The organism is Pelagibacterium mangrovi (assembly GCF_036662815.1).
Lineage (GTDB): Bacteria > Pseudomonadota > Alphaproteobacteria > Rhizobiales > Devosiaceae > Pelagibacterium > Pelagibacterium mangrovi.
On record NZ_JBAFXA010000001.1, the window covers coordinates 113,499 to 168,055 of the forward strand.

The window sequence follows — 54,557 nt, forward strand, 5'->3', positions numbered from 1 at the left end:
CGCCCTGTTGTCGCGGCGCCGGGGTGGGCAGCAACCCGACATGACGCGCAAGGCCGCGCGTATAGCGGCCCATCCGGGTGCGCGCGAAATCGAGGGCGACCTTGGGGCGGGTGAGGAGCGCGCCACCTCCCGCCATCGCCAATTGGGGCCCGAAATGGCGGGTGACCCACCGGTAATGCTCCGCATTGGAGGTCGTGCCGAACAGGGCGCCGATCACCTCGTCATCGGACCGCGCCACGAGCGCGATACCATAGGGCGAGCGGGCGAAGCTTTCCTGGTAGAGGCCCAGGAAGTGCCGTCCCAGCCGGGGAAAGAGGCCCAGATGAAGGTTCTGCCTGTGCAGCGTTGCCGTCGCCGGAATGTCGGGCGGGTTGAGGGGCTCGATCGTTAGCATGGCGGCGGTCCTCGCGGCGCGTTAACCTTGATTGAGGAAAGGTTAATGCGCAGGCCCTTGCTATGTTCCCCCCACGCTCCAATGTGCAATGTTGATCTTATAGCGGGGGCCGGTCAGCATGGTTTTTTGAAAGGACGCCGGAATATGAGTCAGGAAATCGAGCTCAAGCTGCAGATCGCCCCGACCGATGCCGAGCGTCTGACCGAATGGGCCGCCGCGCAGGGCGAGGCGGCGATCCGCCCCCTGCGTTCGATCTATTTCGATACGCCGGGACAGGCTTTGACCCGGGCCGGCATGTCGCTGCGGGTGCGCCATGACGGCAGCAAGTGGGTCCAGACGGTCAAATCCGGTCAGGGCGCAAGCGTGGGGCTTTTCGTTCGTGACGAATGGGAAAAGCCGGTCGGCGGGCCGGTGCCCGAGATCGGCGAGGATACGCCCCTCTTCGGCCTGCCGCCCCAGACGCTCGATGCCCTGTCGCCGATCTTTGAAATCCTTGTCGAGCGCAGAACCCAGGATATCGTACGGGACGGCACCACGCTCGAGTTAGCCATCGACAGGGGCGAGGCGGTTGCCGCCGACCGGCGCAGCGGGTTTTGCGAGATCGAGCTGGAACTCAAGGACGGCGCGGCGGACGCGCTTTTCGCACTGGCGCGGGAAATCGACGCCATCGTTCCGGTTCGGCTGGGAACGACGACGAAATTGGAGCGCGGCCTGCACCTGCTCGATGCGGTGGCCGAAAGCGTCAAATCCGAGCCCATACCGCTTTCTCCCGACCAGACCGTCCAAGAGGCTTTCGCGGCGATCGTGGGAAGCTGTCTGCGCCAATATCGGCTCAACGAGGATATCCTGCTCGCTCGTCCGGGCCCCGAGGCGATCCATCAGGCGCGGGTGGCCTTGCGGCGGGTGCGTTCGGCCCTTTCGATCTTCAAGGATCTGACCGGGGACAGCCAGAGCGATCGTTTGCGCGACGAACTCAAATGGCTGGCGGGCGAATTGGGCAAGGCGCGCGATCTCGACGTTCTGCTCCAAGCCACCCAGGACAACGATCTGCGCGCCAAATTGATCGAGGAGCGTACCGCCCAATATGAAGCGCTCGATCAAACGCTCAATGACGCCCGGCCGCGGGCGCTTATGCTCGATTTCGCGCAATGGCTGGCGACGGGTGATTGGCGGGAAAACGCCGATAGCGAGGCGATGCGGCAAGCCGGTGTCGCCGGGTTCGCCGAAACGGCGCTGAGCAAGATTTTCAAACGCTTCAGGAAGCAAAGCGCCAAGCTGGCGAAGCTGAGCGACGAGCAGCGCCACGAGGCGCGCAAGCTGGCCAAGAAGCTGCGCTATGGCGCCGAATTCTTCGGTGAACTCTATACCTCGGGAAAGGTGGGCAAGCGCCATGAGCGGTTTCTGGACCGGCTCGAAAAGGTGCAGGACGGCTTGGGCAAGCTCAACGACCTGGCCAATGTTCCTCAGCTTCTGGACCGCCATGGATTGGCCGGCGCACGCACCGAGATCGACGAAAACCACCGAAGGGCGCTGATCGAGCGCGCCGCCTCGGCCTGCGACGCTCTTATCGAGACCAAGCCGTTCTGGACGTAATTAGTGCATTTTCGCTTTTCGCGGTTCCGAACCGCAAAAGCGGCATCCACTTTTGCCGAAAGCGCTCTGGTGATCAGCCGATATCCTTGATCGGCTTCCAGGTGGCGAAGCGCCAGATGTAGATCACCACCGCCAGAATGACCACGGCAGTGGAAACCGGGTCCACCCAGTCTTCCACGATATGGTAGCCCTCGTGCAGCACGAGGCCGGCGCCGGTCAAAAGCCCCGTCCAGATCGTCGTGCCGACCAGCGAAATGGAGAGGAATTTCCATACGGGCATGGCGGCGAGCCCGGCGGGGACCGAGATCAGCGTGCGGATGGCGGGGATGAGGCGGCCCAACAGCACGGCCCAGGTGCCGTAGCGATCGAACCAGTGGACGGCCATGTCGATGTCGCTTTCGGTGATGGTGGCGACCCGGCCGAACCAGTTGCACAACCGCCGGAACCGCTCGATACCCAGAAGGCGCGCTGCGGCGTACCAGACGCTGGTGCCCAAAAGCGATCCCAAGACGCCGGCGACCATCACGCCCCAGATGCTGAGGTCGCCATTGGCCGCGACATAGCCGGCAAAGGGCATGATCAATTCGGACGGAATGGGGGGGAAGATGTTTTCGATCAGCATCAGCATGAAAATGCCGACATAGCCCCAATCGGTTATGGTGCCGATAATCCAGTCGCTCATGGAAATCCCTTGGACGAATGCGGCCGGGGAGGTGGTGCGGGCGGTCGGAATCGAACCGACACTCTGTTTCCAGAACCAGATTTTGAGTCTGGCGCGTCTACCAGTTCCGCCACGCCCGCGACGGTTATCGCCAGGAGCGACGCGCCGGAATATAGGCGAACCGGACCGTGCGTCAATTGCTGATTTCAAGCTTTGTATCGCAAGGGGCCGGGCGGGCGCTCACGCAGATTTGCAGGCTGGCGGCGACGTCGATAACACTCTAAAGATCGATGAGACCAAGGCCATATCCGGGAACAAACCAATGCCTTCAGCCATGAGCACCGAGCGCAAGGGCGCCGGCGTCGCCCTCGTTCTGGGGCTTGCCGCGATCCTGGGAGCGCTGGCCTTCCAGTTCATCGGCGGTCTTTTTCCGTGCGAGCTCTGCTACACGCAGCGCTGGCCCTATTATATCGGCTTGCCGCTGATCGGTATCGCCTTGCTGGTATGGGACCGGCTGCCCTTGCCGATCCGCATCGGTCTTCTGGGTATCGCGGCGGCGCTTTTTGCCTGGGGCACCTATATGGGCGTTTATCACGCCGGCGTCGAATGGGGCTGGTGGCCCGGCCCGCAAAGCTGCACCGGGGTCGGCGACGATACGGTCATGAGTCTCGATTCGCTCTCCAACCTCCACGATGTGCGCATCGTGCCGTGCGACGCCATCCAGTGGGAGATGTTCGGCATCTCGCTGGCCGGTTTCAACGCGCTGATCTCGGCGGCGATCTTCGTGCTGCTTGTCGCCAGCATCGTGGGGCAGACGCGGCGCAAGGGCTAAGGCTCGAGTTCGATATCCCAGTAGAGATAGTCGAGCCAACTGTCGTGGAGATAGTTGGGCGGGAAGGCGCGGCCGTTGTTGTGCAAATCGTGGACGGTCGGCTGGAAGGGCATCTGCCGGGGGATCATGCCGATTTCCCTGGGCGTGCGGTTGGCCTTGCGCAGATTGCAGGGCGAACAGGCGGCGACGATGTTTTCCCAGGTAGTGCGGCCGCCTTTGGAGCGCGGAATGACGTGGTCGAAGGTCAGATCGTGCCGCGCGCCGCAGTATTGGCACTGAAATCGATCACGCAGGAAAACGTTGAAGCGGGTGAAGGCGGGGTATTTGGCGGGCTGGACGTAGTCCTTGAGCGAAATGACGCTCGGCAGGCGCATTTCGAAGCTCGGACTTCGGACGACCTTGTCGTATTCGGAAACGATATGAACGCGTTCGAGGCACACTGCCTTGATGGCGTCCTGCCAGCTCCACAACGACAGGGGATAATAGCTGAGCGGCCGATAATCGGCGTTCAGGACGAGCGCGGGGCAGGACTGGGGTGACACGTGAATTGTCACTGAACCCTCCGGGGTATGGATCACATCATCCCCGTCGCGCTCCCAAACTCGATTGCGCTCTCACCGCTGCCGGAAGCGCTCCGGCGATTCCATTGCAATATTCTACGCCTCTTGTGACAAGGCTGTGAAGAACTTTGTTGAAAAGGTGTGGGGATATCAGATGCCTAGGCGTTCCCTCAAAAACGTTGTGGCCGCCTCGAGGCCGTCCTGGGCAATCGAATGGCCGGTGCCCCGGGAGATATGGAGCCTCGTGTCGATACCGAGGTCGAGCAGGATCGGCATGGCCACTTCGCTGCCCATGACGGGCATGACATCGTCCATATCGCCGTGAACGAGGAGAACCGGGGGTTTGGAGGCGATTTCGTTCTGGAGTTTTTCCGGCGCGATGACCAATCCCGAGCAGGAAATAATGCCCAGAAGTGATTCGGGCAGTCTCAGGCCGGCATAGAGCGCCATCATCGCCCCTTGGGAAAAACCGCCGAGAATGGTCTGGCCCGGCGTGAGGCCGGTTTGAGCCCAGAGATCGTTGAGGAAGGCGGTGATGACCGGGGCGGCGGTCTCCGCGCCCGCCAGTCGGGAAAGGTCACGGTCGCGTTCGAGATCGAGCGGAAACCATTGATAGCCGAAGGGGTTGCCGCCGCACACTTCCGGCGCGTTGGGAGCGACGAAGATCGTATCGGGGAAGGTGTCGCGCCAGAACTGGCCCAGCCCGATGAGATCGCGCCCATCCGAACCATAGCCGTGCAGCAGGACGACGGCGTTTTTGGCGTTGCCGGAAACCGGCGGCAGCATGGGGCCGGAGAGTTTGACGGGTTTGGTCATCGATTATCCTTAGAGGGCGTCCCAATTGTTTGAATTTTTCATGGCCGAGAAATAGCGCCAGAACATGATGGCCGCCGCGCCGCGATGGGGAGACCATTGGGCGGCGAGGGGGATCAGTTCCCTGGGGAGCGGGCGCGCGGGCAGAGCGAAGGCGTGCTCGACGGCCTTTTGCAGCGCGAGGTCGCCGGCGGGGAAAACGTCGGGGTGCCCGGCGCAGAAGAGGAGATAGAGTTCGGCGGTCCAGGGGCCGATGCCCTTGAGGCTGGTTAGGGTTTCGATGGCTTCTTCGGCCTCCATGCCGTCGACGGCGGAGAAATCCAGCCCACCCTCTAAGACGGCGAGGGCGAGGGCGCGGATGGTTTCGAATTTGCCGCGCGAAAGGCCGGTTTTCCTCAGGGTCTCCTCGTCGAACGCGAGATAGGCTTGGGGAGTTATGGCGCCCAGCCCTTCGACGCGGCCCCAGATGGCGCGGGCCGAGGCGACCGAGAGTTGCTGGCCGCAGATGATGCGCGCCATGCCCTCGAAACCCGGCGGCGAAAGGCGCGGGGCGATCTCGCCGGCCCGTTCGATGGCGGCGGCCAGTCGCGCGTCGAGGCGTCCCAGGCCTTCGAGGTGGAAGGCGAGGGCCTGAGGCGAATCGAGCCGGGGTGGAGCGGAAAGCGCGCTCATGCTAGGGCCTTGGGGTGAGGTATTGCGCGGGTCATGTCTTTTCCATCTCAACCGATTTTCCGCTTCGCGCCAAGCCCGAATGGCCGGCTGCATCTGGGGCATGCCTATTCGGCGCTCTATACCGAACATTGGGCGAAAGCGGTGGGCGGGGTGGCGCTGCTCAGGATCGAGGACATCGATCGGGTGCGGTGTCGACCCGAATTTGTCGCCGCGGTTTTCGAGGATCTGGACTGGTTGGGGCTTTCCTATCCCGAACCGGTTCGGGTTCAATCGCAGCATTTTGACGATTACCGCGCGGCGGCCGATCAGCTTCGGTCCAAGGGTTTGATTTATCCGTGCTTTTGCTCGCGGGCCGAAATCCGGGCGGCGAGCGGGGGGCGGACCGATCCGGACGGGGCGCCGCTCTATCCGGGGACATGCCGGCATCTGTCGACCGATGAGAGGATGGCGGGGCTGAGATCGGGGCGGCCGGTGCAATGGCGGCTCGATATGGGTCAAGCCATTGATGTTGCAAATGAGATTTCGATCCGGGAGGCGATGCCGACGCCGGCCGATCCGTGTGTTTCCCGATCCGCTGACCCGGCGCGGTGGGGGGATGTGGTGATCGTGCGCAAGGATACGCCGACCAGCTATCATCTTTCCGTGGTGGTCGACGACGCGATCCAGGGCATCACCCATGTGACGCGCGGCATGGACCTTTATGCGGCGACCGATATCCACGTCCTGCTTCAGGCGCTGCTCGGGTTGCCCAGCCCGATCTACACCCATCACCCGCTGATTTTGGACGAGGAGGCGGCAAAGCTCTCCAAATCGCGGGGATCGGAGAGCCTTGCCAGTTTGCGCGCGCTGGGCATCACGCCCCAGGACATTCGCGCCCAGTTGGGATTTTAGGCCGCCTTTCTCGCGAAATAGGGCCGCACCGCTTCGGCGATTGCCGCTTCATGGGTGGTGCTGAAATTTTCGCCGAGAATTTTATTCAGCCGCTCGTCCTTCAAGCCGATTTCATTGTCCCAGATATAGCGCATCTCGACCAGACCGCGGATAAGTGGGCTGATGACGCCGATGGCCTTGAGCAGCGTCCAGGGGTAATCGGTCTGCTTGAGGCGGCGGTCGGGGACCGCTTTCTGGATGGCGGCGAAGGTCTGGTTGGGCGTGGCCAGATGTCCAGCGAAATGGAAAGTCTCAAAGCTGCCAAAGGTTTGCCGCTGTTCGGCAAGGGCGACGAAGGCCTTGGCAAGGTCGGGGAGATAGGCCCAGGCATTGGCGGTGTCGCGTTTTGAATTGAGGCAGACGCGGTTCTTTTCGGCTTCGCGCAGCACCAGTTGGTCGAAGAAATCGCCGCCGAAAGCATGGCCGTAGAAATTGCCGGCGCGCAGGATGATGGCCCGCAGATCGCCCGCTTCGGTGGCGGTTTTTAGCATTGTTTCCATACGCTTACGGATTTCGCCGCGTTCGGTCTGGGGGTGCTGGGGGAGGGTGGGGGTGATGATGCGGTCGGTGGCGGCGTAATTGTAGATATTGCCGGGAAAAAGCATTGTTTTTCCGGCACTTGCGGCGATGACGCGGGCCATGAGATTTTCGGCCGCGCCGTTGCCCCATTGGTGGTAGGGCAGGTTGAGGCCGTTGAAGACGAGGTCCGTGCCCTCGGTCGCGGCTTTGAGGTCTTCGAGATTTTCGGCGTTTCCGGCAATGAATTCAACGCCTTGGATGGGATGGCGGTTGGCGCGGGCAAAGCCGCGGACCCGCCAGCCGGCGGCGAGGAAGGCGGTGGCGGCGGCGTAGCCAACACCGCCGGTTGCACCCAGTATGGTGATGGTGTTGAGCGGCATAAAAGGCTCCTGTTGAGAGAATGTGCAGGTGATCGGCGACCCCATTGGGCGTTTACCGCCACCCTTGTGCGAGAGCCCAATCTGGTGCATTCATACTCGGATGGTAATTGGCGAAAAATGCAGAGTTCATATTCAAAAATGAATGGCGCGGTCGACTGGACGTTGTGGCGGAGTTTTTCGGCTGTGGTCGCGCATGGATCGCTGTCGAAGGCGGCGCGTGCCCTGGGCCTGTCCCAGCCCACCATCGGGCGCCACATCGAGGCGCTTGAATTCACGCTCGGCAGCAAGCTGTTCGAGCGCAGTGTTGCCGGGCTGACGCCGACCGAGGCGGGGCTGAGCGCCTATGAGCCGATCCGGCGCGCCGTCGAGGCGATCGCGGAGGCCGAACTGCATGTGGCGGGCAATTCGAGCGAGTTGTCGGGGAGCGTGCGGATCACCGCGAGCGTGGTCAACGCCCATTACGTGCTGCCCGCCATGCTCAAGGTTTTGCGGATCGAATTCCCCGCCATCGATTTCGAGATCGTCCCCACCGATTCGGCGGAAAACCTGCTGCTGCGCGAGGCCGATATCGCGGTGCGCATGTTCCGGCCCACCCAGGGGGATCTGATCACGCGCAAGCTGGGGGAAACGCCTGTCGTGCCCTGTGCGCATCAAAGCTATCTGAAGCGCCGGGGGACGCCCCGGACGGTGGAGGATTTCTATACTCACGATCTTATCGGGTTCGACCGGTCCGAGCTGCTGATCGGGGTGGCGCAGCGGATGGGGTTTGCGCTCAAGCGCAGCGATTTCGCGTTCCGCTGCGACAGCCAGAGCGTCATGTGGGAGATGATCCGGGCCGGGCTGGGGATCGGTTTCGCGCAGTCCAACATTATCAGAGAGGCCGAGGGCGTGGTGGCGCTCGACCTGCCCCTGACCATTCCGCCGCTGGAGGTGTGGCTGACCAGCCATCGCGAGCTTTATACGGCGCGGCGCATCAGGGCGATCTACGATCGGCTGGGGGAATTGATGAGCGAGTGGCTGAAGAGACCGGGGGTCTTTAACGGCGCGGCGAAATGAGGCAAATGCCAATCGATCCTCTGCCTGATACAAGGGCGGAACACTGACGAAGAAAGCAACCCATGCAGACGGCAACCAATATCCTGATCATCCTCGCCATCGGCGCGACGGCGACCATCCTGTTCATGGGGCTGTGGAACATGTTCAAGGGGGGATCGGGGAACACTTCGCAGAAACTGATGCGGGCGCGCGTGATCATGCAGGCGATCGCTGTGGCGCTGTTGATGGCGGCGCTGTTTTTCTTTGGGCCGGGGCGGTGATTTGAGGTGCGCTGGCCGATAGTTGCCGGGGGTGGTTAGTGCTGAGAGGCTGCGCACCCCTCATCCGACCCGGCTTCGCCGGCCCACCTTCTCCCTCAAGGGGAGAAGGGTAGCCCTTTGCAGCGTTTCAGCAGGAACCGAAGCGCCGCAAAAAAAGAGCCCCCTCTCCCCTTGAGGGAGAAGGCGGGGGTGAGGGGTGTGCTGAGCCGGTACGCGGCAGAATGGTGGAGATGAAATGGTCAAGCTCAACAAGGTCTATACCAAGACCGGCGATGACGGGACGACGGGGCTGGTGGATGGGCCGCGGCGGGCAAAGGACGATTTGCGGGTCGAGGCTTATGGGACCGTGGACGAAGCCAATGCGGCGATCGGGATGGCGCGGCTCCATACCAAGGACATGGCGCGGGTGGACCATGCGCTGGCCCGCATCCAGAACGATCTGTTCGATCTGGGATCGGATCTTGCCACGCCAGGGAGCGACGAGGGGCGCGAATATCCGGCGCTGAGGATCACCGCCAGCCAGGTGGAATGGCTGGAAAACCAGATCGACAGGTTCAACGAAGCGCTCGAACCGCTCAAATCCTTCGTCCTGCCGGGCGGCACGCCGCTGTCGGCGACGCTGCATCTGGCGCGGACGATCACGCGGCGGGGCGAGCGGGTGTGCGTGGGGCTGAAACGGGCCGAACCGGAGTTGGGAGGAGAGACGATCCGCTATCTCAATAGGCTTTCCGACCTGCTGTTCGTATTGGGGCGGGTGGCCAATGGGAATGGGGCCAAGGACGTGCTCTGGGAGCCGGGGAAGAATACCGGGATGAGCAAGGAGGGGTAGGCGGTCGGCCTTGCGGTCACGCGGGGGCGGATTGCGGGGGATTGGGGATCGCGGTAATCTTGCCCAAGGCTTTTCGGGAGGAGGTCTTGGACCATGGCCAAGCTGGTGTTCGCATTGAACCAGTCGCTGGACGGTTATGTCGACCACACGGGGTTTGCGCCCGATGCCGTGCTGTTTCGGCACTTCATCGATGATGTGCGCGGCCTTTCGGGCAGTGTGTACGGAAGGCGCATGTATGAGGTGATGCGCTATTGGGACGAGGACCATGCCGAATGGGACGCGGCGGGGCGCGAATATGCGCAGGCGTGGCGGAGCAAGCCCAAATGGGTGGTGTCGCGCACGCTGAAATCGGTCGGCCCCAATGCGAGCCTTGTCGGGGATGATCTGGAGGGCGAGGTGCGGGCGCTCAAGGCGCGGCACGATGGGGTGATCGAAGTTTCCGGGCCGGAGCTGGCGGGAAGCCTGGGCGAGTTGGGGCTCGTCGACGAATATCGATTGTATGTGCATCCGGTGGTGCTGGGTGGGGGCAAGCCGTTCTTTTCGGGGGCCCGGCCGCCGCTGCATCTGGTGGGGAGCGACCGGATCGGCGAGGACGTGATCCGGTTGACGTATGTTCCGGCTTAGGCGGGATTGGTAGTCAGGTGGCCTTGGCTGGCGCGGCGCTGGATTCCGGGAGGGCGTTCGTGCGTAGCTCTCGGGGCCTCCCGGAATGACAGTTGGGTTTTGGACGGTGCGGTGCCCTAACCACAAGCGTTGCCTCAAGCACCGACGTGTCACCCCGGGATTTATTCCCGGGGTCCAGCAACGGATTCTGCCAGAGACCCCGGCCTGCATTTCCTTGATGTCATGAGTTCAATGTTCGAACCCGGCCAGGGTGCGGGCGGCGCGGGTTTGGATGGCGGGGAGGGTGCCCAAGGTGGCGATGAGGCGGTTGCGGAGCCAACGCAGGGTGGGGTTGGAGAGGGTTGCGACGCGGGTGAGGTGGTCGGTGAGGTCCAGAATGCGCGCGGCGGCGGCGCGGCGGTCGGCGGCGTAGGTTTCAAGCGGCGTCTGGGTTCGGGTTTCGATGGCGTCGGCGAGGGCCTGGGAGAGGGCGACGGCATCGCGCAGGCCCAGATTCATCCCCTGGCCGCCGGCGGGGCTGTGGACGTGGGCGGCGTCGCCGACGAGCAGCACGGGGCCTTTGCGGAAGCTGTCGGCCAGCTTGTGGTGGACCTGGAAACGCGAGCCCCAGAGGAGTTCGCTGACCCCGGTGCCGGTGCCGGTGCGGGGGCCGCGTTCGGCGATGATTTTTTCGACATCGGCGATGGTGGGGTTGGATGGGGCGTCGGGCAATTGGGCGACGACGCGGTAGCGCTCGCCCGACATGGGGGCGACGACGAGTGTTCCGGCCTCGGAGAAAAACAGAGTCACCTCTGATTTTTCGATGGGCCAATCCATGCGGACGTCGGCCAGCAGGAACGAACCATAGGTGTGGCCGGGGAAGGCGATTTCGGCGGCACTGCGTACGAAACTCTTTTCGCCATCGGCGCCCACGATGTAGCGAGCCTTTATCGTCAGCGGGCCCTGCGGGCTTTCGCAGACGGCCTTCACGCCGTCGGGGCCGTGTTCGAGAGCGGTGAGGCGGAGCGGGCGGCGGACGGAATGGCCCAGCTCGGCAAGGCGGGAGATGAGGATCTGTTCGGTTTCGTCCTGGGGGATCATCAGGGCGTAAGGTGTTGGCGTTGGGAGAGGGGCGAAATCGGTGTTGAGCAGCACCGTGTCGCGGTCGCGAACGCGGAACCAGCGGGCCTTGATCCCCTGATCGATGAGGCGGTCGGTGACGCCCAGGCCGCCGACCGCTTCGAGGGTGGCGGCGTGGATGACGGCGGCGCGCGAGGTGTTCTGCGCTTCCGCCAGGGCATCGACGATCACGAAATCGATGCCGCGCCGGGCCAATCCGATGGCGGTGGCAAGGCCGGCGGGACCGACGCCGACGATGAGGACGGTGGTTGGAAGGGACGTCATGTGAAGTCTTCCTTGTCAGCATGTAAGCAAGCGTTTACTTATGCTCGTCAGGACTATAAGTCAACAGGTGTTTACATGGTGGCGGAAAAAGCGATGCAGAGAGACGCGCAGGCGACGCGGGGGCGGTTGATCGGCGCGGCGCGGCAGATATTTTCCGAGCATGGGTATGAGAGGACCACGGTTCGCCAGATCGCGGCGGTCGCGGGAGTCAATCCGGCGCTGATCAACCGCTATTTCGGGGGCAAGGAGCAGCTTTTCGCCGAGGCGGTCTCGATCGATCTCGAATTGCCCGATCTCGCCGATGTCGGGCGATCGGAGATCGGGGGGGCGCTGGCCAGCCATTTCTTCCGCCGCTGGGAGGGGGATGAAAAGGACGATCTGCTGCGCGTCTTGATCCGCACCGCCGCGACAAACGAGGAGGCGGCGGCGCGTATCCGCACGATATTTTCCGGACAGGTTCTGGCCATGGTCGAGACCGTCGCGGGGCCGGAGCGGGCGCGCGAGCGAGCCGCGCTGATCGCGACGCAGATTTTGGGGCTGGCCTATGCGCGCTATGTGCTGGGGCTTTCGAGGGAGGACGTTTCGCGCGAGACGATCCGGGCGATGGTGGGGGAGACGCTGGGGCGCTATCTGTTCGGGGCGCTGCCTTAATCGCCTGGCCGGCTGTGGATAGGAGGCTGCTGGGCCCCGGGAATAAACCCCGGGGAGTGGGTGTTGCCTTTCCCGCCGCCGCGGGGCCGCAATCTTGCCGCAATGGTGATGGGCGAAAGAAACTCCGTCATAAAAACGGAGTTTTCCAAATGAAAAAGCTCGCTGCCCTTTCCGCCCTCGCCCTTTTCGCGGCCGCCGGGCCGGCCATGGCCGCCGATGCGATCGGCGTGCCGGCCCCCGCCATTCCCGCCACCCCCTACGTTCCGGTGGTCGACAATTCGAGCGCCTGGGACGGGTTCTATGCCGGTGTCAACGCCGGCTATGGCTGGGGTGAATTCGACGCCGACGGGGTCGGAACCGAGGATATCGAAGGCTGGCTGGGCGGCGCCCAGCTCGGCTACAACTGGAATTTGGACGGCATGGTGTTCGGTATCGAGGGCGATTACCAATATTCCGACATCAAATGGGACGAGACGGTGGGCGGCAACGACATCGATGCCGGGCTCAACCATTTCGGGACCGTGCGGGCGCGAGTGGGCGCCGATCTGGGCGGCTTCATGCCCTATGTCACGGCCGGCCTGGCGTTCGGCGAATTGGGCTATGAGGTCGATACGATCGGCGGTGCCACGATCAGCGACGAAGAATATGGCTTGGGCCTGGCCGCCGGCGCCGGCGTCGAAGCCATGGTGGCCGACAATATCTCGCTCCGGGGCGAATATCTCTATCTCGGCTTCAGCGACACCGAGATCAGCGGTTTCGACGTGGACACCGATATCCACACGGTGCGCGCGGGGCTGAACTTCCACTTCTAGTCATCGCGTTCGGCAAGATATCGAAAGGCCCGGCAGCTTGCCGGGCCTTTTTCATGCGCTATCATGGCCGTGACGGAAAGCAGATGGGAGAAGATCCGTGTTCCTGCCGCTCTATGACAGCAACAAGATCGCCCATATCGAATTTCCGTTCGTCAATTACGGGCTTCTGGCGGTTACAATTTTAGTGTTCCTGCTGCAGATGGCCGGGGGCGCCGAGGGGCTTTACCAGGCTCATATCACCTATGGGATGATCCCGGTGGTGGTGGCCGGAACGGTCGAGGGACCGGCGCCGTGGCTGCCCGACCAGACCGGGCTGGTCACCTATATGTTCCTCCATGCCGACTGGCTGCATCTTTTGACCAACATGCTGTTCCTCTGGGTGTTCGGCGACAATGTCGAGGACGCCATGGGGCACGTTCGTTATTTGGTCTTCTACCTGTTGTGCGGCGTGCTTTCGGGGTTGGCCCATATGGGGCTCAACCTTGAAAGCTATGGGCCGCTGGTGGGGGCGTCGGGGGCCGTGGCGGGGGTGATCGGGGCGTATCTGGTGCTCTATCCGCGCGTGCGGGTGTTCGTGCTCAACCGGCTGATCGTCACCTTTCCCCTGGCGCTGCCGGCCTGGGCGGTGCTGGGGGCGTGGATCGGGATGCAGCTTTTTTATGTCGCCGTCGGCGGCGAGGACGGGGTGGCCTGGTGGGCCCATATCGGCGGGGTGGCGGCCGGGGCGCTGCTGGTTTTCGCGTTCAAGCGGCGCGAGATGCCGATCTGGGGCGGTTAACGGGCGGTAAGGATTTGCCCGGTTAGGATGGGGCCGAAACGCAGAACGCGGGAGACGGGCTCATGAGCGACATCGCAGCGACGGCAGTGGCCATGCAGGCGGCCCAGACACGCCATACCGCGCAGATCCTGATGGTCAAACAGCAGCACCAGATGGAACAGAACCTCGTCGACATGCTGACCCAGGCCGTCGAAAACGCGCCCGCGCCGGCCGGCATGGGAACGCGGGTCGACAGGAGCGCCTGACATGGTGATCCAGCAATCGAGCCAGATCGTTCTCCATCGCCTGGCGAGTCTCGAGGCGCGCAGTCTGGATGCGCGCGGGGCGCTGATCGCCAAGCATCTGGGCGAGGTGATGAACCGGCAGGCGGTCGAAAGGCTCGACGCGCCGAGCGACACTGGCGGGACGCTCGACAGGCGCGTTTGATCGAAAGCGCCCCAAAGGTGCTCATGGGCGCGAGGGGCCGTTAAACATGTTGCCAGGTCCCCGGCCAAAGGGGCTTCGGGTGTGGCATGTTGGGATAGCGGACGAATGCGAGAGGGTGGGGCCTCATGATCGAATTTGCCGATGCGGCGATGAGCCTTGTGGGGGCGCTGGCCTGGCAGCGGCCGGCCGAATTGATGCTGCCCTGCCGCGCCGAAATGCTCGACGCGGCCGGGGTGCGGGCGCTCGATGCGGGGCAATGGGAAGCGCTGGCGGGCGCGGCGCTCGAAGACAATCCGTGGCTGAGCCGCCAGATGGTGCTGGGCGGGCTCGATGCCTTTGGGGCGCAGGCGGGATATCGCGCGCTGGCGCTTTATCGGCATGGCAGCGAGGAATTGATCGGGCTGATGCCGTTCCGCGTGCGCGGGCTGGGGCCGCTGGGCGTGGGAGAGCCGGCGCTCAACCTCTATCAGGTCGGCGGCACGCCACTCATCGCGCGCGATCACGCGCAACTGGCGATGATGGGGCTGCTGGGCGTGATGGGCCAGGCGTCGGGGCTGCCGCGCCATTGGGTGTTTCCCCATGTGGCGGCGCACTCCACCTTCATGGAGATGGTGGCGGTCAAGACCGCGCGGCTGGGGCTGGAGATGGGGTTCGCGGCGGCCTATGAGCGGCCCGTCCTGAGCCGGGCGGCGGGCGATTTCGCCGGGCATGTCGAGGCGGTGATCGGCAAGAAGCGCGCCAAGGACATCGAGCGCAATCTGCGCCGGCTGGAGCGGGAGGGCGAAGTGCGCTTCGAGCGCGCCACCGAACCCGGAGCGGTGGCGCGGCGGATCGAGGATTTTCTGCGGATCGAAGCGGGTGGCTGGAAGGGCGAGCGCGGCACCGCGCTGCTTTCGCGGCCGGCCGATGCCGATTTCGCGCGCCGGGCGTTCGGCGGGATCGGGGCGGCGAGCGGGCTGGCGTCGGTGGATAGTCTGCTGTTCGACGGCGAGCCGATCGCGGTTTCGATCAATATCGCGGCGGGGGAGACGCTGTTCACCCCCAAATGCGCGTTCGACGAGCGCTATCGCAAGTTCGGGCCGGGGATGGCGCTCGAATACAAGGTGATCGAGGCGTTCTTCGCCGATGGGGCCTACCAGCGGATGGACGCGGCGACGACGGTGGACGGGCACGTGATCTCGGGCCTTTGGGGCGAGACGCGGACGATGGGGACGCTGGTCGTGGGGCCGGCCGGGGTGACGACACGCGGGCTTGTGGCGGGCATCGAGATGGCGGCCAGGGGCAAGCGGGCGATCAAGCGGAAGTTGGGGCGGGAGTAAGGGGACTGCCTAAGAAGAGTAGGCCCTAAAGCTTCGGTCTTTCCGCTCGTCATTGTCGGGCGTGACCCGACAATCCGCAGCGCTGCAAAGGGGTGTGGGAGAGGTGTGAGGGATACACTTCTGCTGGGGGTGTAGAAGCCTTGCGGGTCTCCGGGTCGAGCCCGAAGACGACGAAGGGGATGGGGTGGTGCCCTTTGCTGCGGCCCTTCGCTTGAGCTCCGGGCGTTCGCACCTCAAATCGCTCCACCGGAGCGATTTGCCCGGTGGGACGGCGCTCACTCCCCGGGGCAAGCCCGAGGACGACGAAGTGCAGAGCCTGGGGCGGGAAGCTCGCTTGGCTGCGATCCCGCCCCGCTAGATCTCCAGCAGGGTTTCCACGACGCGATGGCCGTCTGGGGTGTCCCAGTGGGCGGGGCCCTGGAGGACGGCGATTTCGCAGCCGGAATCGTCGACGAGGACGGTGGCGGGAAGGCCAAGGGTTACGGCCTCGTTGCGCAGGCGTTCGAAGAGCTGGTAGGTGGGGTCGGCCCATAGCGCGAGGTTGTCGGCGCCGATTTCCTCGAGGAATTCGGCGGCTGCTACAGGGCCGTCCGAGCCGATGTCGAGGCTGATGGCGACGACTTCGAAATCATCCCCGCCATATTGGGCCTCGAGCGCGTCGAGATAGGGCATCTCCTCGCGGCAGGGGGCGCACCAGGTGGCCCAGAAATTGATCAAGAGCTTTTTGCCGGCGAAATCGGCGAGCGTCACCTGATTGCCATCGGCGTCCTGGAAGGCGATGTCGGAATAATCGCGCCATTGGGTTGAGGGCAGGAGGGCGGCGAGTTCGCCGGTCGCGGCGGCGTCGATGGCCTGGGCGGCCTCGGCGCGCACCGGGCAGGTGCCTGCGACGGCGGTGCCATTGCTAACCCAGACCGCCACCGCTATACCTACCGCCGCTGCGAAAAGGCCCGTGCCCAAGATGACGGGGCGTGCCGATTTTCGCTTTTCGTCCTTGTCCATATTCACTCTCGCATAACTTTAGAGGCGCCGATGAGCAACCGCATGTGGGGAGGCCGTTTCGCGTCCGGCCCCGACGCCATCATGGAAGAAATCAACGCTTCGATCGGCTTCGACCAACGCCTCTTTAAACACGACATCGCCGGCTCCATAGCCCACGCCACCATGCTGGAGAAAGCCGGCATTCTGACGCGCGACGATAGGGACGCGATCGTCGCCGGTCTAGAGACAGTGCGCGGCGAAATCGAGAGCGGGGCCTTCACCTTCTCGCGAGCGCTCGAAGACATCCACATGAATGTGGAAAGCCGATTGAAGGATTTGATCGGGGAACCGGCGGGGCGGCTGCACACGGCGCGCTCGCGCAACGACCAGGTGGCGACCGATTTCCGGCTTTATGTGCGCGACGCCATCGACATGCTGGCCGCCCAGATCGAAACGCTCCAGCGGGTGATGGCGGAAAAGGCCGAAGCGGAAGCAGGAACCGTGATGCCGGGGTTCACCCATCTGCAAAGCGCCCAGCCGGTGACCTTCGGACACCATATGCTCGCCTATGTGGAAATGCTCGACCGCGACAAGGGGCGGCTGCTCGATGCGCGCAAGCGCCTCAACGAAAGCCCGCTGGGGGCAGCGGCGTTGGCCGGAACCTCGTTCCCGATCGACCGGGAGATGACGGCAGAGGCGCTGGGGTTCGAGCGGCCGATGGGCAATTCGCTCGATGCGGTGTCCGATCGCGATTTTATTCTCGAAACGCTGGCGGCGTGTTCGATTTCGGCGATGCATCTGTCGCGGCTTTCCGAGGAGCTGGTGATCTGGTCGTCGGCGCAGTTTTCGTTCGTGCGGCTCTCGGACAAGTTTTCGACCGGCTCTTCGATCATGCCGCAAAAGCGCAATCCGGACGCGGCGGAATTGATCCGGGCCAAGGTGGGGCGGATTTTCGCTGCGTTTTCATCGCTGCTGATGGTGATGAAGGGGCTGCCGCTGGCCTATTCGAAGGACATGCAGGAAGACAAGGAAATCGCCTTCGACGCGCTGGACAGTTTCTCGCTTTCACTAGCGGCGATGACCGGGATGATGAGCGATCTGACGGTCAACCGGGACAAGATGGCGGCGGCGGCGGGGGCCGGGTTTTCGACCGCGACCGATCTTGCCGACTGGCTGGTGCGGGCGGCCAATGTGCCGTTCCGCGACGCGCATCATATCACCGGGCGCGCGGTGGCGGCGGCGGAGGCCAAGGGTTGTGGGCTCGAGGGGCTGACCATCGAGGATTTCAAGGAGATCGACGAGCGGATCACCTCGCAGGTGTTCAAGGTGCTGGGGGTGGAGAACTCGGTGAAATCGCGCACCAGCTATGGCGGGACGGCGCCGGCCAATGTCATCGCGCAGGCGGCGGCGTGGCGGGAGAGGCTGGGGGCGTAGAATGAAGCTGGCGATGGTGTTTGACGCAAGCTCAGCGCACCCCTCATCCGACCGCTTCGCGGCCACCTTCTCCCTCAAGGGGAGAAGGGTAGCCCTTGGCAGCGTTTCGGAAAGAACTCTGGCGCTTCCCCAAGAGCCCCCTTCTCCCCTTGAGGGAGAAGGGCCGGGGATGAGGGGTGCACCGAGCTTCAGCATCCGCCACGCCGGAACCGGAAGCGCCGAGCACCCCTCATCCGCCCCTTCGGGGCACCTTCTCCCTCAAGGGGAGAAGGGGACATTGTCGCAGATGCTCGGACAAGAGCGTTCTTTTTTCCCGGCGCTGGCTGCGCTCGAAAGCAATACCTGATGGTGCATCATTTCAATTATCGCGATGGCGAAATGTTTGCCGAGGACGTGGCGCTCACGGCGATTGCCGATGAGATCGGCACGCCGTTCTATTGCTATTCGGGGGCGACGTTCAGGCGGCATATAAGGGTGATGAGCGAGGCGTTCGCCGGGCTCGATACTCTGGTCGCCTATGCGATGAAGGCCAATTCCAATCAGGCGATGCTGGCCATTGCCGCGAGCGAAGGCATCGGGGCGGATGTGGTGTCGGGCGGGGAGCTCGAACGGGCGTTGCGCGCAGGGATTCCGGCGCAAAAGATCATCTTTTCGGGGGTGGGCAAGACGCGGGCCGAGATGCGGGCGGGGCTGGAAGCGGGGATATTGTGCTTCAACCTCGAATCCGAACCCGAACTCGAACGGCTCGATCAGGTGGCCGGGGAGATGGGGGTGGTCGCCTCGGTCTCCGTGCGGGTCAATCCCGATGTGGATGCGAAAACGCATGCCAAGATTTCGACGGGCAAGAGCGAGAACAAATTCGGCATTCCCTTCGCGAGGGCGGAAGCGGTTTATGCGCGGATCGCGCAAAGCGCCAATCTGCGCGCGGTGGGCGTGGACATGCATATCGGCAGCCAGATCACCGATCTCGAACCCTTCGATAATGCCTTTGCGCTGATGGCCGAACTCGTGGGGCGGCTGCGGGCGGAGGGGCACGACATTCATCATGTCGATGTCGGAGGCGGGCTGGGGATTCCGTACCAGACCGACAACAATCCGCCGCCCGATCCGCTGGAATACGCCAAAATCGTGCGCCGGCATGTCGATCCGCTGGGATGCCGGCTGATCATCGAGCCGGGACGGCTGATCGCCGGCAATGCGGGGGTGCTGGTGACCGGGGTGGAATACGTCAAGCAGACGGACAAGAAGAGTTTCGTGATCGTCGATGCGGCGATGAACGATCTGATCCGCCCCACGCTCTATGAGGCCGAGCATGAGGTGTTGCCGCTCGTCCAGCCGCAGGCCGATGGTGCGACGATCCGCGGCGATATCGTGGGGCCGGTGTGCGAGACCGGCGATTATCTGGCGCTCGACAGGGAAATCGCCGATGTGGCGGAAGGCGACCGGCTGGTGGTGATGACGGCGGGGGCCTATGGGGCGGTGATGAGCTCGACCTACAACACGCGGCCGCTGGTGGCCGAGGTGCTGGTGGAGGGAGGTCGCTGGCACGTGGTGCGGCCGCGCCAGAGCGTGGATGCGCTGATCGGGATGGATAGCGTGCCGGGGTGGTTGGGCCGAACCGATCAGTAATCGAGGAGGGCCAGGAGGCGTTTCCAATCGTGGCGGCCCCCAAGCAAGCGAATGACGCGCACCTCGGAATGCTCGATCCTGTAGATCACCAAATGGCTCTGGTGGACGAGGATGCGTACCGGGGGATTGAATTCGATATATTCTCTGGCCATCGCCGGGTGCGCCAGGATGCGGGCGAAGGCAGCATTTAGTTCCCCGACATAGAGGTCCGCCTGATCCGGAGACCATGTTTGCGCGGTGTGCCGCCAGATATCGTCCAGATCGGAGCGTGCAGCGCGTGTAAGGCGCACTATCGTCGGTTTATTTGACGACATGCTGCTGGCGCATTTCCAGCTTGAACGCTTCGAGATCGAACGGTTGGGGATCGCCGCTTTCGATCCCCTCGGTAATGGCGGCTTGCAGCGTATCGACCGCCATCTGACGCTCCTGATCGCGCCGGATCAGATGGCGTACATAATCGCTCGAATTGCTGTAGCGGCCCGAGGCGCTCTGGTCTTCGACCCAGGCGCGCATCTGATCGGGCAGCGAGATGTTCATCGTGGCCATGTCATTCATCCTTGCACTGCAAAGATAAGAAAATGGCAAACTTTGTCAATCTGGCTTACAGCGCCGACCGTGCCAGGGGGATGATTTCGGCGGGGCGGCCGGACAGGGCGTCGGAGACTTTTTCGACGAGCTGGGCGAGGGAAAAGGGCTTGCCCAGGACGTCGTAAATCAAGGCGTCGAGCCCGTGGGCGCGTTCGCGCTGGTCGGCGAAGCCGGTCATCAAGAGGATGGTGAGGTCGGGATATTGCGACTTGACCGCGAGCGCCAGACCGATGCCGTCCATGACCGGCATCTTGATGTCGGAAACCAGGAGATCGAAACGCCCTTCCTCCTCGGTGGCGATTTCGAGCGCCAGCCCGCCATCGGAGGCTTCGATCACCTCATGGCCCGACATCTGCAGGGCGCGGACCACGAAAGCGCGGACATTGTCATCGTCTTCGGCCACCAGAATGCGTGCCATGGCTTGTGCGCCCTCTTATTGTGTCGTGCCCGCGCCGGCCCCGTTGCGGCCGTCCACAAAGCTCAGTCTAACATTGGTTACGCCCTGCGGCGGGGCGGTCAGTTGCGTATCGATCGCCAGCACGTCGCCGGGCAGGATGTTGCGAGCGGCCGGGGTCACCGTCCATTCGTAGATCACCGTGCCGGACGCGTTCAAAAGGCTTACGAGCACCGACGGCACATAGGCTAATTGATTCGTTATGTTGGAAATCTTAGCGTTGACGATGATGACGCTGGTTCCGTCGCGCGTGGTTCGCAAAGTGTTAATGTCGGTAAAGTCGAGCCCGACCACATTTGTTCCAAGGCCCACAAGGCGATAGAGGCCGTCGAGCTGGGGGAAGGCCGATACGATTTCGGTGCGCAGGGTGATCGCGCCGGCGACTAGCCCGACGAGCGCTAGGGCGATGGTTACCCGGAAGGCGCGGCGGAAGCGGGCGATGGGGAGCTTGGCCAGCATGCCCCGGCGGCGGCGGGCAAGGGCCTCCAGGCGCGCGCTGTTGCCGGCCCGGTCGAGGGGCGCGGGGGCGGGCGGGGAGGGCTCGACCGGCTCGGCGCGCAGGAAAGCTTCGTCGAGAAGGGCTTCCTCGTCCTCGGAAAAAGATATGTCCCTGTCGGACCGAAAGGCGAGTTCGTCATCGGTCGGTTCGGGGTCGGGCTCGGGGGCGAGGGGCCGGGGAAAGGTCGGGGTCGCGTACCAGAGCTCGGAACACGCGGCGCACTGGACCTGCCGGCCCGCCGCGCTCAGCGCGTCGGACGCCACCTTGTAGCGCGTGTGGCAATTTGGGCAGGTGATGATCACGCGCTTTGGCCGGACCGTGGGGTTGATCTTGACGGGGAGACCCTAGGGCTGTGGGGTTAAAACTCTTGAAACGGGGCCTTGATGCCGCCACGAGGATTTGATGGCTGATCGCCGGTCCACAGAAACGCTGCGATGATCGCAGTGGCCGGGTCGCGTTCCCGAACCCAAAAGTGGTATCCACTTTTGCTGGAAACGCCTTAGTGATTCGCGGAGAAAAGCGGTTTGATCGCGTTCGAAAATGTGGGGCTCAGATATGGCCACGGTCCGGAAATCCTCAAGGACCTGACCTTTTCGATCTCGCCGGGTTCCTTCCATTTCCTCACCGGTCCCTCGGGATCGGGCAAGACATCGCTGTTGCGGCTGCTGCTGCTGTCGCTCAAACCGACGCGCGGATCGGTCTCGATGTTCGGCGAGGACGTGACGGCGCTCGACCGCGACCGGCTGTTGCAGATGCGGCGCCATATCGGCATCGTGTTCCAGGAATTCCGCCTGCTCGATCATCTGACGACGTTCGAGAACGTGGCGCTGCCGCTGCGGGTGCGCGGGCAGACCGAGGCCAGCTATCGCTCCAATGTGGAGGAATTGCTCGACTGGGTGGGGCTGGGCGACCGCATGGAGGCTCAGCCGGCGGTGCTTTCGGGCGGGGAAAAGCAGCGCGCGGCGATCGCGCGGGCGGTGATCGGCAACCCCGATATCCTGCTGGCGGACGAGCCGACGGGCAATGTGGACCCCGAGCTTTCCGAAAGGCTGCTGCATCTGTTCGAGGAGCTCAACCGCATGGGGACGACCATCATCCTTGCGACGCACGAAGTGCAGCTTCTGGAAAAGTTCGACTATCCGCGCATGCTTTTGAACGACGGGGAGCTGACCATCCATGAGTGAGGGGATCAAGCTCCGCTTTCCGCGGCCCAACCCGATCGTGCCGGCCCAATCGGTGGCCGGGCGCACGCTGATGCTGTTGATCGGCATCATGACGTTTTTGTCCTGCGTCACCTTCGGGGGCGTGCTGCTGGTGCAAAAATCGGCGATGGGGTGGTCGGCGGAAGTGGGGCGCGAGCTCACCATCCAGATCCGCCCGCTCGATGGGGAGGTGATCGAATCCAATCTGCGGCTCGCCGTGTCGCTATCGGAAGCCGTGCCGGGGGTGGCGAGCGCGCGGGTGCTCTCGATCGAGGAGAGCGAAGCGCTGCTCGAACCCTGGCTGGGGCCGGGGCTGGACCTTTCGGACCTTTCGGTGCCCCGGCTGGTGATCGTTCAGCTTTCCGACCCCAATGCCGCCGATATCGCGCGGCTGGAAAACGAGATCGCCGCCATTCCCGGAGCGACGCTGGAAACCCACGCCGCCTGGCGGGTTCAGCTCAACACAATGGCCGGGACCATCGTGGTTTCGGGGATATTGGTGCTGGGGCTGATCCTGGTTGCGACAGCGCTCGCCATCGTTTTCGCGACGCGGGGGACGATGTCGACCAATCGCGAGATCGTCGACGTTCTCCATTTCATCGGGGCTTCGAACCGGTTCATCGCCGGGGAGTTCCAGGGGCGGTTCCTGCTGCTCGGGCTCAAGGGCGGAATCGTGGGGGGGCTGGCGGCCATCGTCTTTTTCATTGTTTCGGGGATGGCGATGAGCACCGTCGTGCCCGAGCAATCGAGCGCGCAACTGGGCATATTGTTCGGCCAGTTCGCACTGGGGATTTCGGGCATTCTGGGGATCGTGGGCGTGGTGCTGGTGATCGCGGGGCTGACGGCGATCACCTCGCGGTTGACGGTGAGACGCTTCCTCAGCCAGATATCCTGATCGTCCGGAGAGGACCCGCATCATGATCCTCCAGGCCATCCGTTCGCTGGTCTTTTATCTGGTGTTTTTCATCCACACGATCCCGCTGGCGATCGTGGTGGGGTTGATGGCCAAGCTGACGCCAAATCTCAAGCAGGCGGGCTGGGGCATCGCGCAATACTGGAACAGCGCGAATTTGTTTTTCCTGCGCTGGATCGTGGGCATCCGCACCCATGTGACCGGGACCGAGAACATCCCCCAGGGTGGGGCGATCATCGGGTCCAAGCACCAGTCGGACTGGGATATCTTCGCCATCCTCCCCCATGTGGGCCATCCCGCCTTCATCGCCAAAAAGGAACTGCTCGACATTCCGCTGTTCGGCTGGGCGGCCAAATGGATCGATACCATTCCGGTGGACCGCAAGAAGGGCAAGGAGGCACTGCCGGCCATGATGGAGCACGCCAGGGGCGCGCTCGAACGCGGCTGTCGGGTGATCATCTTTCCCGAGGGCACGCGCCGCGCACCACTCGACGAGCCGGTCTATCGCAATGGTATCGTGAGGATGTATCTGGCGCTCGGCGTGCCGGTGGTGCCGGTGGCGCTGACTTCGGGGCTCTATTGGGGACGCAACAGCCTTGTTTTGTGGCCGGGCACGGCGCGGGCGAAATTTCTCGAGCCGATCCTGCCGGGGCTGTCGGGGGATGAATTCTTAAAGACGCTGATCGCGCGGATCGAGGCGGAAACCAACCGCATGGTGCTTGAGGACGCGCGCAAGGGATTGGCGCGGCCGATATCGCCCAGGCTGCGGGAACGGCTCAATGCGCTGGAAGCCGAAATCGGCGATGAAACACGATAGATGGTGTTTTTGACGGCTCAATATACAACATATTGACAAAACCCTCGGGCAGTGAGACAAAAATACGCGACGGCGGGTTGACAGTGGGCGTCCGTTTGTTCTAATTTTGTTCTTATTGTTCAAGCCGGTTGACGATGCCGTGGGATGCGGGATCGCGTGGCGGGCGCGGGCACAATTGCAGGCCGTTTGACGAGGGTGGCCATGATCGGGTTCAAGAGCATTGTGGATGCGGGCGAGAGCGAAGCGTCCGCCCTGTTGTGGACGGGGCGTTCGGGGCGACGCTATCGGATGACGCTGGTGGGCGAGGCCGGCGCGGCGATGGCGCCCGAAACGCTCTATGCACTCGAAGACGAGGGTGTGATCGGCTGGGCGGGGACCGCAGAGGATCTGATCGGCGACCACGCGTCGCGCGCGCGGTTCCGGCGGCTGAGCGCGCTTGGGGCGCGGCTTTTTTCGCTGGTCACGCCCGCCGATCCGCTGACGATGATGACGCTTGTCTGGGATCTCGAAGGCAGCCGGCATTATGCGGGGCGCAGCGCGGCATAGGGGCCTGCGCGGCGAGCCGTGGCGGGGTCGGGCGTGTCATATATCCGTCTTTGAAAGCCGCCAAAGTCGGCCCAAGGCGCGGCAAAGGCCGGCGCGATAATGGAGGCCGGACGATGACGACGATCGCGAAAACCTATATTGCCCTGGCTTTGGCGATCGGCGCCGGACCGCTCGCCGCACAGGAAGCGCCGCAGGACGGATCGGTGCGGATCGCGACGTTCAATGCCTCTCTCAACCGGGGCGAGGAAGGCCAGCTTGCCGTGGACCTTTCCGATCCTTCGGCGATCCAGCCGGCTCGCGTTGCCGAAATCATCCAGCGGGTCAATCCCGACGTCATCCTCATCAACGAGTTCGACTATGACGAGGCCGGGGAATCGGTCTCGCTGTTCATGGAGAATTTTCTGAGCCAGGGCCAGAACGGGGCCGAGCCCTGGGTGCCGGCGGGGTGGTTCAGCGCGCCGGTCAATACCGGCGTTCCCACCGGGCTCGACCTCAATGGGGACGGGGAGACCGACGGTCCGGACGACGCCTTCGGGTTCGGCATGTTCCCCGGCCAGTACGGCATGGTCGTGCTTTCGAAATTCCCGATCCTCGAGGACGAGGCGCGCACGTTCCAGAACTTCCTCTGGCGCGACATGCCGGACGCCCGGCTGCCGGTCGATCCGGAAACCGAGGCCTCCTATTACAGCGACGAGGTGCTGGAGGTTTTCCGGCTGTCGTCCAAGAGCCATTGGGACGTGCCCGTCGATATCGACGGACAGACGATCCATATTCTGGCCAGCCATCCGACCCCGCCGGTGTTCGACGGGCCGGAAGACCGCAACGGCACGCGCAATGCCGATGAAGTGCGGTTCTGGATCGATTACGTGGCCGGTGCAAATTACATGGCCGACGATGCGGGCGCGACGGGCGGGCTTGCAGCGGACGCGCCCTTCGTGATCGTCGGCGATCTCAATCTCGACCAGAACGATGGCGACGGCATCCGCGAGGTCGGCGCGGCGCTTCTGGCGTCCGAACGGGTGCAGGACCCCGAGCCCAGGAGCGAGGGCGGACCCGAGGATTCGGAGGCCGATGGCGGCACCAATCTCGACCACACCGGCGATCCGGCGCTCGACACGGCGGACTTCTTCGACGGCGAGGGCGGCTCGGGCAATATGCGGGCCGACTATGTGTTGCCCTCGAGCGAACTGACGGTGACCGGCGCGGGCATCTTCTGGCCGACCCAGGCCGATCCGCTCGCCGAACTCCTGGGCGAAGAGGATGCCCAGACGTCCGATCACCGGCTGGTGTGGGTCGATATCGCACTGCCGTAGGAGTTCGGCGGCTTACGGGAAACGGGAGCGGAGGGTGCTGACGCCCGCGTGGCAAGGCTCGCCTTGGCATGGGCGCAAATGACTGCTTCCCAATCCCATTTCAGCCGTTCGACCACGTTGCTCTTCGCACCGAAACCAGTCATTGCTCCGAGTTGGTGCTGATCGGCTCATTGCCAACGCATAAGTGCAATGGGCAGATTAAAGGGAGACGGCGAGCCGTGAAGAAATGGACCCTTGGCAGCGCGCAGGTTTTGGCCCTCGCCGCTCTTTGTGCCATTAGTGCGGAGCTATTGGCCGCATACTCCGACAGCACTGGCGATATTGGTGCCGTTCTTTTCAACTTGATCTTCTTCATGGCGCTTTACGGGGCGCCTGCCTTGCTCATTCGCGAGTTGGCGCGGCGCCTGGGATGGGGTTGGCCTTCCCTTTTACTTCTCAGCGCCGCTCTCGGAATTCTCCAGGCCTGCATCATCGATCAGTCTATGTTTGCGGACCAGTATGGCGGATATGCAGGCTGGGAAGAGAGCAGGTCGGCAACCTTGATCGTGCCATTCGGCATCAGCGCCTACAACGCCTACAATTTCATCATCGGCCATATTATCTTCAGCTTCGCCGGGCCGATTGCAATAGCGGAAGCTTGGCGGCCCAACCGTGCGCAAGCTCCGTGGCTGCGCCCCTTTGGAATGATCGTTGCCGCCATTTTCTATGTGGGCTCGTCCGCCCTGATCATGGCGGATCCGGGGTCGCAAAGCGCCTCTCAAGGCCAACTGGTGATTTCATGCATTCTTGTTGGAGCGTGCGTGGTCGGAGCTGCTGTTATCGGGAGCCGCGTGGAGAGCAGCCATTTGGCATCGGCCGAACAGGTGGACCCGCTTGTGTTGCTGCTGGTGACGTTCACTGTGGCCGTCGCCAGCATGTTTGCAGGAGAGGGCTGGTTAGGCGTGGCGGTGGGGCTGGGTTCGACGATTCTAATCGTGGCAATGGTTATCTGGAGGAGAATTCGATTTATCTGGACACCGGCGCACTATGCGGCTGTTGCACTCGGTTATCTGCTCAGTCGAGGTGTTTTGGCCTTCACTTATTTCCCGCTGCTGGGTGAGGTAGAGCCACTGCCCAAATACCTGCACAACGCAGCGATGTTGGCCATCGTGCTTGCTGCAGGTGCACTCGCGCTGAAACCTGGCCGTCCGGCAATGCATGCGGGCATGCCTGGCGAGCGAGCGCAATAAACAGCATGGCTAAAGCAAGCCAAGGCTGTCTGAACGGCTCAGTCGCCGAAAGCCGACTGTCCGCAATCCACCCCATAGCGGTCGTCCAGAAAGCCCCAGCTGATTTCTAAAATCGGACATTCGGTGCGACGGCAACCCCGAGCTATCGGTTCGAAGATACCCGATGTCGCGATGCTTTCTCTCGGTTCCCGCAGGTCTGCATGCTGCACCAGCGTCGCCTTCCACCGCGGGATGTATCCACGAACAGCCAGCCGCATCGTGGACAGGCGTGCAATCTCCGGCGGGGCAGGACAATGGAGGCTTCGACCGATATGGTCGCCAGGAAAGCGGCGATGCCTTTGGGATCGTCAAAATGCGCAATTTCGGGCGTCGCACTGGTCGCGCGTGGCCTCAGCCGATGTGTGGCGAAGCCTTCGGCTGCCTGCTCGAACAAAAGACCCAAGGCGTCCGATGCCGGCGGCTTTTCCGCAGCAAGCGCATCGAAAACCAGGAATGATGCCTCTCTCAGTTTCCGAACGTTCTCCAAAAATTCCGGGTCCAGGATAGCCGAAATCGCGTTTGCCTGAGCCCCGGTGGCCAGCCCTGCGAACTCGAGCCAGTTCCCGACATCCTGCGGCGCGTTCAACAGATCATTGTCGTCGGCCGGCATGTGCCGGGTGAAGACGGTGTTGGTGAGATCGATCGCCGGATTGCCACCTATGAAGTGCTCTGCCGTCCAGACGGTGGGCGATTTTTCAGGCATGGAACTTAACCGTATAAATTGCATTATGCGGTTACGTAACCGCTATAATCATGTTAAACGGTTTTCTGCTTTTTGACCAGCAGCACGAGAGAGGGGCCATGCGCGCGAGCAACGCAATCACCCATCACACGATCGATATCGATGGCGTTGATCTGTTTTACCGAACGGCAGGGCAGCGTGGCGCACCGGGGCTGCTGCTTTTGCATGGTCAGCCGTGCTCGTCGTTCTATTTCCGTAACGTGATCGGCCCGCTATCGGACGTGGCCCATGTCGTCGCCCCGGACCTGCCGGGCTTCGGCTTTACCGAAGCGCCCGAGGACTATCCGTACACCTTCGACGCCATGGCTGAAACCATGGACAAATTGCTGGCCGAAATCGGCATGGATCGGTTCTTTCTTTACGTTCATGATTTCGGCTCGCCTGTCGCCTACGCCCTGGCGCTGAAATATCCCGAACGTGTGCTGGGGCTGATCGTTCAAAACGGCAACGCTCATGAAGAGGGCCTTGGCGAGCCCTGGAATCTGGTGAAGTCCTATTGGGCCGATCCGACGCCCGAAAACCTGGCGAAAATGCCCGAATGGCTGAATTTTGAAGGCGTAAAGCATACCTATGTCGGCGATATCCCGGAGCGTCTGGTGCCGCTTGTGGCGCCGGATGGCTGGCATCTCGACTGGGAACGCATGAGCCAGCCAGGACGCATTGATATGCAGCTCCGCATTTTCGCCGATTACAGCGCTCATGCGGCCCGATTTGAGTCCTATGGCGCTTATCATCGCGACCATCAGCCTGCTGTACTGCTACTTTGGGGGCGTCACGACCCATACTACCAAATCGCAGAGGCCGAAGCCTATGCCAGGGATCTGGATCGGATCGACATGCACTTTTTCGACGGCACCCATCTGCTGCTGGAGACCCATCACGAGGAATGCGCGCGCATGATGCGTAAGTTCATTCTCGATGCGCAACGCGAGGAACAAGCATCCTGACGCACTCGGGTTCGGGCCGGGTTAGCCTTGGCAGGCGCTAGAAGCCCTTTTTGCTGCGCGAACTGATGGCCAGTTTCTCGACGAGTTCGTCGGTGATGGGTTTGCCCGCCGAAAAGGTGATGCCGGTTTTGGTCGCCTTGAGGTTCAAGGAGGCGATTTCGTCGGCGTGGGCGGCGATTGCGCCTGGATCGACATAGAGACCGCATTGTTTGCTGAAGGCGGCGTAGCCGGCGATGATCGTTTCTTCGATCTGAAATCCGGGCATATCGTATTTCATGACTTCTTCGGCGTCCGGGAGCGCCTTGGATAGCTGTGCGCGCAGCCGGCCCAACAGGGTGCGGAACTGCTCGGGTGCGGCGGCGATATAGGCGTCATGGCCATCTTGTGTCATTGGGGCAGTATGCCTTTTGCAACGTCCGGGCTCAAGGCCGGCACCAGAAGGTCGTCCAGGGCGCGGACGGCGAGGGCGGCGAGGAGGGTGCCCAGGATCGTGAGGCTGGCGCGTTGGATGAAGGCAAAGGCGGGGTCGGAGGTGGTAAGGGCGCTGCCGACCAAAGCGATCATGATTGCGGCGGCATCCTGATAGGCCATCGAGGGCAGGCGGCCGACCGACATCTTGTGGGCGAGCCAGAGGGTGGGCAGGAAAATCAGGCCGGCGAGCACGGCCAGATGGGCGCTGATCGAGAGCGCGCCCAGGACCAGCAGCGAGAGCGTGCCGCCCAGCAGCACCGAAAAGCTGCGTTGGGCGGCTTCGGCCCAGATGGAGCGGCGCGTGGAAAAGACCAGGACGAACATGCCGCCGATGGCGAGGATAACGTTGGAAAAATCGAGGATCGTGAACAGAAACAGGGTGTAGATCACCATCACCCCGGCGCGGATCAGGGCGCGGGGCACCCGGCCGGGCTCGGGGGCGGGGGTGTAGATATCGACGTTGAGCTCGCGGGTGCGCGGGGGGAGCAGGAGGTAAAGGAGCGGCGCGACGATCGCTACGCATAAGGCCGCCTTGGTCATTTCGGCGCGCATGAAGGTCATGGCCTGATAGGAGCCCAGGCCCATGATGGACATCAGCGCGGCGGCGACGATGAACAGCATGCCCATGGCGTTGCCCGTCGCCTGGATCAGGTAAAAGCCCAGGAAATAGATGAGCGCCATCACCGCGAGCAGGGCCAGGGGGATCTGGTAGAAGACCGCCACCACGCCAGACATCAGCCACAGCATCGCCGAAAAGGCGATGGGGGCGCCGAGCGCGCGGCGGGGATCGAACGCCTTGCGGTTGCTCGCGGTGAGCGAGAACATCAGGGTCGGGTAGATCATCATCATGGGCGAGCGCAGCACCATGCCCAGGACGAACCCGATCACCGGCATCAGCGCCAGGCGCACGGCAAACCAGGGGTCGTCCTCGATCAAGGGGCGGGGGGCGACGAACATGGACTGGGGCCTAATAGAGATAGGAAAGATAGGCGCCGGCGGTCTGGAGAGCCGAGGTGATCCAGGCGACGGGGTTGCCAGTTCCCATGGCGTAAACCGCGGCATTGGCTTTGGACCCCATGCGGACGTTTTGCGGCCAGGTTTCGGTGGCGGCCAATTCGATCTGGACGGGGATGGTGCGGGCGGGCTCGAACCAGCGGGTCGAGGCCTGGTTCTGGGGCAGGCCGTTGGCGGCGGTGCGGCCGGGATCGATGCCCCAGGCGATGCCGAGCACGCGGCCTTCGAACGTGCGGCCGGGAACCGCGTCGAAAACCACGCTGGCCGGATCGCCCACATCGATATTGGCCAATTGATTCTCGCGCATATCGACGACCACCCAGGGGGTGTGACCTTCGATAAAGGTGAGGGCCGGGGAGCCGGCATTGACGAACTGGCCGGCGGTGAGCTTGAGATTGGTGATGACCCCGTCATTGGGGGCGGTGACTGTGGCGAAATCGCGGTTGAGGCGGGCCTGGTCGAGCTGGATGCGGGCCGCTTCGACCTGGGGGTTGGGGCCGCCTGCCTCTCCGGTCTGGGTTCTGGCGCGGGCCAGTTCGGCCTGGGCGGCTTCGACGCTGGAATGGGCCGAGGCGAGCTGGGCGTCGGCGGCATCGAGCTGGGCCTGGGTGGCCAGGCCCCGATCGAACAGGGCGTGCGAGCGCTCGGTGTTTGCTTCGGTGTTTTCCAGCGTCACCTGCGCCTGGGCGAGCTGAGCCTGGGCCCCGGTGACCGAGAGCGAGCTGGCCTGGGCACCCAGCTCGGCCTGGAGCAAGGCCACTTCGGCCTGCCGCAGGGCGAGATCGAAGGGGGCGGGATCGAGAGCAAAGAGCGGATCGCCGGCAGAGACCGTCTGGTTGTCGGCGACATAGACCTCGACGACCTGGCCGGCGACACGCGGCGCGATCTGGGCGGAAAAGGCGGTGACCGAGCCGGTGGAACTTGTCGGCGCGAAAAGATCGCCCATGACGTGCCAGGCCAGAAGCCCCAGGATAACAAGGAGCGCGACGAGACCCACGCGGGGTGCGGCGCTGCGGGGCTTGCGCTGGGGCGTAGCCTCGGGGAGAGCTTCGGCCGGGGTGGCGGGAACGTCCTCGGGCACGGGCAGGCGAGTGCTGATCTGGGCGGCGGCGGTCGACAAACCGGACTCCATCATTGAAACGTGAAGGGCAAGAGATTATAGCTATGGGCAAGAATCTTAATGATGGAGATAAGTGATGCGCTTGCGTTCGTCAAGTGAAGGCACCGCGCGGGACCGGGATTCGTTTCGCATCGGGCTGGCGCTGCACGACATGGTGCAAAGGATGGTGACGGCGCGCGAGCGTGCGGCACGGGACGAAAACCTGCACCCCACCGATTTCGGGTGCCTGGGATTTCTCTACCGTGCGGGGCGGCCGGTGAGCCCCAAGGAGATCATCGCCTTCATGGGGCTGACCTCGGGGTCGGCGACGGCGCTGCTCGACCGGCTGGAAAAGGCCGGCTATGTGCACCGTATCCCCAATCCGGACGACCGCCGCTCGGTGCTGGTCAAGCTCGATGAGGCGCGGGCGGCGGTGGCGCTGGAGCGCTATCGCGAGATCGCCGAGACCTACAGGCAAGCGACCGACAGGCTGGGGGACGAGCAGATCGCCGTGATCGCCGATTTTCTCGAGCAGATGTCGGCGCTGGCCAAAAAGGCGGGCGAGGGGAAGGCCTAGGGTCAATCGATATTCAGTTAAAAATGACGCCAATAGCCTCGCTGGCTGTGGATAGGCTGCTGCTGGACCCCGGGAATAAATCCCGGGTGACAGGGGTGGGAGCGCGCGTCCTGTTTTCTTTTGCGTTGCGATTTGGTAAGCGAAGTTCGCGTGGTCCCGTAGCTCAGCAGGATAGAGCATCAGATTCCTAATCTGAGGGTCACTGGTTCGAATCCAGTCGGGATCACCAGACTTTATCGCCGAAAATGGTCGAGGCTTTGCCTTCCGAAATGGCTATCGCTACGTCATCCGATAGCCGATGATCGGTTATATACCGGGCAGGCCGGTCCGGCCGGGAACCGGGGAAAGGTCATCGATGTCCAGGACAACAATCCAGACGTTCAGTTTCATCGCCCTTGTCGTGGTCATCACGGCCGCCTTTGTGTGGTTGTTGCTGCCCTTCTATGGCGCCATCCTGTGGGCGGTCATTCTGGCCATTCTGTTCAATCCCCTGCAGCGGCGGCTGGTGGTGAGGCTCGGCGGGCGACGCAATGTGGCGGCGGCGCTGAGCGTTTTGGCCTGCATCGCCATCGCCGTCATTCCCGCATCGCTGATCCTGGCATCGCTGGCCATCGAGGCCGCCAGCGTCTATCGCCGCATCAGCGCCAGCGAAGTGGACCTTTCCCAGATCGTGGCGCAGATCCAGGGGGTGATGCCCGATTTCATCCTCGATGCGCTCGCGGCGCTGAACCTGGGCAATCTTGCCGAGCTTCAGGAAAGGCTGTTGTCCCTGCTCTCGCAAACCAGCCAGATCCTGGCGGCGGGGGCGCTGGGGTTCGGGCAGGGCACCGTCCAGATTCTGATCAGCCTGGCCGTCATGCTCTATCTGTTGTTCTTCCTGTTCCGCGACGGCAAAGCGCTGGCCTATCGTGTTCGCAAGGCCATCCCGCTCGACGACCGGCGCACCGACCATATCGTGAGCAAGTTCGTGTCGGTCGTGAAGGCGACGGTGAGGGGCAATGTCGTTATCGCGGTGATCCAGGGTTCGCTGGGCGGGGTGACCTTCTGGCTGCTCGGCATCGAGGCTCCCCTTCTCTGGGGGGTGGTGATGGCGGTGCTGTCGCTGCTGCCGGCGGTCGGCGCCTTTCTGGTCTGGGCACCGTTCGCGGCCTATCTGCTGCTGACGGGGGAGTACACCAGAGGCATTATCCTTGTTGCCGTGGGGGCATTGGTGATCAGCACCATCGACAATCTGCTGCGGCCCGTTCTGGTGGGACGGGAAACCCGGTTGCCCGATTATGTGGTGCTGATTTCCACCCTGGGTGGGTTGTCGCTGATCGGCATGAACGGGTTCGTGCTCGGCCCGCTGATCGCCGCACTCTTTATCGCCGTCTGGTCGTTGTTTACCGACGACATACAACATCCCCTCGACGACACTCCGCCGGGCGGGGAATGACCGGGTGCGCGACGCTCGTGTTTTGGCGATCGGCGTGTTAAGCACGCCGCACCCCAACCCGGAGCCGCCCATGTCCGCCCCATCGCTCGCCAAGCTCACCCGTGCCATCGAGGAGCTCGAACGCACGGTGGCGGTCAATCGCTATTCCGATATCGAGCGGATTGCGCTCAAATCCGAGCTTGAAGCGCAGATCCAGCGGATCGACGAGTTGAGGCAGAGGCTGTAGCGCGGAGCGCTTGCCGCCTCAATCCGATCCCGGTTCGAGGCGGCGCTGGAAATCAGAAATTGTCCTTGGCTTTCCTGAGCGCGCCGAAGACCTGCCAGGCGGGAGCGCCGACCAGGTTCATGGCCCGGGCAAGGTCTGGCGTGTCTGCGCGCAGGAAGGGGTTGGCGGCCAATTCTTCGGAAAGGCGCGCGGGGATGGTGGGCTCGCCGGCATCGATCTGGCGCCGGGCTTCGTCGGCACGGGTTTTGAGCGCGGCGTTGTCGGGATCGACCGAGAGGGCGAATTTGGCGTTGGACAGCGTATATTCGTGTCCGCAATAGATTTTCGTTTCGCTGGGCAGGGCCTTGAGGCGTTCGAGACCGGCCCACATGGATTCGGCATCGCCCTCGAACATGCGGCCCACGCCGAGCGAAAAGAGCGCGTCGGCGGAAAACAGCGCTTTATCGGCTGGGGAAAAGAAGGCGATGTGGCCCAGCGTATGGCCGGGGACGTCGAACACTTCGAAGACGGTTTCGCCAAAGGTCACCGTATCGCCGCCGCCGACCAGAGTATCGAGGCCGGCGATCTTGCTCGCTTCCTCGCGGGGCCCGATGACATGGGCGTCGAAACGGCGTTTGAGCGGCGCAATGGCGTCGGTGTGGTCTGAATGGTGGTGGGTGATCAGGATATCGGTGAGCGTCCAGCCACGCTTTTCGAGCTCGGCGAGGATGGCGCCCTCTTCGGGGGCATCGATGGCGGCGACGCGGCCCGAGCCGGTGTCGCGGACCAGATATCCGAAATTGTCGCTAAGGGCGGGGAAAACGGCGATTTCGAGCATGACATGAGCCTCCGGATGATTTCGACGGCAAGTTAGGTCGGGGGGCAGCGCCATGCAAGGTTTGAGCTTGTTGGTCGTGTTATCGAACCGCAAAAGTGGTATCCACTTATCGCTGATAACACTCTTTGCCTCCAAGCGCCCAAAGAGGAGCGGTGAAACAAGGGAGCCGCAATGACCCCCGACGTCGATGGTCTTATCCGATTCTACAAATCTGCGCTGGGGCGGCTGACGCGGCAATTGATCCGCCAGCAGGTGAGCGCGCTGGCCGGGGACGTGACGGGATTGCGGCTGCTGGGGCTGGGATTTGCCACGCCCTATCTGCGCGGGGCGCTCAAAGGGGCCGAGCGGGTGCTGGCCTTCATGCCGGCCCGACAGGGGGCATCGAGCTGGCCGCGCGAGGGGCCCTCGCACACAGTGCTTTGCGATCCGCTGGAAATGCCGCTGACCGACGCGGCGGTGGACATGGTGATCATGGTGCATGGGTTCGAGCATGTGATCGATCCCGAGGAGATGATGCGCGAGCTCTGGCGGGTGTGCGCGCCCAATGCGCAACTGATCCTCGTGGTGCCGCGTCGGCGGGGGCCGTGGGCGGGGCTCGACACCAACCCCTTCGGCTATGGCCAGCCCTATTCGCGCGGGCAGCTCGATAAGCTCTTGCGCGATCATTCGTTCACGCCCGAGGTCTGGCGCGATTGCCTTTATCTGCCGCCGATCCATTCGGGGGCCATTTTGCGCTGGGCGCGGATGTTCGAAAAGGCGGGGCGGTTGTTCGGGCCGACCTTTGCCGGGGTGACGTGCGTGAAGGCGAAAAAGGAGCAGTTTCCGGCCATTGCGCGGCGCAAGAGGGTGGAAAGGGCGGTGGCCAGTCCGGACATGGCGCCGCAGACGGCGCGGGTGGAGGGGTGAAGGGGTAAAGGCCGGCTGCTGGGATGGCCGCTGACTCAGCGCACCCCTCATCCGCCCCTTCGGGGCACCTTCTCCCTCAAGGGGAGAAGGGTAGCCTGTGGCAGCGCTTCGGCAAAAACTCCAACGCTGCCAAAAGAGCCCCTCTCCCCTATGAGTGAGGGCGCGCAACCGCGCATGTGGCGATTGTGTTCGTCTTTGGCTTTCACTATGGTCCGCGCGGCCCCCTTTTGGGGCCGTTTTTCCTGATCCTTGCCCAAGTGAAGCGACCGATGACCGATAGACCTGTTCCGCAGAAGGGGATTTTGACGATTGCACCCTATGTGCCGGGGCGGTCGAGCGCGCCGGGGCAGGACAAGGTGATCAAGCTTTCGGCCAATGAATCCCCGCTCGGGGCCAGCCCCAAAGCAGCCGAGGCTTATCGGGCGGTGGCCGATGCACTCGAAATCTATCCCGAGGGGTCGTCGCGGGCGTTGCGGGCGGCGCTGGGGGAGGTGCATGGCATCGACCCCGAGCGGATCGTTTGCAGCAATGGCTCGGGCGATCTGCTCCATCTCATCGCCCAATGCTATCTCGGCGAGGGCGACGAGGCGGTGATGAACCGGCACGGGTTTTCGCTCTATCCCGTCGTTACCAATGCGGCGGGCGCGCGTATCGTGATGGTGGAGGAAGACGATTTCACCGCCGATGTCGACGCCCTTTTGGCGGCGGTGACCGAGCGGACGCGGATCGTGTGGCTGGCCAATCCCAACAATCCCACCGGCACCTATCTGAGCGCCACCGAGCTCGATCGACTGCATGCCGGTCTGCCCGCCAACGTGCTGCTGGTGGTCGATTCCGCCTATGCCGAATATGTGACCGCTGACGATTACGGGGTTGGCATTTCGCTCGTCGAGCGCAGCGAGAACGTCGTGATGATCAGGACCTTTTCCAAGATGGGGCTGGCGGCGGCGCGGATCGGCTGGCTTTACGGGCCTGAACATCTTGTCGATGCGGTCAACCGTATTCGGGGGCCGTTCAACGTTTCGGTGCCCGGCCAGAGGGCGGCCGAGGCGGCAACGCGGGACGTGGCGTTCACCAAGACCCTGCGCGACCACAACGCGAAATGGCGCGACTGGCTGACGGCGGAGCTCGATGGCAACCGGCTGCGCGTGCTGCCCAGCCAGGGCAATTTCGTGCTTGTGCTGTTTCCGCAAACACCGGGGCAGACGGCGGCGGACGCCAATGCGGCGCTGCTCGAACGCGGATTGGTGGTGCGCGAAATGGGCGCCTATGGGATCGGCAATGGATTGCGGATTTCCATCGGGAGCGGCGAGGCGATGCAGGCGGTGGCGGACTGCCTCAAAGACTTCATGGACGCAAAATGATCGGCAAGCTGGCACTGATCGGGATCGGGCTCATCGGCTCGTCCATCGCGCGGGGGGCACGGCGGGCGGGGCTGGTCGAGACCATCGGCATTGCGACGCGGCGGCAGGCAACGCTGGACGAGGCGCGCGATCTGGGACTGGGCGATATCTATACGCTCGATATCGCCGAGGCGGTCGAGGGGGCGGATCTGGTGATCCTGTGCTCGCCGGTCGGCTCCTACGAGGCGCTGGCCCGGCAGATGGCGCCCCACCTCAAGCCCGGCGCCATCGTTTCCGACGTGGGCTCGGTCAAGGGGCATGTGGTTGGCGTGGTGGGTCCGCATGTGCCGGCGGGGGTCGAGTTCGTTCCGGCCCACCCGATGGCGGGCACTGAATATTCGGGGCCGGCTTCGGGGTTCGCCAGCCTTTTCGAAAACCGCTGGTGCATCCTGACCCCGCCCGAGGGGACCTCGCCCGAAGCGATCGATACGGTCACCGCGTTCTGGAAGGGGCTGGGGTCGGAGGTGGAAATCATGGATGCCGAGCACCATGATCTGGTGGTGGCCATCGTCAGCCATGTGCCGCACCTTATCGCCTACAATATCGTGGGCACCGCCGACGATCTCGAGACGGTGACCAAATCGGAAGTCATCAAGTTCTCGGCGGGCGGTTTCCGCGATTTCACCCGTATCGCGGCGTCGGACCCGGTGATGTGGCGCGACGTGTTTTTGACCAATCGCGACGCGGTGCTCGAAATGCTGGGGCGGTTTCTCGAGGACCTTTCGGTGCTCCAGCGCGCGGTGCGCGTGGGGGATGGGGAGGCGCTGGAAACGCTTTTTACCCGCACGCGCGACATCCGCCGCTCGATCATCGCGGCGGGGCAGGAAACGGATGCGCCGGACTTCGGGCGCCAGCATGGGGATGGGAAGGGGTAGGCTTTCGGGTCGGCGTTGGTGGTTCGGGCGGGCTCAGCGCACCCCTCATCCGACCTTTCGCTTTTCAAGCGAAAGCCCACCTTCTCCCTCAAGGGGAGAAGGGTAGCCTGTGGCAGCGCTGGCTCCTAGCACAATGGCCCGGCGTCAGAACAGCGGCGGCAGGGCGGCGACGGGGAGGATGCCGACGGTGACCGTGCCGTCGGTGACCGAGAGGTTCTGGTGCGAAGTCCCGTCCTCGCCGGGACTGCCCAGGATGATCTGGGCGACCGATGGATCGCCGACCAGCGCTTCGATGCGGTCGGCGACGCCCTGGGAGGCGACTTCGAGATTGGCGTTGACGAGGCCGGCTTCCGAAAGGCTGGCCTGGCCTTCGGCGTCGAGCGAGAGGCCATCGGCGGAGGCTTGCAGCGTGCGCAGGGTCAATTGCCCGCCCAGCGCCTGCCAGAAGGCCAGGGCCTGGGGATCGGACCAGAGGGCGGGGTCGGGCAGGCCGGTCAGTTGCGCGTCGAGTGCCATGCGGCCATTGGCGATATCGTAGGGATCGCTCGCAACGTTTTCGAACACCGTATAGGCATCGTAGATGCGGCCCGAGCCGGCGGGGGCGTCGGGGGAGGTGGCATCGAGAAGGTGGAGTTCGGCATGGTCGGAGGTGCCGATGATTTGTTCGCCCATCAGCATGTCCGCATAGACCAGATCGTCGGCGACGGCGGAAAAGCGCTCGATGGTGTTCCCGTCCAGACGCAGGCTGGCGTGGAGGTTGGACCAGCGCACTTCCTGGGTGGCGGCGGTGAAGGCGTCGGTGATCCGCGCCGGGCCGGTGGCAAGGATCTGGATGTGGAAGGGGCGGTAAAAAAGCGCGGTGCCGCGAATGTCGGCGAGATCGACGGTGATATCGCCCGAAATGATCTGGGCCCCGGTGCAGTGGGGCGAAAACGAGAAGGGCGCGCCGCCGACATCGAGATTTTCGCAGGTCAGGCGCGGCTGGGTGACGCCATCGGCCTGGCTCAGCGCGGCGATTTCGGCGCGAACCTGGCCGGCGATATAGAACCAGCCGGCCATCCACAGGATTGAGATGGCGAGGATGGCGACGATCATGATGACAAAGCGCTTCATAGGGCTCTCTTATCGGGTTCGGTCGTGTCCGTCATGAGGCAAAGTGCAAATGGGGCTGGCGTTTTCCATCCCTTGCGCCGGGCTCGCGGGCGTGTCATCTCATGAGCATGGCGCAGGACAATTCCCCGATCCATTGGGTTTTCGGCTATGGCTCGCTGATCTGGCGGCCGGGCTTTGTGTTCGAGCGCGCCGAGCGGGCGCTGCTGCGCGGGGTGCATAGACGGCTGTGCGTCTATTCGCATCACCATCGCGGCACGATCGAACGGCCGGGGCTGGTGTTCGGGCTCGAACGCGGCGGCGCGTGCGTGGGGATGGCGTTCAAGGTGGCGGAGGAAAACTGGGTCGAGGTGCGCGAGTACCTGCGCGAGCGCGAGCAGGTGACAGGCGTGTATCTGGAGACCCTGCGCCCGGCGCGGCTGGCCGATGGGGAACTGGTCAAAGCGCTGACGTTCGTCGCCGACCCCCATCACGTTCAATATGCCGGGCGGTTGTCGCTTGAGGAGCAATTGGCGCTGGTGGATGGCGCTGTGGGCGATGCGGGGCCCAATGTCGACTATGTGCTCAATACCGCCCGGCACCTGAAGGAAATGGGGATCGCCGACCGGCAGGTGCAGGCGCTGGCGGGAATGATCGAGAAGAACAGGGATGTCGCCTAGGGCCAGGGGCGAGGTTCGGGCACAAGATCATCGCTGATGGTTGGGGCGATGCTGCTGCTGGATTCCGGGAGGCCCTTCGAGCGTAGCTCTCAGGGCGTTCGTGCGCTGTCAAAGCTCCACTGGAGCTTTGACTTCGGCTACGCCGAACCGCTTCTCACTCCCGGAATGACAATTTGGGTTTGAGGCGGCACCTGTGCCCTATCCATTTGCTGCGCTTCCAGCGCCGCGCAAATGCAACACCGGGCCGGGCAAAAGGCGGGTTCCGGACAATCTAGATGATTTTTGCCGCAATTGCGTGCAGAGTGGCCACATAATCGATTCCGAAGCATAGAGGGGAATGCGGCGGTTCGGTCGAGAAGGCGGGTTTGCCGGCAGGGCCGGCGGGGCCGCGATCAGTTCCGTTCAGTCAGGTTTCCGGGCGCACAAGGCGCGGGAAACGCTACAGAGGCCAAATTTGCTCAGACGGTTGCTCGTGACGACACTTCTTCTGGCCGTGCCGGGCGCTACGCCTGCCCTATCCCAAACCTGCGATTCCCTTGCGCCCGGGCCGAGCGGGCGCGTGGTCGCGATTTCGGACGGCGATACCATCGATCTCGATAGCGGGCTGACCGTGCGGCTGGTGGGCATCCAGGCGCCCAAGCTGCCGTTGGGCCGCGAGGGGTTCGAGACCTGGCCGCTGGCCGATGAAGCCCGCGACAGGATCGAAGACCTCGTCATGGGCAAGACCGTGACGCTCCATTATGGCGGGGAAACGCGCGACCGGCACGGACGGGCGCTGGCCCATGTGATGGTCGAGGAGGACGGCGAGACCTTGTGGGTGCAGGCCGAAATGCTGCGCTCGGGTTTGGCGCGGGTCTATTCGTTTCCCGACAACCGGTCCTGCCTCGACGTGCTGCTGGCGGCGGAAGGCGAAGGGCGGGCCGAGCGGGCAGGCATCTGGCGCGATCCCTATTACGCGATCCGCGACGCCACCGAAATCGAAACCCTGCTCGATCGTGAGGGGGGCTATGAGCTTGTCGAGGGACGGGTGATCAATGCCGAGGCGGCGGGCAACCGCGTCTATCTCAATTTCGGGCGGGTCTGGCGCGAAGATTTTACCGTGGTGATCGAAGGCCCCGGCTTGCGTATCTTTCAATCCGCTGGCATCGATCCCTTGACCCTGGACAATATGGTGATCCGGGTGCGGGGCTGGATCGAAAGTGACGACGGGCCGCGCATCGAAGTGACCCATCCCGAGCAGATCGAGGTTCTGGCAAGGCCATGAGCGAAAGACAACTGACACGGCGCGCCTTCCTTTCGGGTTCGAGCCTGATGCTCGTTGCCACCGTCGCCGGCTGCTCGGGGCTGATCGGGGGATCGAACGTGACGACTCGGCAGACCGGCGGATCGGCGCCGGCGGTGCCGGCGGGGACCGACCCCGAGGATGCGGTGATCGGGCTGCGGGAACATCCGCGTATCATCGCCTCCTATGGCGGGGTTTACGAGCACCGCTCGACCGAGCTGATGCTGGCGCGCATGGTCTCCAAACTGCTGGCGGCGGCGGGGCAGCCGGCGACCCAGTTCACCATCACCATCCTGGATTCGAGCGAGGTCAATGCCTTTGCGCTGCCGGGCGGGTTCATCTATGTGACGCGCGGTATCCTGGCGCTCGCCAACGACATGAGCGAGTTGGCGGCGGTGATCGCCCATGAAATCGCCCACGTGACGCTGCGCCACGCGCGGGCGCGCTCGAACCGGGTGCGGACCTCGGAAATCGTCGACCGGGTGATCACCGGGGTTCTGGGCGGGGTGATCGACCCCAATGCGACGGCAGAACGCACGGCGCAGAACCTTGCCGCCTTCAGCCAGAACCAGGAGCTCGAGGCGGATCGGGAAGGCATCAAGATCGCGGCGCGGGCCGGATACGATCCGCATGCGGCGGCGCGGTTCCTCACCGCCATGGGGCGGTTCGCCCAGTTCGTTTCCGCCTCGAACGGGGGGGAGGACTTCCTCTCCTCGCACCCCTCGACGCCCGACCGCATCCAGCGGGCCATCAATGAGGCGCGCAATTACGGGGAGCCCGGCACCGGCACGACCGATCGGCAGGGATATCTTTCGGCGGTCGAGGGGATCACCTTCGGGGATTCCAACAAGCAGGGGGCAATTGTCGGGCAGCGCTATATCAGCCCGCAATACCGCCTGACCTTCACAGTGCCCCAGGAATATGGATTGCAATTGTCCAACCAGGCCGTGGTGGCCGTGGCCGGGGATGGCGCGGCGCTGCGGTTCGACAGCGCCCAGGTGGCCTCGACCACTGCGCTGGCCGATTATCTACGGTCGGGCTGGATTGCCGGATTGCAGCCCGAGACGGTGACGACGCGCACCGTCAACGGCATCGAGACGGCGACCGGGCGGGCCCGGACCGAGGAATGGCATTTCGACGTTTCGGTGGCGCGGGTCGACGGCAACGTTTTCCGCTTCATCTTCGCGGGCCGCAACGACACCCCCGCCTTCAGGGCCGGAGCGCAGCAGACCATCGACAGCCTGCGCCACACCCAGGCATCCGATCTGGCGGCGGTGCGCACCATCAAGCTGGGGCTGGTGCGGGCCGGGGGCGGGGACAATGCCGATACGCTGTCCCAGCGCATGGGCCAGCTCAATCGCGGGCGGGAGCTGTTCCTGGTGCTCAACAATCTGCTGCCGGGCGATCCGGTGGAGAACGGGATGCCGTACAAGGTCGTGAACGTTCAATAGTTTGTCTTTTTCGAAACCTCGCGCATGAGCGCGGGGTTTTTTGCAATCTTTTAACTTGATATTTTTAATCAGGTTATTATCAGCGTGGCGGGAGGATGCGAAAGGATAGCCATGTTGAAATTCATTTCCGCCTTCCTTCTGGCCTTATGCCCTCTCTTTGCGATGGCCCAGGAGACGCGCAGCTTTACCGACGATCGCGGACGGATCGTGGATGTTCCGAGCGACCCGCAGAGGATCGTTTCGCTCGACGATTTGCGACTGACGGTTCCGCTGCTCGAACTGGGCGTCATGCCCATCGCCAGCCATGGGCGCGAGAGCGATGCCGGCCCTTATATCCGTGCTGCCAAGCTGGTGACGGGTATCGATTTTGACAACAGCGACATCGCGTTCGTGGGCAGCGACATCAATGCCGAGGCTGTGCTCAATGCAGAGCCGGACCTGATCATCGTCTATGGCGGGCGTGATCAATTGCTGGGGCAATTGGAACAGATCGCGCCCACAGTGGTGCTCGATCCCATGGCGGATGATTACATGGGAGTTTACGAAAAACTGGCCGACCTCACCAACACCGAGGATACACTTGCGCGGCTGCAGACGCGCTATGAGGCCCAATTGGCCCAGCTTCGGGCGCTCGTCGATACGGGCGCCATCACGGTTTCGGTGATTACTGCCGCGGAAGGAACGATGACAGTGCCGCACACCTTCGGCTCGCTCGGCATCGCAGTGCGAGATGCGGGGTTCAAGGTGCCCGCACTCATGGACGAGCTCGATGTGGGCACTGAAATCAAGCTCAGTGCCGAACGAATCGACGAGATCGATGCCGATCTGATCATCGACAGCTATCGCTCCGACCGGGGCGAGGGGCCGGAGGCGGCCGACGAGCGGATGCGGGAGGTGTTTCCCCAATATTGCGATGCACTCTGGGCGTGCCGGAATGGGCAATATGTTCGTGTGCCGCGCGAGGAATTCTATGCGATTTCCTATTACGGGCTGTCGGCCTCGATCTATACGCTAACCGCGCTGATCTCGGCACAGGACTTTGCCCGACGCGTCGAGTAGACAAAGGAAAAGGCCGGTCCCAGGACCGGCCTTCGTATTTTTGGGGGATCGCCTATCGATCAGGCGGCAGCTTCCTCGGCGTCGGCTGCGTCGGTCTTGCCGCGGCGGGGGCTCTTGGCAAGGTTCTTGGTGATGAGCTTGACGGCTTCGGTCAGGGTCACCTTGTTGACGGCACCGATTTCGCGGCTCATGCGGTCCATGGCCTGTTCGAAGAGCTGACGTTCGGAATAGGACTGCTCGGGCTGGTCCTCGGAACGGTAGAGGTCGCGGACCACTTCGGAAATGGCGATCAGATCGCCCGAATTGATCTTTGCCTCATATTCCTGGGCGCGGCGCGACCACATGGTGCGCTTGACGCGGGCGCGGCCCGTGACGGTTTCGAGGGCCTTATCGACTTCTTCGGGTTCGGCGAGCTTGCGCATGCCAACCGATTTGATCTTGGCGACCGGCACGCGAAGCGTCAGCTTGTCCTGCTCGAAGGAAATGACGAACAGCTCGAGAGTGAGGCCGGCGACCTCCTGCTCCTCGATGGACTGGATAAGGCCAACACCGTGCGAAGGATAAACGATATATTCGCCGGTCTTGAAGCCCGCACGCTGCGTGGTCTTTTTGGTTGCCATATTGGCTACTCCTGTTGACGCCATGACGGACGCATTCGTTTGGGCAGACGCGTCTCATCATCTTTTCGACTGGCCTTCTGGCCGTCAGTCGTACTGCTCTCCCGCCCGGTTCCGAATATTGCCGGTCAGTTTTGCTGGTCTTGGGGCTATGTCACAAAAAAGTGCCCTACGCGGGCACCGGTTAGCGTGAGGCCGATACGACTGGTTGTGGAAACAATACCACAGTTTGATGACAAAATCAAAAGTTACGAATCAGCCGTCCATGCGCCGATTGCGGCGGCTTGGAGGACGCAAACCCCAACATGGGGAGAGGAGGGTGGATTTTCAAGGGGCAAGGGTTGACGGCCCTAACCCAACCATAGGCGATTTGGCGCGCGTGGGGCCTCAATCGCCCTCGCCGGCCTCTTGGGAGAAATATTTCTCGTACTTGCCCTCGACGCCGTCCATTTCCTTGGCTTCTGGCATCTCGTCACGCTTTTCGGTGAGATTGGGCCAGGCGGAAGCGTATTGGGCGTTGATCTCGAGCCATTTGTCGAGACCGGACTCGGTATCGGGCTTGATGGCCTCGGCCGGACATTCGGGCTCGCACACCCCGCAGTCGATGCACTCATCGGGGTGGATGACCAGCATGTTCTCGCCTTCATAGAAACAATCGACCGGGCAGACTTCGACGCAGTCGGTGTATTTGCACATAATGCAATTGTCGGTGACGACATAGGTCATGAGGCGGTAGTCCCAAATAAGCTGGCAAGACGGGAAACGTCGGCGTGAGGGCCAAGCGAATGCTTGCTAAACTCTTTTAAGCCGCCTTTCAAGGCGTTGCGATGCCAAGTTTGGTCGCACCCGGCAATCAGGATTCCGGTTTTTGCGAACTCGAAGGTTTCTCTTTCCATTGAAAGGGAAACAACCTTACTTTTCTAGCTGTCGGGCTTTCGAACCGAAAAAGTGGGGGCCAATTTTTCTGAAAGCCCCTGGGGGGAAATATCGTCGTAAAGCGTCGCCGCGACGGTCGCCGAACCGCGCCGGTCGGCGATGGCGGCGACTTTGAGAACCCGCAGGCGGTTGTTGATCTGGATGGTCAAGCCATCGCCGGGGCCGACGCGATGGTCGGTGGCCAGGACGCGCTGACCGTTGATGCGCACGGCGCCGGATTCGATGAGCTTTTGGGCCAGCGTGCGGGTTTTGGTGACGCGGGCGTGCCAGAGCCATTTGTCGAGGCGCTGGCGGGTGGGGAGATCAGCGGGCATGGCCGGTTCCGAAGCCAGGCACAGTGCTCGATGAGCCCCGGATGCCCTTCTCCCCTTGAGGGAGAAGATGGATCGGCCGAAGGCCGAGACGGATGAGGGGTGCGCCGAGTTTGCCCCTCGAACCGCAGTTGGTTTGGAAGCTCAGCGCACCCCTCATCCGCCCCTTCGGGGCACCTTCTCCCTCAAGGGGAGAAGGGGAACTGGGGGCTGCCCGGCGTTCCGGCCCACCCGCCGGCGTGCGAGCGATAAGGGGCCGGAACGTTCGGGCAGCCCGCATCACTTCCGGGTCTTGAGCGCGGCCAGCGCTGCGAAGGGGGAATCGGGGTCGATGGGTTTTTCGCGGCGTTCGGGGCGGGGGCGGTCGTTGGGGCGGTCCTCGCGGGGGCCCTTGCCGTTGTGGTGGTTGGGCTTGCCGCCCTTGCCCTTGAAGCGCTGCTGGCCTTCCGGGCGCGGGGCGCGATTTCCATCGGGCTTGTTGCGCTGCGGGCGGTTGTTGCGCTCGGGGCGGCGGCCGGCGGGGAACCAGACCTCGTCATATTCGGGCTCGGCCGGTGCAGCCGCTTCGGCTTCCGCCGGAGCCGCTTCCATGGCGGCGGGGACGGGTTCCGCATCGGCGACGGCGATTGAAGCTTCGGCCAAAGCCGCCTCGGCGATGGGTTCGCTCGAAGGGGTGGGCACGGCTTCGACGGGCGCGCCTTCGAGCGCGGCTTCGGCCAGGGCGGTATCGGCGAGAGGTTCGGCGGGCTGGTTTTCAGCCGGCGCGGCCTCGGGGGCCTTGGGGGTGCGGCGGACGCGATAGCCAAGCGACTTAAGGATCGAGGCGAAATCCTCGCCCGCGCAACCCAATAGCGAGGTCATCTCGACGGTGACGCGGAAGCCATTGCCCTCGGCGGCGCCTTCGGGGGGTGGGGTGTCGACAGGGCGGTTGGCGTCATAGGCGACCAGCGGACGGATGATGTCGGCCAGGCGCTCCAAGATATCGACGCGCACGATGCGCTCGCCGGCCACCTTGAAGCCGGCGACCTCATAGAGGCGCTTGTCGAAGCTCTTGTCGATGGGAAAGGAGGTGCGGCCCGACAGGATGATGTGGGGCAGCTCCGTTATGCCGGGCTGGCGCACGCCGCCATTCTTCAAGCCCCAGAGAATCAGCGCCAGCTCGCGGGGGGCGGGCTTGAGCGTCAAAGGGAGGTAGATGTGGTGGGCGCCGAATTTGACGCGGAGCTTGCGCAGCTTGCCGCGCGTGTCCTGATCGAGGCTCTTGACCTCTTCGGCGATATCGGCGCGCGGCAGGATGCCGAGGTTTTCGGCAAGCTGGAAGGCGATGCCGCGCGCGGTGCCCTCAAGCTCGGCGGGCTCGTTCAGAGCCACGATCTGTTCGAGCTGGGTGTTGACGTGATGGCGCAGCCAGAGCGACAGGCGATCCTCGACCTTTTCGAGATCGGGGCCGGTGAGGCTTTCATCGGCAAGGATGATGACGCGCGGGGCGAGAAGGGTCGGGCCTTCGGCCAGCTCGGCAACCACTTCGCCACGCCAGCGGATGACCCCATCGGTGGTGAGGACGAATTCCTCATTGGGGGCGCCGGCCAGCCGATCGGCCCGTTTGGCGATTTCCGGTGCGACGACCGAAGAGGCGGCAGAGCGGAGATTTTTGGAATCGGCCTCGCCCTCGATGCGCGAGAGGGTGAACCGGAACCCTTCGATCGTGCCAATGACATGGCCTTCGATCGTGAGTTCGCCTTTTTCGGTGATTTGGGGTGATACCATCTGCTTGTCTCTTAGATGACGCATCAGCACACTGGTTCGCCTGTCGACGAAACGGGCGATCAGCTTTTCATGAAGGGCGTCGGACAGGGCGTCCTCGATCGCCCGGGTCGTCTCTTGCCAGTGTGCGGGGTCTTCCAGCCAGTCCCTACGGTTAGAAATGAACGTCCAGGTCCGGATCTGCCGGATCCGGTTGGACAGCGTATCGATGTCGCCGGTCGTATTGTCGCAGAACCTGACCTGCTCGGCAATCCAGTCGGCATCTATCCTTCCGGCCAAGGCGAGGCCGGAATAGATCCGGGTGACGATCTCGCCATGGGCGGCGGGGGAAATGTCACGATAATCGGGGATCTGGCAACAGGCCCAGGCCAATTCGGTGCGGGCCGGGGAGGTGGCGAGCCCGCCTTCCTCGCGGCGCAGCAGGAATTCGAGCGCCCGCTGGTCGGTGGCCACGGGCACGCGGGTGAGGCTCTGATGCTCGGGAATCACCTCGAGGCTGGCGTGCAGGGCGACAAGCGAGGAAAAATCGAGATTGCGGTTGCGCCATTGGAGCTGCTTGACCGGCTCGAACTCATGGCTTTCCAGCCGCTCGATGGTTTCATCGTCGAAAAGATCGGTGCCGCCGGTGACCCCGAAGGTGCCGTCGCGCATGTGGCGGCCGGCGCGGCCGGCGATCTGACCGATCTCGGCGGGGGTGAGGGGGCGGAACTGGCGGCCGTCATATTTGGAATCGGAGGCGAAGGCGACGTGGGTGACGTCGAGATTCAAGCCCATGCCGATGGCGTCGGTGGCGACGAGGAAATCGACGTCCCCGTTCTGGAACAGTTCGACCTGGGCGTTGCGGGTGCGCGGGGAGAGCCCGCCCATCACCACCGCAGCCCCGCCGCGCTCGCGGCGCAGCAATTCGGCGATGGCATAGACCTCGGAGGCCGAAAAGGCGACCACCGCCGAGCGGCGGGGCAGGCGGGAGAGCTTCTTGGACCCCGCCCAGGTGAGCTTGGAAAATCGCGGGCGGAACTGGATATCGGCGTGGGGGAGCAGACGGCGGATCACCGGCTCCATGGTCTGGGCGCCCAGCAGCAGGGTTTCGGCGCGGCCACGCGCGTGCAGCAGGCGATCAGTGAAGACATGGCCTCGGTCGAAATCGGTGGCGGTCTGGATTTCATCTACGGCGACGAAATCGGCGCCCACATCGCTGGGCATGGCCTCGACGGTGGCGATCCAATAGCGGGCGGCCTTGGGGACGATGCGTTCCTCGCCGGTGACCAGCGCCACCGATTCGGCCCCAGCGCGCTCGGCGACGCGGTTATAGACCTCGCGCGCCAGCAGGCGCAGCGGCAGGCCGATGATGCCGGAACGGTAAGCGAGCATGCGCTCGATGGCGTAATGGGTCTTGCCGGTATTGGTCGGGCCGAGAACGGCCTTGACGGCCTGCGAGGATAAAGAAGTCATCGGCCTTTGGGGGACAAGGGCAAACGGTAACGGGCTTTGCTGCGCAAGGTGGTGTATCGAAACGGGAAAGGCAATGGGCCGTCGCCCGGCAAATTTAACGTTTCGAACGAAAAAAGAACAAACACGAACCGAATCGCGTTCCGAATCGGAATCACGGTTCGTTCCCTACTGTATGTGGTGGGCCGATTTTATGATTCGCCACAAGGGGATAGCGCCGGGGTGGTGCGGAGCCGAAAACGGGGCCGATTGCGTTCATCTTGGTTGCATTTGCGTTAAAATCGATGGAATCGCCCAAAATGCTAACGAAGCGTGAATGGGTTTTTTCGCCGGCGCTGAAGCGCATAAAGGTGTGGCGGCAGGGATTGTCGGGCCAGGACAAGCATTTGTTGGCAAAAAAGATTTTGACCGTGCCGGAATGGGACAGGGCGCGGAGGCTATAGGGGCGGGGATGGCGAATCGGTTCGTGGTGATTTCGGGGTGTTCGGGCGGGGGAAAATCCACCCTGCTGGCGGAATTGGCGAAACGCGGGTTCGCGACGATTGAAGAGCCGGGCCGGCGGATCGTGGCCGAGGAATTGGAGCGGGGCGGGACGGCGCTGCCCTGGATCGATCTGCGCGGTTTTGCCGAGCGGGCAGTCGCCATGGCGCGAGAGGATTTTCTTCGGGCGGCAAGGGAGGACGGGCCGGTGTTTTTCGACCGTGGGTTGATCGACGCGGCTTCGGCGCTGGCCAATCTCGGCGGTGGGGTGCTCGAGGAGATCGTCGGGGTGGATCGGTATGGAGAGCAGGTGTTTTTTACCCCGCCATGGCCGGAAATCTATGCCGAGGACAGCGAGCGCAAGCACGGGCTGGATGCGGCGGTGGCCGAATATGAGCGGCTGCTGGTCGATTACCGGCGGTTGGGCTATGCGATAGAGCTCTTGCCCAAGGTGTCGGTTGCCGAGCGGGCCGACTATTTGCTGGCGCGGAGCTAGAGCGTTTTCAGCAAAAGTGGGTACCACTTTTGCGGTTCGAAAACGTGACCACTCAATAAGCTCTAAGGCGGCCCGCACCGCGAGGGGCGCTGACCATCGATGTTACGGCTCGATGACGTCCGGCAGTTCCTCTTCGAGGAAGCGGGCGCTGGCCTCGACCACTTCTGCTGCGTCGGCGGGTTCGTCGTGCTCGATGATGTACCATTGGGCGCCGGCGGCGTGGGCGGCGGGGAGGACTTCGGACCAATCGATGGTACCGGACCCCACGGCGGCCCAGCCACCTTCATCGGTTTCGCCTTCGGGTGCGTTGTCCTTGGCGTGGATGGCGAACAGGCGGCCGTCGAAATTTTCGATATATTGGGCCGGATCGAGGCCGGCGCGGTCGATCCAGGCGATATCGAGCTGGGCGAGCACGCTGGGGGCGGCGTCCAACATCACTTCGAGGGCGGTCTGGCCGTCGAACTCTTCCATTTCGAAATCATGGTTGTGATAGGCGAGGGTGATGTCTTCGGCTTCGAGCTGGCCAGCGAACTCTTCGAGTTCTTCGCCCAGAGCGGTCCAGCCTTCAGCATCGGTCGGGCGGGCGCCCGGAGCGAGATAGGGAACGGTCACGACCTCGTTGCCAACGGCTTTATTGAAGGCGATCACGTCCTCGATATTGGCGCGCAGCGCGTCGAGCTGCACATGGGCTGAAATCGCCTCGATGCCGTGGCTGTCGAGCAGTTCACCCAGATCGTTGGCGCTCATGTCCTGGGTGCCGACCAGTTCGACGGCGGTGACGCCGGCGTTTTCCACTATAGTAAGCTGGTCGCCGACCGAACCGGAATCGCGCAGCGTGTACATCTGCACGGCGATGGGCAGCGCCGCCTCGCCCTCGGCAGAGGCATCCTGCGCCGCGACCGAATTTGCGCCATTGGCCAAAATCAAAGCGGCGATGGTCGTACTCAGCAACAGACCCCGGTTGTTCACTTCAGATCTCCTCTCCTCGTGGCCGGGCCGGTATCGAATGGTCGTCAGCGGCCCAGCCTGGTCCAGCGGCTATCGTTCCTGCTCGATTCGACCGCCGCCATGATGAATTCCATGCCCTCGACGCCATCGTCGAGCGTGGGCAGCAGACCTTCGAAATCCTGCCCCTCGCCGCGGATGATGGCGGCAAATTGCGTGTAGAGGGTGGCGAAGGCTTCCAGATATCCTTCCGGATGCCCCGAGGGCACGCGGACGCCCATGGCGCCGGCCGGCGTGCCGTTGATGGCGCCGCCGCGCGTCAGGAGTTGTTTCGGTTTTCCGAATTCGGTGAACCACATATAGTTGGGGTTGTCCTGGCGCCATTCGAGCCCGGCCTTTTCGCCATAGACGCGGAGCTGGAGGCCGTTTTCGCAGCCGACGGCCACCTGGCTGGCCCACAGCATGCCTTTGGCGCCACCCTCGAAACGGAGCATGATGTTGACGTTGTCGTCGAGCTGGCGGCCCTCGACGAAATGGTCGAGATCGGCGGAGACGGCAGAGGTCCTAAGGCCGGTCACGTAGCGCAGGAGGTTATAGGCGTGGGTGCCGATATCGCCGATGGCGCCGCCGGCGCCCGAGCGGGCAGGATCGGTGCGCCACTCGGCGCCCGGCGCATTGCCGGATTTTTCCACCGGTTCGGCCAGCCAATCCTGCGGATATTCGGCCTGGACGACGCGGATCTTGCCCAAAGCGCCCGATTGAACGAGCTCGCGCGCCTGCCGGATCAGGGGATAGCCGGTGTAATTGTGGGTGAGGAGGAATCTGGCGCCGTTCTTGGGCTCAATCTTTTGCAGGGCGTAAGCGTCATCGATCGAGGAGGTGAGGGGCTTGTCGCAGATCACATGGATGCCCGCTTCCAGGAACGCTTTGGCGGGGGCGAAGTGCATGTGGTTGGGGGTGACGATGGAGACGGCTTCGATGCCGTCCTCGCGGGCTGCTTCGGCGCGGGCCATCTCGGCGAAATCGGTGTAGATGCGGTCTTGGGCGAGGCCGAGGTTTTTACCTGACTCGCGGGCCGTTTCGGGGCGGGACGACAGCGCACCGGCGACGAGTTGGTAGTCTCCGTCGAGGCGCGAGGCGATGCGGTGGACATAGCCGATGAAGGCTCCCGTGCCGCCGCCGACCATGCCTAAGCGAATGGGGCGTTTTCCGTTTTCAGCCATTGTCGTTCTCCCTATCTGTTTGTTCCACGCAGGTGGAAGAGGCGAGGCCGCTGCTGGATTCCGGGAATAAATCCCGGAATGACAGGCTGAGTTTGCCGCGGGGGCGAGACCTTACCTCACCCCCAAGCTCAATCCAGTCCCAGCATCTTGCGATTGGCCGCCGTGTCGGTCTCTGCTCCGGCGAAATCGTCGAAGGCCTTTTCGGTGACGCGGATGATGTGGCTGGCGATGAATTCGGCGCCCTCGCGCGCGCCGTCCTCGGGGTGCTTGAGCGCACATTCCCATTCGAGCACGGCCCAGCCGGAAAAATCATAGGCGGCGAGCTTGGAAAAGATGGCGGCGAAATCGACCTGGCCGTCGCCCAGCGAGCGGAAGCGCCCGGCGCGCTCGACCCAGCCCTGATAGCCGCCATAGACGCCCTGGCGGCCTGTCGGGTTGAACTCGGCGTCCTTGACGTGGAACATCCTGATCCGCTCGTGATAGATGTCGATGTAATCGAGATAGTCGAGCTGCTGGAGCACGAAGTGGCTCGGATCGTAGAGCAGGTTGGCGCGGGGGTGGTTGCCGACGCGCTCCAGGAACATCTCGTAGGAAACCCCGTCATGGAGGTCTTCGCCCGGATGGATTTCGTAGCAGAGATCGACGCCGGCCTCCTCGAATTGATCGAGGATCGGGGTCCAGCGGCGGGCCAGTTCGTCGAAGGCTTCCTCGATCAGCCCGGCTGGGCGCTGGGGCCAGGGATAGACATAGGGCCAGGCGAGCGCGCCCGAAAAGGTCGCGTGTTCGGTGAGGCCCAGATTGCGTGAGGCTTTGGCGGCGAGCATCAACTGGTTGACCGCCCATTCCTGCCGTGCCCTGGGGTTGCCGCGCACCTCGGGAACCGCAAAACCGTCGAAGAGGGTATCGTAGGCGGGGTGGACGGCGACGAGCTGGCCCTGGAGATGGGTCGAAAGCTCGGTGATCTCGACGCCGTTGGCGCCGGCGATGCCCTTGATTTCGTCGCAATAATCTTTCGAGGACGCGGCTTTTTCCAGATCGATGAAATTGCCCAGGGTGGGCACCTGCACGCCCTTGTAGCCCAGGCTCGCGGCCCAGCTTGTGATGTTGTCGAGGGTGTCGAAGGGCGGGGCGTCACCGGCGAATTGGGCGAGGAATATGCCCGGACCTTTGAGGGTTTTCATGGCGTTTCGCCTCCTTTCAGGCGCCCAGACGCTGCGCGATGGTCGCCCCAGCGGGGGCGGTGACCGAAGCGCGCACGACGAGGCGCGTTTTGAATTCATGGACGGACGGCAGATCCAGGTGTTCGAGCCGTCCGATCATCAGTTGCATCGCCTTGCGGCCCATCTCCAGCCGGGGCTGGCGCACTGTGGTCAGCGGCGGCTCGAAGGCTTCGGCGAGGATGATGTCGTCGAATCCGATCACCGAAACGTCGGCGGGAACCGAGAGACCGCGTTGGCGCAACGCGCCGATGGCGCCGATGGCCATCTGGTCGCTTGAAGCGAAAATGGCCGTGAATTTTCCGTCGCGATCGAGAAGGCGATTGGCCCCCTCGCGGCCGGCGGTGATTGAAAAATCGCCCGGAACGATCAGATCGAGATCGATGGCGATCCCCGCGTCGGCCAGGGCCAACTCATAGCCCTTGCGGCGCTCCTGGCCCAGATAATCGGCTGGGGCGCCCCCGATATGGGCGATGGCGCGATGGCCCTGGGCGATGAGATAGTGCACGGCCTCGCGGGCCGCCGCCGTGTTGTCGATCCGCACGGTGGGGAGATCGACATCGGGCAGGGCTTCGGAGGCGACGACAATGGGGGTGGAGCGGTCGATATGGGCGGTGACGTCGAAGGGCAGGCTGCCCAGCATGACGATCACGCCATCGGCCTGCCGCTGGCGCACGAGGTCGATATAGGATTTGACCCGCGCTTCATCGTTGCGGGCGTCGGCCATCAGCACCTTGTAGCCGGCATCGGAAGCGGCTTCCTCGACGCCCTTGAAGATCTCCAGATAGAAGGGGTTGGAGATGTCGCGCACCAGAAGAACCACGGTTCGCGTCGTTTGCTGGCGGAACGAGCGGGCCTGGGCGTTGGAAACGAAATTGGTTTCCCTGACCACTGTCAGCACTCGCTCGAGCGTTTCCTTCTTGACCATTGAGGGGTTATGCAGCGCGCGCGACACCGTCGCGGCGGACACGCCAGCGATGCTGGCAATCTCGTAAATGGTTTTCTTTGCCTGCATCGCCCTAAACGCGAAGTTGTTTCTGGCGCCCGTAGAGCAGCATGAGCGCGAGCAGCGTCAGACCGAAGATCACCTGGCGCATCCAGACATCCATGTTGAGGGTGATGAGGACGCTTTGCAGAATGGTCAGCGCCACAGCACCCGCCATGGTGCCCCAATAACCGCCGATGCCGCCGGCGAGCGAGGTGCCCCCGATCACCACGGCAATCACGGTGGGCAGCACGTATTGATCGCCGACGGAAATGAAGGACGAGCCGGTGTAGCCGATGACACAAAGCCCGGCAAGGCCGGCGAAAAGGCCCGAGAGCCCGAAGATCATCACCCGCACGAAGCGCACCGGGATGCCGTTGAGGGTGGCGGCGCGCTCATTGGACCCCATGGCATAGACCGCGTAGCCGAAGGCTGTGCGGCGCAGCAGGAACCACATGGCAATGGCGATCAGCACCCAGACGAAAAGGATGCCGGGGATGCCGAAGAGGAACGGGCGGTTGATGAAGGCCGAGAGCATGGGCGCGGCCTGCCCCGAGGGTACGCCCTGGGAATAGACCACCAATCCGCCCTGGATGACGGCGGTCATGCCCAGCGTCATCACCAGCGGTGGGATGCGCACGAAGGTGACGCCGAGGCCGTTGACCAGACCGATGAGGAACGGGACGCCGGCGGCAACCAGAATGGCCAGCGGGATCATCTCGTTCTGGCCGTTCATCATGTTGCCGGCGAGGACCGCGCCGAGCGAAATCATGGCGCCGACGGAAAGATCGATGCCTTCGCGGCCGCCGAGAATGACGAGGTTCTGACCGGCGGCGACGATGCCCAGGATCGCGGCGACGGTGAGGAGCCGCACGATCTGCTGGCCTTGCGCGAAACCGGGGGAGACCAGCTCGCCGATCAGCAG

The 54,557-nt window shown here is 63.4% G+C and carries 60 protein-coding genes and 2 tRNA genes (2 of these 62 cut by a window edge); 34 read left to right on the forward strand and 28 right to left on the reverse strand.

Annotated elements, in window-relative coordinates; translation table 11 throughout:
- A protein-coding gene (locus V4T21_RS00530; RefSeq protein WP_332711566.1) for a GNAT family N-acetyltransferase crosses the window boundary here: on the reverse strand, positions 1–394 show its 5' portion. The gene continues 359 nt to the left of window position 1, outside the view; the window shows 394 of its 753 coding nt (coding positions 1–394); the start codon lies at positions 392–394; its stop codon lies beyond the left edge, outside the window.
- Positions 395–538: 144 nt separating this feature from the next.
- Between V4T21_RS00530 and V4T21_RS00535 the strand changes: the two genes are divergently transcribed.
- On the forward strand, positions 539–1,987 hold the full coding sequence (locus V4T21_RS00535; protein WP_332711569.1) for a CYTH and CHAD domain-containing protein: 1,449 nt from the start codon (positions 539–541) through the stop codon (positions 1,985–1,987).
- Between the two features lie 73 nt (positions 1,988–2,060).
- Here the strand turns inward: V4T21_RS00535 and V4T21_RS00540 are convergent, their stop codons facing one another.
- Positions 2,061–2,669: a DedA family protein gene (locus V4T21_RS00540; protein ID WP_332711572.1), complete on the reverse strand. Its 609-nt coding sequence runs from the start codon at positions 2,667–2,669 to the stop codon at positions 2,061–2,063.
- A 32-nt stretch (positions 2,670–2,701) separates the two neighbouring features.
- Positions 2,702–2,788 (reverse strand) — tRNA-Leu (locus tag V4T21_RS00545).
- A gap of 182 nt (positions 2,789–2,970) precedes the next feature.
- Between V4T21_RS00545 and V4T21_RS00550 the strand changes: the two genes are divergently transcribed.
- Positions 2,971–3,480 carry a disulfide bond formation protein B gene (locus V4T21_RS00550; protein WP_332711574.1) on the forward strand — a complete coding sequence of 170 codons (510 nt, stop codon included), beginning with the start codon at positions 2,971–2,973 and terminating at the stop codon, positions 3,478–3,480.
- Here V4T21_RS00550 and V4T21_RS00555 read toward each other — a convergent pair.
- From V4T21_RS00555 to V4T21_RS00565, 3 genes are all read right to left on the reverse strand, one after another.
- Positions 3,477–4,034 (reverse strand): HNH endonuclease, encoded by a 558-nt coding sequence (locus tag V4T21_RS00555; protein WP_332711577.1) that lies wholly within the window; start codon positions 4,032–4,034, stop codon positions 3,477–3,479. The two genes, V4T21_RS00550 and V4T21_RS00555, sit on opposite strands and share 4 nt — an antisense overlap.
- Positions 4,035–4,190: 156 nt before the next feature.
- On the reverse strand, positions 4,191–4,856 hold the full coding sequence (locus V4T21_RS00560) for an alpha/beta hydrolase (protein WP_332711580.1): 666 nt from the start codon (positions 4,854–4,856) through the stop codon (positions 4,191–4,193).
- Between the two features lie 9 nt (positions 4,857–4,865).
- Positions 4,866–5,525: a DNA-3-methyladenine glycosylase family protein gene (locus tag V4T21_RS00565; RefSeq protein ID WP_332711583.1), complete on the reverse strand. Its 660-nt coding sequence runs from the start codon at positions 5,523–5,525 to the stop codon at positions 4,866–4,868.
- A gap of 33 nt (positions 5,526–5,558) precedes the next feature.
- Here V4T21_RS00565 and gluQRS point away from each other — a divergent pair, with 33 nt between their 5' ends.
- The gene (gene gluQRS / locus V4T21_RS00570) at positions 5,559–6,416 is read left to right on the forward strand and encodes a tRNA glutamyl-Q(34) synthetase GluQRS (protein WP_332711586.1); all 858 of its coding nucleotides are present in this window, start codon (positions 5,559–5,561) and stop codon (positions 6,414–6,416) included.
- Here gluQRS and V4T21_RS00575 read toward each other — a convergent pair.
- The gene (locus tag V4T21_RS00575) at positions 6,413–7,354 is read right to left on the reverse strand and encodes an NAD-dependent epimerase/dehydratase family protein (protein WP_332711589.1); all 942 of its coding nucleotides are present in this window, start codon (positions 7,352–7,354) and stop codon (positions 6,413–6,415) included. The genes gluQRS and V4T21_RS00575 overlap by 4 nt on opposite strands.
- Positions 7,355–7,492: 138 nt before the next feature.
- Here V4T21_RS00575 and V4T21_RS00580 point away from each other — a divergent pair, with 138 nt between their 5' ends.
- From V4T21_RS00580 to V4T21_RS00595, 4 genes are all read left to right on the forward strand, one after another.
- On the forward strand, positions 7,493–8,410 hold the full coding sequence (locus V4T21_RS00580) for a LysR family transcriptional regulator (protein ID WP_332711592.1): 918 nt from the start codon (positions 7,493–7,495) through the stop codon (positions 8,408–8,410).
- Between the two features lie 62 nt (positions 8,411–8,472).
- Complete coding sequence (locus V4T21_RS00585; protein ID WP_332711595.1) at positions 8,473–8,670, forward strand: twin transmembrane helix small protein; 198 nt, start codon at positions 8,473–8,475, stop codon at positions 8,668–8,670.
- Between the two features lie 235 nt (positions 8,671–8,905).
- Positions 8,906–9,499 (forward strand): cob(I)yrinic acid a,c-diamide adenosyltransferase, encoded by a 594-nt coding sequence (locus tag V4T21_RS00590; RefSeq protein WP_332711598.1) that lies wholly within the window; start codon positions 8,906–8,908, stop codon positions 9,497–9,499.
- Between the two features lie 93 nt (positions 9,500–9,592).
- Positions 9,593–10,123 (forward strand): dihydrofolate reductase family protein, encoded by a 531-nt coding sequence (locus V4T21_RS00595; protein ID WP_332711601.1) that lies wholly within the window; start codon positions 9,593–9,595, stop codon positions 10,121–10,123.
- A 228-nt stretch (positions 10,124–10,351) separates the two neighbouring features.
- On the opposite strand, the gene V4T21_RS00600 is transcribed toward V4T21_RS00595, so the two are convergent.
- Positions 10,352–11,506 carry an FAD-dependent monooxygenase gene (locus V4T21_RS00600; RefSeq protein ID WP_332711604.1) on the reverse strand — a complete coding sequence of 385 codons (1,155 nt, stop codon included), beginning with the start codon at positions 11,504–11,506 and terminating at the stop codon, positions 10,352–10,354.
- Between the two features lie 93 nt (positions 11,507–11,599).
- On the opposite strand from V4T21_RS00600, the gene V4T21_RS00605 reads away from it, so the two are divergent.
- The 6 genes from V4T21_RS00605 to V4T21_RS00630 all read left to right on the forward strand — a co-directional run bounded on the left by V4T21_RS00605 (position 11,600) and on the right by V4T21_RS00630 (position 15,492).
- The gene (locus tag V4T21_RS00605; protein WP_332711607.1) at positions 11,600–12,157 is read left to right on the forward strand and encodes a TetR/AcrR family transcriptional regulator; all 558 of its coding nucleotides are present in this window, start codon (positions 11,600–11,602) and stop codon (positions 12,155–12,157) included.
- Between the two features lie 149 nt (positions 12,158–12,306).
- A complete protein-coding gene (locus V4T21_RS00610; protein ID WP_332711609.1) occupies positions 12,307–12,969 on the forward strand; it encodes an outer membrane protein in 663 nt (220 codons plus the stop codon).
- A 97-nt stretch (positions 12,970–13,066) separates the two neighbouring features.
- On the forward strand, positions 13,067–13,747 hold the full coding sequence (locus tag V4T21_RS00615; RefSeq protein ID WP_332711612.1) for a rhomboid family intramembrane serine protease: 681 nt from the start codon (positions 13,067–13,069) through the stop codon (positions 13,745–13,747).
- A gap of 62 nt (positions 13,748–13,809) precedes the next feature.
- Positions 13,810–13,992, forward strand: coding sequence for a putative motility protein (locus V4T21_RS00620; protein ID WP_332711614.1), 183 nt, complete (start codon positions 13,810–13,812; stop codon positions 13,990–13,992).
- A gap of 1 nt (position 13,993) precedes the next feature.
- Complete coding sequence (locus V4T21_RS00625; protein WP_332711617.1) at positions 13,994–14,173, forward strand: hypothetical protein; 180 nt, start codon at positions 13,994–13,996, stop codon at positions 14,171–14,173.
- A 125-nt stretch (positions 14,174–14,298) separates the two neighbouring features.
- Positions 14,299–15,492, forward strand: coding sequence for a GNAT family N-acetyltransferase (locus V4T21_RS00630; RefSeq protein WP_332711620.1), 1,194 nt, complete (start codon positions 14,299–14,301; stop codon positions 15,490–15,492).
- Positions 15,493–15,846: 354 nt separating this feature from the next.
- Here the strand turns inward: V4T21_RS00630 and V4T21_RS00635 are convergent, their stop codons facing one another.
- The gene (locus tag V4T21_RS00635; RefSeq protein WP_332711622.1) at positions 15,847–16,494 is read right to left on the reverse strand and encodes a TlpA disulfide reductase family protein; all 648 of its coding nucleotides are present in this window, start codon (positions 16,492–16,494) and stop codon (positions 15,847–15,849) included.
- A gap of 30 nt (positions 16,495–16,524) precedes the next feature.
- Here V4T21_RS00635 and argH point away from each other — a divergent pair, with 30 nt between their 5' ends.
- Entirely contained in the window at positions 16,525–17,907 is a 1,383-nt protein-coding gene (gene argH / locus V4T21_RS00640) for an argininosuccinate lyase (RefSeq protein WP_332711625.1), read from the forward strand.
- A 348-nt stretch (positions 17,908–18,255) separates the two neighbouring features.
- Positions 18,256–19,536, forward strand: a complete 1,281-nt coding sequence (gene lysA / locus V4T21_RS00645; RefSeq protein ID WP_332712680.1) for a diaminopimelate decarboxylase — start codon at positions 18,256–18,258, stop codon at positions 19,534–19,536.
- Here the strand turns inward: lysA and V4T21_RS00650 are convergent.
- The 4 genes from V4T21_RS00650 to V4T21_RS00665 are packed head-to-tail and all read right to left on the reverse strand — an operon-like array spanning position 19,530 to position 21,379.
- Positions 19,530–19,850, reverse strand: coding sequence for a type II toxin-antitoxin system RelE/ParE family toxin (locus tag V4T21_RS00650; protein ID WP_332711628.1), 321 nt, complete (start codon positions 19,848–19,850; stop codon positions 19,530–19,532). The genes lysA and V4T21_RS00650 overlap by 7 nt on opposite strands.
- Positions 19,837–20,082 (reverse strand): type II toxin-antitoxin system ParD family antitoxin, encoded by a 246-nt coding sequence (locus V4T21_RS00655; RefSeq protein WP_332711631.1) that lies wholly within the window; start codon positions 20,080–20,082, stop codon positions 19,837–19,839. The genes V4T21_RS00650 and V4T21_RS00655 overlap by 14 nt, the downstream gene beginning before the upstream one ends.
- Before the next feature lie 55 nt (positions 20,083–20,137).
- Positions 20,138–20,542, reverse strand: coding sequence for a response regulator (locus V4T21_RS00660; protein WP_332711633.1), 405 nt, complete (start codon positions 20,540–20,542; stop codon positions 20,138–20,140).
- Positions 20,543–20,557: 15 nt separating this feature from the next.
- Positions 20,558–21,379 carry a zinc-ribbon domain-containing protein gene (locus tag V4T21_RS00665; protein ID WP_332711636.1) on the reverse strand — a complete coding sequence of 274 codons (822 nt, stop codon included), beginning with the start codon at positions 21,377–21,379 and terminating at the stop codon, positions 20,558–20,560.
- Between the two features lie 222 nt (positions 21,380–21,601).
- Between V4T21_RS00665 and ftsE the strand changes: the two genes are divergently transcribed.
- The 6 genes from ftsE to V4T21_RS00695 all read left to right on the forward strand — a co-directional run bounded on the left by ftsE (position 21,602) and on the right by V4T21_RS00695 (position 27,097).
- Entirely contained in the window at positions 21,602–22,261 is a 660-nt protein-coding gene (ftsE, locus tag V4T21_RS00670; protein WP_332711639.1) for a cell division ATP-binding protein FtsE, read from the forward strand.
- The gene (locus V4T21_RS00675; RefSeq protein ID WP_332711642.1) at positions 22,254–23,174 is read left to right on the forward strand and encodes a cell division protein FtsX; all 921 of its coding nucleotides are present in this window, start codon (positions 22,254–22,256) and stop codon (positions 23,172–23,174) included. The genes ftsE and V4T21_RS00675 overlap by 8 nt, the downstream gene beginning before the upstream one ends.
- 22 nt (positions 23,175–23,196) lie before the next feature.
- Complete coding sequence (locus V4T21_RS00680) at positions 23,197–24,009, forward strand: lysophospholipid acyltransferase family protein (RefSeq protein ID WP_332711644.1); 813 nt, start codon at positions 23,197–23,199, stop codon at positions 24,007–24,009.
- 201 nt (positions 24,010–24,210) lie between these two features.
- Positions 24,211–24,555, forward strand: coding sequence for a hypothetical protein (locus V4T21_RS00685; RefSeq protein WP_332711647.1), 345 nt, complete (start codon positions 24,211–24,213; stop codon positions 24,553–24,555).
- 113 nt (positions 24,556–24,668) lie between these two features.
- On the forward strand, positions 24,669–25,868 hold the full coding sequence (locus V4T21_RS00690; RefSeq protein WP_332711649.1) for an endonuclease/exonuclease/phosphatase family protein: 1,200 nt from the start codon (positions 24,669–24,671) through the stop codon (positions 25,866–25,868).
- 218 nt (positions 25,869–26,086) lie between these two features.
- Positions 26,087–27,097: a hypothetical protein gene (locus V4T21_RS00695; RefSeq protein ID WP_332711651.1), complete on the forward strand. Its 1,011-nt coding sequence runs from the start codon at positions 26,087–26,089 to the stop codon at positions 27,095–27,097.
- Positions 27,098–27,239: 142 nt separating this feature from the next.
- Here V4T21_RS00695 and V4T21_RS00700 read toward each other — a convergent pair whose 3' ends face one another.
- On the reverse strand, positions 27,240–27,839 hold the full coding sequence (locus tag V4T21_RS00700) for a CGNR zinc finger domain-containing protein (RefSeq protein ID WP_332711654.1): 600 nt from the start codon (positions 27,837–27,839) through the stop codon (positions 27,240–27,242).
- A gap of 98 nt (positions 27,840–27,937) precedes the next feature.
- Between V4T21_RS00700 and V4T21_RS00705 the strand changes: the two genes are divergently transcribed.
- Entirely contained in the window at positions 27,938–28,825 is an 888-nt protein-coding gene (locus tag V4T21_RS00705; protein ID WP_332711656.1) for an alpha/beta fold hydrolase, read from the forward strand.
- Positions 28,826–28,862: 37 nt separating this feature from the next.
- Here the strand turns inward: V4T21_RS00705 and V4T21_RS00710 are convergent, their stop codons facing one another.
- The 3 genes from V4T21_RS00710 to V4T21_RS00720 are packed head-to-tail and all read right to left on the reverse strand — an operon-like array spanning position 28,863 to position 31,430.
- Entirely contained in the window at positions 28,863–29,216 is a 354-nt protein-coding gene (locus V4T21_RS00710) for an iron chaperone (RefSeq protein WP_332711659.1), read from the reverse strand.
- Positions 29,213–30,253: a hypothetical protein gene (locus tag V4T21_RS00715; protein ID WP_332711661.1), complete on the reverse strand. Its 1,041-nt coding sequence runs from the start codon at positions 30,251–30,253 to the stop codon at positions 29,213–29,215. The genes V4T21_RS00710 and V4T21_RS00715 overlap by 4 nt, the downstream gene beginning before the upstream one ends.
- Before the next feature lie 10 nt (positions 30,254–30,263).
- On the reverse strand, positions 30,264–31,430 hold the full coding sequence (locus tag V4T21_RS00720; RefSeq protein WP_332711664.1) for an HlyD family secretion protein: 1,167 nt from the start codon (positions 31,428–31,430) through the stop codon (positions 30,264–30,266).
- Between the two features lie 76 nt (positions 31,431–31,506).
- Between V4T21_RS00720 and V4T21_RS00725 the strand changes: the two genes are divergently transcribed.
- From V4T21_RS00725 to V4T21_RS00740, 4 genes are all read left to right on the forward strand, one after another.
- Positions 31,507–31,986, forward strand: a complete 480-nt coding sequence (locus V4T21_RS00725) for a MarR family winged helix-turn-helix transcriptional regulator (protein ID WP_332711667.1) — start codon at positions 31,507–31,509, stop codon at positions 31,984–31,986.
- 152 nt (positions 31,987–32,138) lie between these two features.
- A tRNA-Arg gene (locus tag V4T21_RS00730) sits at positions 32,139–32,215 on the forward strand.
- A gap of 126 nt (positions 32,216–32,341) precedes the next feature.
- Positions 32,342–33,421 carry an AI-2E family transporter gene (locus tag V4T21_RS00735; RefSeq protein WP_332711669.1) on the forward strand — a complete coding sequence of 360 codons (1,080 nt, stop codon included), beginning with the start codon at positions 32,342–32,344 and terminating at the stop codon, positions 33,419–33,421.
- A 70-nt stretch (positions 33,422–33,491) separates the two neighbouring features.
- Complete coding sequence (locus tag V4T21_RS00740) at positions 33,492–33,647, forward strand: hypothetical protein (protein WP_332711672.1); 156 nt, start codon at positions 33,492–33,494, stop codon at positions 33,645–33,647.
- A 52-nt stretch (positions 33,648–33,699) separates the two neighbouring features.
- Here the strand turns inward: V4T21_RS00740 and gloB are convergent, their stop codons facing one another.
- Positions 33,700–34,464: a hydroxyacylglutathione hydrolase gene (gene gloB, locus V4T21_RS00745; protein ID WP_332711674.1), complete on the reverse strand. Its 765-nt coding sequence runs from the start codon at positions 34,462–34,464 to the stop codon at positions 33,700–33,702.
- 171 nt (positions 34,465–34,635) lie between these two features.
- On the opposite strand from gloB, the gene V4T21_RS00750 reads away from it, so the two are divergent.
- The 3 genes from V4T21_RS00750 (at position 34,636) to V4T21_RS00760 (ending at position 37,648) form a co-directional block, all read left to right on the forward strand.
- Positions 34,636–35,370: a class I SAM-dependent methyltransferase gene (locus tag V4T21_RS00750; protein WP_332711675.1), complete on the forward strand. Its 735-nt coding sequence runs from the start codon at positions 34,636–34,638 to the stop codon at positions 35,368–35,370.
- 269 nt (positions 35,371–35,639) lie between these two features.
- Positions 35,640–36,734, forward strand: coding sequence for a pyridoxal phosphate-dependent aminotransferase (locus V4T21_RS00755; RefSeq protein WP_332711678.1), 1,095 nt, complete (start codon positions 35,640–35,642; stop codon positions 36,732–36,734).
- Entirely contained in the window at positions 36,731–37,648 is a 918-nt protein-coding gene (locus V4T21_RS00760) for a prephenate/arogenate dehydrogenase family protein (RefSeq protein ID WP_332711680.1), read from the forward strand. Before V4T21_RS00755 ends, V4T21_RS00760 begins: the two co-directional genes overlap by 4 nt.
- A 144-nt stretch (positions 37,649–37,792) precedes the next feature.
- Here the strand turns inward: V4T21_RS00760 and V4T21_RS00765 are convergent, their stop codons facing one another.
- On the reverse strand, positions 37,793–38,761 hold the full coding sequence (locus V4T21_RS00765) for a DUF2125 domain-containing protein (RefSeq protein ID WP_332711683.1): 969 nt from the start codon (positions 38,759–38,761) through the stop codon (positions 37,793–37,795).
- A 101-nt stretch (positions 38,762–38,862) separates the two neighbouring features.
- Here V4T21_RS00765 and V4T21_RS00770 point away from each other — a divergent pair, with 101 nt between their 5' ends.
- The 4 genes from V4T21_RS00770 (at position 38,863) to V4T21_RS00785 (ending at position 43,209) form a co-directional block, all read left to right on the forward strand.
- Positions 38,863–39,417 (forward strand): gamma-glutamylcyclotransferase, encoded by a 555-nt coding sequence (locus V4T21_RS00770; protein WP_332711685.1) that lies wholly within the window; start codon positions 38,863–38,865, stop codon positions 39,415–39,417.
- A 472-nt stretch (positions 39,418–39,889) separates the two neighbouring features.
- Positions 39,890–40,681, forward strand: coding sequence for a thermonuclease family protein (locus V4T21_RS00775; RefSeq protein ID WP_332711687.1), 792 nt, complete (start codon positions 39,890–39,892; stop codon positions 40,679–40,681).
- Positions 40,678–42,150 (forward strand): M48 family metalloprotease, encoded by a 1,473-nt coding sequence (locus V4T21_RS00780; protein ID WP_332711690.1) that lies wholly within the window; start codon positions 40,678–40,680, stop codon positions 42,148–42,150. Before V4T21_RS00775 ends, V4T21_RS00780 begins: the two co-directional genes overlap by 4 nt.
- Positions 42,151–42,261: 111 nt before the next feature.
- On the forward strand, positions 42,262–43,209 hold the full coding sequence (locus V4T21_RS00785; protein WP_332711693.1) for an ABC transporter substrate-binding protein: 948 nt from the start codon (positions 42,262–42,264) through the stop codon (positions 43,207–43,209).
- 59 nt (positions 43,210–43,268) lie between these two features.
- On the opposite strand, the gene V4T21_RS00790 is transcribed toward V4T21_RS00785, so the two are convergent.
- From V4T21_RS00790 to V4T21_RS00805, 4 genes are all read right to left on the reverse strand, one after another.
- On the reverse strand, positions 43,269–43,829 hold the full coding sequence (locus V4T21_RS00790; RefSeq protein ID WP_332711696.1) for a CarD family transcriptional regulator: 561 nt from the start codon (positions 43,827–43,829) through the stop codon (positions 43,269–43,271).
- 384 nt (positions 43,830–44,213) lie between these two features.
- Positions 44,214–44,552, reverse strand: a complete 339-nt coding sequence (fdxA, locus tag V4T21_RS00795; RefSeq protein WP_332711699.1) for a ferredoxin FdxA — start codon at positions 44,550–44,552, stop codon at positions 44,214–44,216.
- A gap of 194 nt (positions 44,553–44,746) precedes the next feature.
- A complete protein-coding gene (locus tag V4T21_RS00800; RefSeq protein WP_332711701.1) occupies positions 44,747–45,076 on the reverse strand; it encodes an RNA-binding S4 domain-containing protein in 330 nt (109 codons plus the stop codon).
- 276 nt (positions 45,077–45,352) lie between these two features.
- On the reverse strand, positions 45,353–48,289 hold the full coding sequence (locus tag V4T21_RS00805; RefSeq protein ID WP_332711704.1) for a helicase-related protein: 2,937 nt from the start codon (positions 48,287–48,289) through the stop codon (positions 45,353–45,355).
- A gap of 448 nt (positions 48,290–48,737) precedes the next feature.
- On the opposite strand from V4T21_RS00805, the gene V4T21_RS00810 reads away from it, so the two are divergent.
- On the forward strand, positions 48,738–49,262 hold the full coding sequence (locus V4T21_RS00810; RefSeq protein WP_332711707.1) for an AAA family ATPase: 525 nt from the start codon (positions 48,738–48,740) through the stop codon (positions 49,260–49,262).
- 102 nt (positions 49,263–49,364) lie between these two features.
- Here V4T21_RS00810 and V4T21_RS00815 read toward each other — a convergent pair whose 3' ends face one another.
- The 5 genes from V4T21_RS00815 to V4T21_RS00835 all read right to left on the reverse strand — a co-directional run.
- Positions 49,365–50,231, reverse strand: coding sequence for a sugar phosphate isomerase/epimerase family protein (locus V4T21_RS00815; protein WP_332711710.1), 867 nt, complete (start codon positions 50,229–50,231; stop codon positions 49,365–49,367).
- A 44-nt stretch (positions 50,232–50,275) separates the two neighbouring features.
- On the reverse strand, positions 50,276–51,430 hold the full coding sequence (locus V4T21_RS00820) for a Gfo/Idh/MocA family protein (protein ID WP_332711713.1): 1,155 nt from the start codon (positions 51,428–51,430) through the stop codon (positions 50,276–50,278).
- Between the two features lie 128 nt (positions 51,431–51,558).
- The gene (locus V4T21_RS00825) at positions 51,559–52,611 is read right to left on the reverse strand and encodes a sugar phosphate isomerase/epimerase family protein (protein WP_332711715.1); all 1,053 of its coding nucleotides are present in this window, start codon (positions 52,609–52,611) and stop codon (positions 51,559–51,561) included.
- A 16-nt stretch (positions 52,612–52,627) separates the two neighbouring features.
- A complete protein-coding gene (locus V4T21_RS00830; RefSeq protein ID WP_332711718.1) occupies positions 52,628–53,662 on the reverse strand; it encodes a LacI family DNA-binding transcriptional regulator in 1,035 nt (344 codons plus the stop codon).
- A 4-nt stretch (positions 53,663–53,666) separates the two neighbouring features.
- On the reverse strand, positions 53,667–54,557 hold the 3' portion of the coding sequence (locus tag V4T21_RS00835; RefSeq protein WP_332711721.1) for an ABC transporter permease. It continues 78 nt past the right edge of the window; only the last 891 of its 969 coding nucleotides appear in the window; its start codon lies off the right edge, out of view; it ends in the stop codon at positions 53,667–53,669.

Coding starts and splice junctions, on each gene's coding strand:
- V4T21_RS00535 (WP_332711569.1), top strand. CDS start 539: ATGAGTCAGGAAATCGAGCTCAAGCTGCAGATCGCCCCGACCGATGCC.
- V4T21_RS00540 (WP_332711572.1), bottom strand. CDS start 2,669: ATGAGCGACTGGATTATCGGCACCATAACCGATTGGGGCTATGTCGGC.
- V4T21_RS00550 (WP_332711574.1), top strand. CDS start 2,971: ATGCCTTCAGCCATGAGCACCGAGCGCAAGGGCGCCGGCGTCGCCCTC.
- V4T21_RS00560 (WP_332711580.1), bottom strand. CDS start 4,856: ATGACCAAACCCGTCAAACTCTCCGGCCCCATGCTGCCGCCGGTTTCC.
- V4T21_RS00565 (WP_332711583.1), bottom strand. CDS start 5,525: ATGAGCGCGCTTTCCGCTCCACCCCGGCTCGATTCGCCTCAGGCCCTC.
- gluQRS (WP_332711586.1), top strand. CDS start 5,559: ATGTCTTTTCCATCTCAACCGATTTTCCGCTTCGCGCCAAGCCCGAAT.
- V4T21_RS00575 (WP_332711589.1), bottom strand. CDS start 7,354: ATGCCGCTCAACACCATCACCATACTGGGTGCAACCGGCGGTGTTGGC.
- V4T21_RS00580 (WP_332711592.1), top strand. CDS start 7,493: ATGAATGGCGCGGTCGACTGGACGTTGTGGCGGAGTTTTTCGGCTGTG.
- V4T21_RS00585 (WP_332711595.1), top strand. CDS start 8,473: ATGCAGACGGCAACCAATATCCTGATCATCCTCGCCATCGGCGCGACG.
- V4T21_RS00590 (WP_332711598.1), top strand. CDS start 8,906: ATGGTCAAGCTCAACAAGGTCTATACCAAGACCGGCGATGACGGGACG.
- V4T21_RS00595 (WP_332711601.1), top strand. CDS start 9,593: ATGGCCAAGCTGGTGTTCGCATTGAACCAGTCGCTGGACGGTTATGTC.
- V4T21_RS00600 (WP_332711604.1), bottom strand. CDS start 11,506: ATGACGTCCCTTCCAACCACCGTCCTCATCGTCGGCGTCGGTCCCGCC.
- V4T21_RS00605 (WP_332711607.1), top strand. CDS start 11,600: ATGCAGAGAGACGCGCAGGCGACGCGGGGGCGGTTGATCGGCGCGGCG.
- V4T21_RS00610 (WP_332711609.1), top strand. CDS start 12,307: ATGAAAAAGCTCGCTGCCCTTTCCGCCCTCGCCCTTTTCGCGGCCGCC.
- V4T21_RS00620 (WP_332711614.1), top strand. CDS start 13,810: ATGAGCGACATCGCAGCGACGGCAGTGGCCATGCAGGCGGCCCAGACA.
- V4T21_RS00625 (WP_332711617.1), top strand. CDS start 13,994: ATGGTGATCCAGCAATCGAGCCAGATCGTTCTCCATCGCCTGGCGAGT.
- V4T21_RS00630 (WP_332711620.1), top strand. CDS start 14,299: ATGATCGAATTTGCCGATGCGGCGATGAGCCTTGTGGGGGCGCTGGCC.
- V4T21_RS00635 (WP_332711622.1), bottom strand. CDS start 16,494: ATGGACAAGGACGAAAAGCGAAAATCGGCACGCCCCGTCATCTTGGGC.
- argH (WP_332711625.1), top strand. CDS start 16,525: ATGAGCAACCGCATGTGGGGAGGCCGTTTCGCGTCCGGCCCCGACGCC.
- V4T21_RS00650 (WP_332711628.1), bottom strand. CDS start 19,850: ATGTCGTCAAATAAACCGACGATAGTGCGCCTTACACGCGCTGCACGC.
- V4T21_RS00655 (WP_332711631.1), bottom strand. CDS start 20,082: ATGGCCACGATGAACATCTCGCTGCCCGATCAGATGCGCGCCTGGGTC.
- V4T21_RS00660 (WP_332711633.1), bottom strand. CDS start 20,542: ATGGCACGCATTCTGGTGGCCGAAGACGATGACAATGTCCGCGCTTTC.
- V4T21_RS00675 (WP_332711642.1), top strand. CDS start 22,254: ATGAGTGAGGGGATCAAGCTCCGCTTTCCGCGGCCCAACCCGATCGTG.
- V4T21_RS00680 (WP_332711644.1), top strand. CDS start 23,197: ATGATCCTCCAGGCCATCCGTTCGCTGGTCTTTTATCTGGTGTTTTTC.
- V4T21_RS00685 (WP_332711647.1), top strand. CDS start 24,211: ATGATCGGGTTCAAGAGCATTGTGGATGCGGGCGAGAGCGAAGCGTCC.
- V4T21_RS00690 (WP_332711649.1), top strand. CDS start 24,669: ATGACGACGATCGCGAAAACCTATATTGCCCTGGCTTTGGCGATCGGC.
- V4T21_RS00700 (WP_332711654.1), bottom strand. CDS start 27,839: ATGCCTGAAAAATCGCCCACCGTCTGGACGGCAGAGCACTTCATAGGT.
- V4T21_RS00705 (WP_332711656.1), top strand. CDS start 27,938: ATGCGCGCGAGCAACGCAATCACCCATCACACGATCGATATCGATGGC.
- V4T21_RS00710 (WP_332711659.1), bottom strand. CDS start 29,216: ATGACACAAGATGGCCATGACGCCTATATCGCCGCCGCACCCGAGCAG.
- V4T21_RS00715 (WP_332711661.1), bottom strand. CDS start 30,253: ATGTTCGTCGCCCCCCGCCCCTTGATCGAGGACGACCCCTGGTTTGCC.
- V4T21_RS00725 (WP_332711667.1), top strand. CDS start 31,507: ATGCGCTTGCGTTCGTCAAGTGAAGGCACCGCGCGGGACCGGGATTCG.
- V4T21_RS00735 (WP_332711669.1), top strand. CDS start 32,342: ATGTCCAGGACAACAATCCAGACGTTCAGTTTCATCGCCCTTGTCGTG.
- V4T21_RS00740 (WP_332711672.1), top strand. CDS start 33,492: ATGTCCGCCCCATCGCTCGCCAAGCTCACCCGTGCCATCGAGGAGCTC.
- gloB (WP_332711674.1), bottom strand. CDS start 34,464: ATGCTCGAAATCGCCGTTTTCCCCGCCCTTAGCGACAATTTCGGATAT.
- V4T21_RS00750 (WP_332711675.1), top strand. CDS start 34,636: ATGACCCCCGACGTCGATGGTCTTATCCGATTCTACAAATCTGCGCTG.
- V4T21_RS00755 (WP_332711678.1), top strand. CDS start 35,640: ATGACCGATAGACCTGTTCCGCAGAAGGGGATTTTGACGATTGCACCC.
- V4T21_RS00760 (WP_332711680.1), top strand. CDS start 36,731: ATGATCGGCAAGCTGGCACTGATCGGGATCGGGCTCATCGGCTCGTCC.
- V4T21_RS00765 (WP_332711683.1), bottom strand. CDS start 38,761: ATGAAGCGCTTTGTCATCATGATCGTCGCCATCCTCGCCATCTCAATC.
- V4T21_RS00770 (WP_332711685.1), top strand. CDS start 38,863: ATGAGCATGGCGCAGGACAATTCCCCGATCCATTGGGTTTTCGGCTAT.
- V4T21_RS00780 (WP_332711690.1), top strand. CDS start 40,678: ATGAGCGAAAGACAACTGACACGGCGCGCCTTCCTTTCGGGTTCGAGC.
- V4T21_RS00785 (WP_332711693.1), top strand. CDS start 42,262: ATGTTGAAATTCATTTCCGCCTTCCTTCTGGCCTTATGCCCTCTCTTT.
- V4T21_RS00790 (WP_332711696.1), bottom strand. CDS start 43,829: ATGGCAACCAAAAAGACCACGCAGCGTGCGGGCTTCAAGACCGGCGAA.
- fdxA (WP_332711699.1), bottom strand. CDS start 44,552: ATGACCTATGTCGTCACCGACAATTGCATTATGTGCAAATACACCGAC.
- V4T21_RS00800 (WP_332711701.1), bottom strand. CDS start 45,076: ATGCCCGCTGATCTCCCCACCCGCCAGCGCCTCGACAAATGGCTCTGG.
- V4T21_RS00805 (WP_332711704.1), bottom strand. CDS start 48,289: ATGACTTCTTTATCCTCGCAGGCCGTCAAGGCCGTTCTCGGCCCGACC.
- V4T21_RS00810 (WP_332711707.1), top strand. CDS start 48,738: ATGGCGAATCGGTTCGTGGTGATTTCGGGGTGTTCGGGCGGGGGAAAA.
- V4T21_RS00820 (WP_332711713.1), bottom strand. CDS start 51,430: ATGGCTGAAAACGGAAAACGCCCCATTCGCTTAGGCATGGTCGGCGGC.
- V4T21_RS00825 (WP_332711715.1), bottom strand. CDS start 52,611: ATGAAAACCCTCAAAGGTCCGGGCATATTCCTCGCCCAATTCGCCGGT.
- V4T21_RS00830 (WP_332711718.1), bottom strand. CDS start 53,662: ATGCAGGCAAAGAAAACCATTTACGAGATTGCCAGCATCGCTGGCGTG.